The 54,002-nt window shown below is 67.0% G+C and carries 49 protein-coding genes and 5 pseudogenes (1 of these 54 running past the window's edge); 23 read left to right on the forward strand and 31 right to left on the reverse strand.

Features of this window, described 5'->3' with window-relative positions:
- The 7 genes and pseudogenes from EV648_RS40065 to EV648_RS40095 all read left to right on the forward strand — a co-directional run.
- Positions 1-713 carry the 3' portion of an NAD(P)H-binding protein gene (locus tag EV648_RS40065; RefSeq protein ID WP_132301297.1) on the forward strand. It extends 133 nt beyond the left edge of the window, so the window shows 713 of its 846 coding nt (coding positions 134-846); its start codon lies off the left edge, out of view; the stop codon is at positions 711-713.
- A gap of 112 nt (positions 714-825) precedes the next feature.
- A complete protein-coding gene (locus EV648_RS40070) occupies positions 826-1,695 on the forward strand; it encodes a haloalkane dehalogenase (protein ID WP_132301299.1) in 870 nt (289 codons plus the stop codon).
- A 526-nt stretch (positions 1,696-2,221) separates the two neighbouring features.
- Positions 2,222-2,374, forward strand: coding sequence for a hypothetical protein (locus EV648_RS40075; RefSeq protein ID WP_199235105.1), 153 nt, complete (start codon positions 2,222-2,224; stop codon positions 2,372-2,374).
- A 480-nt stretch (positions 2,375-2,854) separates the two neighbouring features.
- The gene (locus EV648_RS45480; protein WP_370452773.1) at positions 2,855-2,989 is read left to right on the forward strand and encodes a hypothetical protein; all 135 of its coding nucleotides are present in this window, start codon (positions 2,855-2,857) and stop codon (positions 2,987-2,989) included.
- Between the two features lie 85 nt (positions 2,990-3,074).
- Positions 3,075-3,635, forward strand: a complete 561-nt coding sequence (locus EV648_RS40085; protein WP_132301301.1) for a PadR family transcriptional regulator — start codon at positions 3,075-3,077, stop codon at positions 3,633-3,635.
- Entirely contained in the window at positions 3,632-4,402 is a 771-nt protein-coding gene (locus EV648_RS40090) for an SGNH/GDSL hydrolase family protein (RefSeq protein ID WP_132301303.1), read from the forward strand. Before EV648_RS40085 ends, EV648_RS40090 begins: the two co-directional genes overlap by 4 nt.
- A 157-nt stretch (positions 4,403-4,559) precedes the next feature.
- A pseudogene (locus tag EV648_RS40095) lies at positions 4,560-4,739 on the forward strand (DUF4158 domain-containing protein); the annotation flags it as partial.
- A gap of 196 nt (positions 4,740-4,935) precedes the next feature.
- On the opposite strand, the pseudogene EV648_RS44585 reads toward EV648_RS40095, so the two are convergent.
- The 7 genes and pseudogenes from EV648_RS44585 to EV648_RS40125 form a co-directional block, all read right to left on the reverse strand.
- Positions 4,936-5,322, reverse strand: a pseudogene (locus EV648_RS44585) (transposase); the annotation flags it as partial.
- Positions 5,323-5,401: 79 nt separating this feature from the next.
- A pseudogene (locus EV648_RS44590) lies at positions 5,402-5,653 on the reverse strand (hypothetical protein); the annotation flags it as partial.
- Between the two features lie 120 nt (positions 5,654-5,773).
- Positions 5,774-7,591, reverse strand: coding sequence for a phosphatase PAP2 family protein (locus tag EV648_RS40105; protein ID WP_206751964.1), 1,818 nt, complete (start codon positions 7,589-7,591; stop codon positions 5,774-5,776).
- 124 nt (positions 7,592-7,715) lie between these two features.
- On the reverse strand, positions 7,716-7,832 hold the full coding sequence (locus EV648_RS43595; RefSeq protein WP_199235106.1) for an alpha/beta fold hydrolase: 117 nt from the start codon (positions 7,830-7,832) through the stop codon (positions 7,716-7,718).
- Positions 7,833-7,846: 14 nt separating this feature from the next.
- Positions 7,847-8,542 (reverse strand): hemerythrin domain-containing protein, encoded by a 696-nt coding sequence (locus tag EV648_RS40115; protein ID WP_132301307.1) that lies wholly within the window; start codon positions 8,540-8,542, stop codon positions 7,847-7,849.
- A 54-nt stretch (positions 8,543-8,596) separates the two neighbouring features.
- A complete protein-coding gene (locus EV648_RS40120) occupies positions 8,597-10,078 on the reverse strand; it encodes an MFS transporter (RefSeq protein WP_132301309.1) in 1,482 nt (493 codons plus the stop codon).
- A 115-nt stretch (positions 10,079-10,193) separates the two neighbouring features.
- Positions 10,194-12,968: a LuxR C-terminal-related transcriptional regulator gene (locus EV648_RS40125; RefSeq protein WP_132301311.1), complete on the reverse strand. Its 2,775-nt coding sequence runs from the start codon at positions 12,966-12,968 to the stop codon at positions 10,194-10,196.
- Between the two features lie 325 nt (positions 12,969-13,293).
- On the opposite strand from EV648_RS40125, the gene EV648_RS40130 reads away from it, so the two are divergent.
- Positions 13,294-13,521 carry a hypothetical protein gene (locus EV648_RS40130; RefSeq protein ID WP_199235107.1) on the forward strand — a complete coding sequence of 76 codons (228 nt, stop codon included), beginning with the start codon at positions 13,294-13,296 and terminating at the stop codon, positions 13,519-13,521.
- A gap of 386 nt (positions 13,522-13,907) precedes the next feature.
- On the opposite strand, the gene EV648_RS40135 is transcribed toward EV648_RS40130, so the two are convergent.
- Together EV648_RS40135 and EV648_RS40140 are read right to left on the reverse strand one after the other, a co-directional pair.
- Entirely contained in the window at positions 13,908-14,957 is a 1,050-nt protein-coding gene (locus EV648_RS40135; RefSeq protein WP_132301313.1) for an IS630 family transposase, read from the reverse strand.
- A 27-nt stretch (positions 14,958-14,984) separates the two neighbouring features.
- The gene (locus tag EV648_RS40140) at positions 14,985-15,497 is read right to left on the reverse strand and encodes a PaaI family thioesterase (RefSeq protein ID WP_132301315.1); all 513 of its coding nucleotides are present in this window, start codon (positions 15,495-15,497) and stop codon (positions 14,985-14,987) included.
- Between the two features lie 66 nt (positions 15,498-15,563).
- Between EV648_RS40140 and EV648_RS40145 the strand changes: the two genes are divergently transcribed.
- From EV648_RS40145 to EV648_RS45485, 5 genes are all read left to right on the forward strand, one after another.
- Complete coding sequence (locus EV648_RS40145; RefSeq protein WP_132301317.1) at positions 15,564-16,055, forward strand: helix-turn-helix domain-containing protein; 492 nt, start codon at positions 15,564-15,566, stop codon at positions 16,053-16,055.
- Positions 16,056-16,226: 171 nt separating this feature from the next.
- Positions 16,227-16,817 (forward strand): dihydrofolate reductase family protein, encoded by a 591-nt coding sequence (locus tag EV648_RS40150; protein WP_132301319.1) that lies wholly within the window; start codon positions 16,227-16,229, stop codon positions 16,815-16,817.
- 241 nt (positions 16,818-17,058) lie between these two features.
- Positions 17,059-18,063, forward strand: coding sequence for a sigma-70 family RNA polymerase sigma factor (locus EV648_RS40155; protein ID WP_132301321.1), 1,005 nt, complete (start codon positions 17,059-17,061; stop codon positions 18,061-18,063).
- 13 nt (positions 18,064-18,076) lie between these two features.
- Positions 18,077-18,658: a maleylpyruvate isomerase family mycothiol-dependent enzyme gene (locus tag EV648_RS40160; RefSeq protein ID WP_241996088.1), complete on the forward strand. Its 582-nt coding sequence runs from the start codon at positions 18,077-18,079 to the stop codon at positions 18,656-18,658.
- A gap of 57 nt (positions 18,659-18,715) precedes the next feature.
- On the forward strand, positions 18,716-19,615 hold the full coding sequence (locus tag EV648_RS45485; RefSeq protein ID WP_370452774.1) for an MFS transporter: 900 nt from the start codon (positions 18,716-18,718) through the stop codon (positions 19,613-19,615).
- Positions 19,616-19,926: 311 nt separating this feature from the next.
- On the opposite strand, the gene EV648_RS40170 is transcribed toward EV648_RS45485, so the two are convergent.
- The 5 genes from EV648_RS40170 to EV648_RS40185 all read right to left on the reverse strand — a co-directional run bounded on the left by EV648_RS40170 (position 19,927) and on the right by EV648_RS40185 (position 24,087).
- On the reverse strand, positions 19,927-21,003 hold the full coding sequence (locus EV648_RS40170; RefSeq protein WP_132301325.1) for an alpha/beta hydrolase: 1,077 nt from the start codon (positions 21,001-21,003) through the stop codon (positions 19,927-19,929).
- 85 nt (positions 21,004-21,088) lie between these two features.
- Positions 21,089-21,259, reverse strand: a complete 171-nt coding sequence (locus tag EV648_RS42930) for a hypothetical protein (protein ID WP_158294207.1) — start codon at positions 21,257-21,259, stop codon at positions 21,089-21,091.
- Complete coding sequence (gene sigJ / locus EV648_RS40175) at positions 21,252-22,160, reverse strand: RNA polymerase sigma factor SigJ (protein ID WP_132301327.1); 909 nt, start codon at positions 22,158-22,160, stop codon at positions 21,252-21,254. The genes EV648_RS42930 and sigJ (EV648_RS40175) overlap by 8 nt, the downstream gene beginning before the upstream one ends.
- Entirely contained in the window at positions 22,157-23,326 is a 1,170-nt protein-coding gene (locus EV648_RS40180) for an NAD(P)/FAD-dependent oxidoreductase (protein ID WP_206751965.1), read from the reverse strand. Before EV648_RS40180 ends, sigJ (EV648_RS40175) begins: the two co-directional genes overlap by 4 nt.
- A 389-nt stretch (positions 23,327-23,715) precedes the next feature.
- Entirely contained in the window at positions 23,716-24,087 is a 372-nt protein-coding gene (locus EV648_RS40185; RefSeq protein ID WP_199235109.1) for a transposase family protein, read from the reverse strand.
- Between the two features lie 124 nt (positions 24,088-24,211).
- Here EV648_RS40185 and EV648_RS40190 point away from each other — a divergent pair, with 124 nt between their 5' ends.
- Positions 24,212-24,874, forward strand: a complete 663-nt coding sequence (locus tag EV648_RS40190) for a diacylglycerol kinase family protein (protein ID WP_199235110.1) — start codon at positions 24,212-24,214, stop codon at positions 24,872-24,874.
- A 91-nt stretch (positions 24,875-24,965) separates the two neighbouring features.
- On the opposite strand, the gene EV648_RS40195 is transcribed toward EV648_RS40190, so the two are convergent.
- The 12 genes and pseudogenes from EV648_RS40195 to EV648_RS40245 form a co-directional block, all read right to left on the reverse strand.
- Positions 24,966-25,640 (reverse strand): phosphatase PAP2 family protein, encoded by a 675-nt coding sequence (locus EV648_RS40195; protein ID WP_132301335.1) that lies wholly within the window; start codon positions 25,638-25,640, stop codon positions 24,966-24,968.
- 461 nt (positions 25,641-26,101) lie between these two features.
- Positions 26,102-26,791 carry an AMP-binding protein gene (locus EV648_RS40200; protein ID WP_132301337.1) on the reverse strand — a complete coding sequence of 230 codons (690 nt, stop codon included), beginning with the start codon at positions 26,789-26,791 and terminating at the stop codon, positions 26,102-26,104.
- Positions 26,792-26,804: 13 nt separating this feature from the next.
- Entirely contained in the window at positions 26,805-27,161 is a 357-nt protein-coding gene (locus EV648_RS40205) for a DoxX family protein (RefSeq protein WP_132301339.1), read from the reverse strand.
- Positions 27,158-27,361: a hypothetical protein gene (locus EV648_RS40210; protein ID WP_132301341.1), complete on the reverse strand. Its 204-nt coding sequence runs from the start codon at positions 27,359-27,361 to the stop codon at positions 27,158-27,160. The genes EV648_RS40205 and EV648_RS40210 overlap by 4 nt, the downstream gene beginning before the upstream one ends.
- 115 nt (positions 27,362-27,476) lie before the next feature.
- Entirely contained in the window at positions 27,477-27,923 is a 447-nt protein-coding gene (locus tag EV648_RS40215) for a hypothetical protein (RefSeq protein ID WP_132301343.1), read from the reverse strand.
- A 1,001-nt stretch (positions 27,924-28,924) separates the two neighbouring features.
- Positions 28,925-30,823: a beta-L-arabinofuranosidase domain-containing protein gene (locus EV648_RS40220; protein WP_132301345.1), complete on the reverse strand. Its 1,899-nt coding sequence runs from the start codon at positions 30,821-30,823 to the stop codon at positions 28,925-28,927.
- A 1-nt stretch (position 30,824) separates the two neighbouring features.
- Complete coding sequence (locus EV648_RS44880; protein WP_255512897.1) at positions 30,825-31,079, reverse strand: alpha-L-fucosidase C-terminal domain-containing protein; 255 nt, start codon at positions 31,077-31,079, stop codon at positions 30,825-30,827.
- Positions 31,080-31,172: 93 nt separating this feature from the next.
- Positions 31,173-32,264, reverse strand: a pseudogene (locus tag EV648_RS40225) (alpha-L-fucosidase); the annotation flags it as partial.
- Between the two features lie 63 nt (positions 32,265-32,327).
- Positions 32,328-33,905, reverse strand: coding sequence for an ABC transporter substrate-binding protein (locus EV648_RS40230; protein WP_241996085.1), 1,578 nt, complete (start codon positions 33,903-33,905; stop codon positions 32,328-32,330).
- 148 nt (positions 33,906-34,053) lie between these two features.
- Complete coding sequence (locus EV648_RS40235) at positions 34,054-35,004, reverse strand: carbohydrate ABC transporter permease (RefSeq protein WP_132301351.1); 951 nt, start codon at positions 35,002-35,004, stop codon at positions 34,054-34,056.
- Positions 35,001-35,990 (reverse strand): sugar ABC transporter permease, encoded by a 990-nt coding sequence (locus tag EV648_RS40240; RefSeq protein WP_132301353.1) that lies wholly within the window; start codon positions 35,988-35,990, stop codon positions 35,001-35,003. Before EV648_RS40240 ends, EV648_RS40235 begins: the two co-directional genes overlap by 4 nt.
- Positions 35,991-36,014: 24 nt before the next feature.
- Positions 36,015-38,387 (reverse strand): glycoside hydrolase N-terminal domain-containing protein, encoded by a 2,373-nt coding sequence (locus EV648_RS40245; RefSeq protein WP_132301355.1) that lies wholly within the window; start codon positions 38,385-38,387, stop codon positions 36,015-36,017.
- Between the two features lie 141 nt (positions 38,388-38,528).
- Here EV648_RS40245 and EV648_RS40250 point away from each other — a divergent pair, with 141 nt between their 5' ends.
- From EV648_RS40250 to EV648_RS40260, 3 genes are read left to right on the forward strand one after another with little or no spacing between them, the layout of a single operon-like run.
- Entirely contained in the window at positions 38,529-39,848 is a 1,320-nt protein-coding gene (locus tag EV648_RS40250; protein WP_132301357.1) for an L-fuconate dehydratase, read from the forward strand.
- A complete protein-coding gene (locus EV648_RS40255; RefSeq protein WP_132301359.1) occupies positions 39,845-40,594 on the forward strand; it encodes a FadR/GntR family transcriptional regulator in 750 nt (249 codons plus the stop codon). Before EV648_RS40250 ends, EV648_RS40255 begins: the two co-directional genes overlap by 4 nt.
- A gap of 9 nt (positions 40,595-40,603) precedes the next feature.
- On the forward strand, positions 40,604-42,643 hold the full coding sequence (locus EV648_RS40260; RefSeq protein ID WP_132301361.1) for a glycoside hydrolase family 36 protein: 2,040 nt from the start codon (positions 40,604-40,606) through the stop codon (positions 42,641-42,643).
- 452 nt (positions 42,644-43,095) lie between these two features.
- On the opposite strand, the gene EV648_RS40265 is transcribed toward EV648_RS40260, so the two are convergent.
- The 4 genes from EV648_RS40265 to sigJ (EV648_RS40280) all read right to left on the reverse strand — a co-directional run bounded on the left by EV648_RS40265 (position 43,096) and on the right by sigJ (EV648_RS40280) (position 46,808).
- A complete protein-coding gene (locus EV648_RS40265; RefSeq protein WP_370452776.1) occupies positions 43,096-43,575 on the reverse strand; it encodes an NUDIX domain-containing protein in 480 nt (159 codons plus the stop codon).
- 573 nt (positions 43,576-44,148) lie between these two features.
- Complete coding sequence (locus EV648_RS40270) at positions 44,149-44,715, reverse strand: GNAT family N-acetyltransferase (RefSeq protein WP_132301365.1); 567 nt, start codon at positions 44,713-44,715, stop codon at positions 44,149-44,151.
- Positions 44,716-44,839: 124 nt separating this feature from the next.
- The gene (locus EV648_RS40275; protein ID WP_132301367.1) at positions 44,840-45,784 is read right to left on the reverse strand and encodes an NAD(P)-dependent oxidoreductase; all 945 of its coding nucleotides are present in this window, start codon (positions 45,782-45,784) and stop codon (positions 44,840-44,842) included.
- Between the two features lie 82 nt (positions 45,785-45,866).
- Positions 45,867-46,808 carry an RNA polymerase sigma factor SigJ gene (sigJ, locus tag EV648_RS40280; protein WP_132301369.1) on the reverse strand — a complete coding sequence of 314 codons (942 nt, stop codon included), beginning with the start codon at positions 46,806-46,808 and terminating at the stop codon, positions 45,867-45,869.
- Positions 46,809-47,257: 449 nt separating this feature from the next.
- On the opposite strand from sigJ (EV648_RS40280), the gene EV648_RS40285 reads away from it, so the two are divergent.
- The 5 genes and pseudogenes from EV648_RS40285 to EV648_RS40305 form a co-directional block, all read left to right on the forward strand.
- Complete coding sequence (locus tag EV648_RS40285; protein ID WP_132301371.1) at positions 47,258-47,701, forward strand: Hsp20/alpha crystallin family protein; 444 nt, start codon at positions 47,258-47,260, stop codon at positions 47,699-47,701.
- 44 nt (positions 47,702-47,745) lie between these two features.
- Positions 47,746-48,402, forward strand: a complete 657-nt coding sequence (locus tag EV648_RS40290) for a hypothetical protein (protein WP_132301373.1) — start codon at positions 47,746-47,748, stop codon at positions 48,400-48,402.
- Entirely contained in the window at positions 48,399-48,785 is a 387-nt protein-coding gene (locus EV648_RS40295) for a hypothetical protein (protein ID WP_132301375.1), read from the forward strand. Before EV648_RS40290 ends, EV648_RS40295 begins: the two co-directional genes overlap by 4 nt.
- A 61-nt stretch (positions 48,786-48,846) precedes the next feature.
- Entirely contained in the window at positions 48,847-49,149 is a 303-nt protein-coding gene (locus tag EV648_RS40300) for a hypothetical protein (protein ID WP_132301377.1), read from the forward strand.
- A 48-nt stretch (positions 49,150-49,197) separates the two neighbouring features.
- Positions 49,198-49,440, forward strand: a pseudogene (locus EV648_RS40305) (MerR family transcriptional regulator); the annotation flags it as partial.
- 281 nt (positions 49,441-49,721) lie between these two features.
- On the opposite strand, the gene EV648_RS40310 reads toward EV648_RS40305, so the two are convergent.
- Positions 49,722-52,493: a LuxR family transcriptional regulator gene (locus EV648_RS40310; RefSeq protein WP_132301379.1), complete on the reverse strand. Its 2,772-nt coding sequence runs from the start codon at positions 52,491-52,493 to the stop codon at positions 49,722-49,724.
- A gap of 133 nt (positions 52,494-52,626) precedes the next feature.
- Between EV648_RS40310 and EV648_RS40315 the strand changes: the two genes are divergently transcribed.
- A complete protein-coding gene (locus tag EV648_RS40315; RefSeq protein ID WP_132301381.1) occupies positions 52,627-53,322 on the forward strand; it encodes an alpha/beta fold hydrolase in 696 nt (231 codons plus the stop codon).
- Positions 53,323-54,002: the final 680 nt, after the last annotated feature.

A 54,002-nucleotide genomic window follows, 5' to 3' on the forward strand; every position in this document is an offset into this window, starting at 1 on the left:
GCCAGGCAGACCTGGCCGACCCGGAGAGTCTTCGGCCGATTTTGGATGGCGCTGACGCGATGTTCCTCCACGACGGCGGTGCCAGCGCTCACCTGTTGAGCCCACGGGACATCCTCGATGTCGCGAAAGCCAGCGGAGTCGGCCGCATCGTCCTGCTGTCCTCCATCGGAGTGGTCACCCGACCCCAGTCGGCATCCCACGGAGGCATGATGCAGTCCTTCGAGGAGGCTGTCCGGCAATCAGACATGGACTGGACGATCCTGCGACCCAGCAACTTCAACTCCAACGCATATGCCTGGATCGCGACGGTCCGTGCCCAGCGGACGATCGCCGCCCCATTCGGGGACGTCGGCGTACCGGGCATCGACCCGGCAGACATTGGCGAGGTCGCTGCGGCCGCCCTGCAGGACAGCGGTCATGCTGGGCAGATCTACGAATTGACCGGGCCTGCCCTCACCACGCCGCGGCAACGAGCCGAAGCGATCAGCGAGGCTCTCGGCGAACCGATCCAGTTCATCGAACAGACACGCGACCAGGCCCGCACGCAGATGCTGCAGTTCATGCCAGAGGCCGTCATCGAGACGACCCTCGATGTCTGGGGTGCTCCCAACGCCGCCGAGCAGCGGATCAGCCCCGACGTCGAGCAGGTCCTCGGCCGCGCACCCCGCACTTTCGCTGACTGGGCGAAGCGCAACGTCGCGGCCTTCCGCTGAGCAAGCGCTGCCGGGCGTCGGCTCGGGCCGACAGATTCCTGACCGAGTGATGCCCCTCCACGGCTGATGTGTTGCGCTCGGCAGTTTCTACCTTCCATTTGAGAGGCCTGTCATGCCCACCGAACACGTTCTGGATTCGACGATCTTCTACCGAGAGGTCGGCACCGGAGTGCCGATCGTCTTCCTGCACGGCAACCCCACATCCTCCTACCTGTGGCGCAACATCATGCCGGCGGTCGGCGACCCCGGGCGGCTCCTTGCACCAGACCTGATCGGCATGGGCGACTCCGGAAAACCGGACATCGAATACACGTTCGCTGACCACGCCCGGTATCTCGACGCCTGGTTCGACGCCCTCGGCCTCGACAGCGTGGTACTGATCGGCCACGACTGGGGCGGCGCCTTGGCCTTCGACTGGGCCGCCCGCCATCCCGGACGAGTCCGAGGCGTCGCATTCACCGAGACGATCGTGAAGCCGATGACCTGGCAGGAGTTTCCCGAAGGCGGCCGCGAGCTGTTCCAAGCGCTCAAGACCGTTGGCGTCGGCGAGGCCATGATTCTTCACGACAACCTGTTCATCGAACAGGTCCTGCCCGGCAGCATCGACAGCGGCCTCAGCGAGAAAGACCTCGATGCCTACCGCAAGCCCTACCCTACTCGCGAAAGCCGTCAACCGATTCTGCAATGGGCGCGCGCGATGCCGCTGGGAGGGGAGCCAGCCGAGGTCGTTGCCCGGATCGAACGTTATGACGAGTGGCTGGCACAAAGCGCCGACGTGCCCAAGCTTCTACTCACCTTCGACCCGGGCGCGATGCTGACTCCAGAGCTGATCGACTGGTGCCTCACCAACATGGCCAATCTCGAGATCGAAAAGTGCGGAGCCGGAGGCCATCACACGCCTGAGGACCAGCCAGACGCGATCGCCGCCGCCATCTCCGCCTGGTTGGACAGGCACAACCTGCGATCAGCCGACGTAGGCTGACCTGCAATCCATAAGGGGCGTGAGCCGAACGTCTCCGTTGGCCGACGCACAGCGCAGGAGTGGTCGCAAGGATGCTGATTGCGTCAATCGCTGACGAAGTCTTCGCCGGGTGCGATGCCTGCTCGCACGCGGCGATGAGGCAGTGGCCAATCCGGCCTGGCCGTCGCCGACGATTGCCACGCCGCCACTCGTATGGCCTGTCGCGTGCAGTAGGTCCAGCCGGCCGGCTTCCATCCAGAGCCAACCGACGGGAGCTGGTCGGACCGCAGCGGACCGCTGTTCGGGGCGTGTGTATCCGGTGGTCGGCGCTGCGCGCGGAAGGGCAGCGACGGCGATTACCCGCCTCGAGATTGGGGATCGACCCGGAGGCTGGTGTCCGATTTTCAACCGACGTGGAGTTCAAGCGACTCTCCCCTGGCGGCCATCGGGCTCGCCGTCATCGGTTTGATGGCCCGAGGCGCTGGGCCAGCCGGTCCGGTTCGTCGACCAGACCCGTGAGGAGGCTCGCACGCAGATGGTGCGATTCATGCCCGAGCCGGTGGTCGACGGGACCCTGGCCATCCTCGGCGAACCTACCCCGGCAGAGCAGCGGATCAGCCCGCACACGGAGCAGATCCTGGGCCGCGCACCGCGCACCTTCGACGACTGGGCCCGGCGCCACATTCACGCGTTCCGGTAAGGACATGCTTCGCCTCGCTGGTCCGCCGGCCAGCGAGGCGAGGTAGACGCATTCGAGCGCAGCCTTGCTGCCGGCAGCTTCACCTGACACATCCACCGGTCAGCGTTACGAATCTTGCGGGCCCTCAGGTGCTTGCGATCGTGCTGGCCTCAGGCGGCGTTTCCGGGCATGTTGCGGTGGAGTAGTCAGCGGTCGGCCGCGCGGAGCAGATGGCTGGAACGAGCTCGTCCCGGACGAAGTCCTCGATCCGGCACCGCGCCGCGGTCGCGGGGTACGGCGCGGTGTCCGGCGCTCGCCCATCACTGTGGCCAATGCCCAGGTCTCGTTAAACAAGGTCGCACAGCTGCGGCCGGCGCCCAGTACCCAGTACCCGGTACCCAGTTCCTGTTCTCGTTCAGCGCCCGCCAGCTCTCAATGTCGTGGACGACGGCTGTCCGGCTCAGCGGTGTGGCATCGCCGCCCTCGGCCATCGGTTGGAGCGTGGCGACGGTGCAGCAGCCCGAGCGAGATCGCCCGCAGTTGCAGGCCACTGCGGCCACTCCGGCGGTAGTTCATCTGGTCGTCGTACCGGTCCTGAGCGGCTACGTAGTCAGCCACCTCTGCCATTTGTTGTGACAAGTAAAGAAATCGGCCCGCTTGACGGACGTCGATATCCCTAGTCATAGTCATGACTAGTCAATTTCTTGGGTAGGGAACGCTCATGGGTCTTCGGCACGCAGTGCTGGCAGCGTTGTGCGACGAGGAGTACAGCGGCTACCAGCTGGCCAAGGCCTTCGATGTCGGGGTGGCGAACTTCTGGTCCGCCTCACCACAGCAGCTGTACTCCGAGCTGACCCGGCTCGAGCAGGCCGGGTTGATCAGCGGCCGCGAGGTGGTCCAACTAGACCGGCCGAACAAGCGGGTGTTCACCGTGACGCCGGCCGGGCTCGAGGAGCTGGCGAAGTTCGCGGCGGCGGATTCCAAGCCGCTGTCGTTCCGCGACGACCTGCTGGTCAAGATCCAGGTGATCGACCAGCTCGATCCGGAACCGGTGATAGCCCAGCTCGAGGAGCGGGCCGCGGAGGCGTCAGCCAAACTCGAACTCTTCGGCCAGATCCTGCTCCGGCTGCGCGGCGACCTCGACGAGCAGACCTTTCTGCGGCGGGGTGAGCAGATCGGGCCTTACCTGACCTGCCTGGGCGGCATCCGGTTCCAGCAGGTCGTGCGCGACTGGTCGACCACGACCGCCGAAGTGCTACGCCAACGGAGGGGAACGTCATGACTTACCAGCGCTATGTTGCCTTGGGCGACAGCCAGACGGAGGGGCTCGGCGACTGGGACGGGAGCGCCGGCTATCGGGGTTGGGCCGACCGGCTGGCCGATCAGCTGGCTGAGGCGAACCCGGGCCTGCAGTACGCCAATCTCGCGATCCGTGGCCTCGGAACCGCCAAGATCCGGGCTGGGCAACTGGAGCCGGCCCTGGCCCTGGAGCCCGACATCGCAACCGTGTTGGGCGGGATGAACGACCTGATCCGGCCGGGCTTCCGCGCTGCCGAGGTCGTCGCGGACCTCGAGGAGATCTTCGCAGCTCTCACGGCCGCCGGTGCGGTGGTCGCCACGGTCACGCTGCCTGACATCGGGAAGATCGCGCCGCTCGCCAAGCGCCTGCGACCCCGCGTGATCGAGTTCAACGCCCGGATCACAGCCGCCGCGGACAGGCACGGCGTACTGGTGGCCGACACCTACCCGCACGCGTTCGCCACCGACCCGAGAATGTGGAGCACGGATCGTCTGCACGCCAGCCCACTTGGTCATGCCCGTATCGCCGCCGCGATGAGCCACCTGTTCGGTCTGCCTGGCAGCGACGACGCCTGGACCCTCCCGCTGGAACCCCAAGCCCGCCCGACACCCTGGCAAGCCACCCGCACCGAGCTCGCCTGGATAGCCTCCTTCGTCACCCCCTGGGCCTACCGTCGCCTTCGAGGTCGCTCCACCGCCGACGGCCGGACCGCCAAACGCCCGCACCTGACCCCGGTCACCCTCCCCTGACACTCACAGGCGGGAGCCTCGTCAGGTGAGGATCCGCCAGGGGGTTGGCGGTGAGTCGGCGAAGAAGCGCAGGATGCCGGGGTTGAGTGGCAGCGGTACAGCCGTTGGCGCTAATCTCCAGATTCGCTGGTCAACCGCCTGACGCTACGGTTTCGCCGTGCCGGTGGAGTTCTTGACTGATGAGCAGGCCGAGTCGTACGGGGCATTCCACCTGGAGCCGAGCCGTCCGAAGCTGGAGCGGTTCTTCTTCCTCGACGACGAGGACCGCCGGTTGATCGGCAAACGCCGTTGTGATCACTCGCGGCTGGGGTTCGCGTTGCAAGTTTGCATGGTCCGCCACAGTTGGGTAGGTAATCGGGTCGGCGGATCTTGGAGTCGACGGCGAAGTGCCGCTTGGGCTTGGCGTGCTTGTTGCGCCAGCGGACGCAGCCGGCGATCGCGTTCTCCTGAGCAGCGTGGCTGGGGTAGTCGCTGCCGTCGAGGGTAAAGGAGCGCAGCGCGGTGAATTCGCACTCGATCCAGTTCAGCCACGACGCGTTGCTCGGGGTGAACACCAGCTCTATGCCGTTGGTCCGGCACCAATTGGTGACCTCGGCCTTCTTGTGCGGCGAGTAGTTGTCGCACACGACGTACAGCTTCCCGCCCGGGAACCGGGCGCGGAGTTGTTTGAGGAACGCGAGGAACTCGGTGAAGCGTTTGCGGTCGCGGAACCGGTAGAACATCTGCCCGGTGGCCAGATCCAGCGCGGCGAACATGTGCCGCACCCCGCCGGTCCGGTTGTAGGTGGCGCGCAGCCGGGCCGGGCGTCGGGTGGGGAACCACCCCCGGCCGGGCCTGGGCTGGAGGTTCAACGGGCCGAACTCGTCGGCGCAGATCACCCGGGGCGTCGGCCGGTGGATGGTCGTAGAGATCGAGGACACGGGCCATCTTCGCCGCGAAGTCCGGGTCCCGGCTGGCCTTCCAGGTCTTGGTCGCCTGCCACCTGATGCCGGCCTTGCGCAGGATCTGACGCACCGACTCGACGCTGATGGCGATGCGCTTGTGCTCGGCCAGGTACTCGACCAGCTTCGCGAGGCTCCACGTCGTGAACGGCCGACCCAGCTTGTACGGCGGGGTCTTGGCGACCCGGCAGACCGTCTCACGAACCGGGGGGCGGGGGTCGACACGCGTCGTAGATGCAGAGAAGTGCCTAACCTGCAAGGGATTCTGGGTGTGTCTAAGACTCAGAATGGCCGAAGCGGGAAGGCGCATTGCAGGTGCAGAGTACGACGACGCGTCCGGTGGCCACGGTGACGGCCAATGGGCGGGGTGTCGCCAACTGATAGGCGCAATCGTGGCGTCGCGAGGCGCTGCCAAGTGCCGGTCGGTGGCTCAGGCAGCTGCCGCGTGTGCCGTCAGCCATGATCTGGTGGTGTCGTATGCGTCACGGATGAGTTGTCTGCTGCTGCGGAAGTCCATCGGGCTCACGCTCGCGGTCACCGGTGACGGAAGAAGGTGGACCTGGCCGCGGGCCATGGCGACATCGTCGGCAGTGATCCGGCTGAGCATCTGTCGGGTCGCCAGGAACGCGTTGTTCACCGCCCCTTGGGCGGGCCGGGTCGGGCCGGCCGACCCCATCGGCAGCACGTAGCTGGTTGTGGCGCCCGATTCTTCGGCCTGCAGGATCGGTGTGTCGGCGGCCACGCCGCCGTCGATGAGCCACCGTCCGCCGAGTTCGACCGGCGGGAAGATGCCGGGTAGCGCAGCACTGGCGAGCAGTGCGGGTAGAGCGGGACCGGTCGACAGCACGGCCGGATGGCCAGTGGCGGCGTCGGTGGTGACGACGCGGACCGGGATCACCGCGTCCTCGAGGCGGCTGATGACAATGTGCCTGGCCAGCAGGGCGCGCAGGCGATCGGGCGGGACCAGGCCGCTGCGGCGTCCGGTCAGTCCGTGGACCAGGTGGCGCGGGCTGAATGGGAAGATGTCGCTGCGCCGGATCCGCGCCCAGAGCTCCTGGAGTTCGTCGAGTCCGGCTTCGGTCGGATTCTGCGCGAAGGCCACAGCGTTGAGGGCGCCGGCGGAGGATCCGACCACCAGGTCGGGGCGGATCCCTGCCTCGAGCAGTGCATGCAGCATCCCGACCTGGCCGGCGGCCAGGCTGCCGCCCCCCTGCAGAACGAACGCCACGGTCGGGACCGGCAGCTGGCCGCCTCGGATGAGCGCAGTCTCCGCCATCAAGCTCTCGTTCATCACAGCTCCGATCTCGACGATCTCGCCGGCTGGCTCGTGGCCCAGAGGCACTGCGGTCATCTGCCCGCCGGGACCGAGCGGCCCGCCGCTCGTGTGCAGAAAGGTCGCGTCGGGTGCGCCGGTCTGCACAGATTTCATCGTCGGCGTGGTGAGACTCTCTTTCTGAAGTGGTTCGATGCCGCGCCACCGATATCTGGCGCTGGCCAGCAGCAGGCAGCAGGTGAGCAGGGTGAGTGCGACCAGGCCGTCGAGCCAGTAGTGGTTGGCGGTCAGGATGACGACGGCGAAGGTGATGACCGGGTGGGCGAGCCATAGCCAGCGCCACTTGCTGCGGGTGACCGTGATCGTCACGATCGCTATCAGCGCGGCCCAGCCGACGTGCAGGCTCGGCATCGCGGCGAACTGGTTGGCCATCCCGCTGTCGCTGTTCGGCCCGTACACCGACTGGCCGAACTTGATCCCGGTGTCGACCCAGCCCAGTTGCGGCAGCATCCGCGGCGGTGCCAGCGGGAACACTGTGTGCCCGACCAGGGCCAGCCCGGTGAGCGCCATCAGCGTCGACCTCACGCCTTTGTAGGCCGCCGGTCTCCGTATCGACAGCCAGATCAGGACTGCCGCGGTGAGCGGGAAATGCACCCAGGCGTAGAACGTGTTCGCGGCCTGCGCCGTGTGCGGGACCTGCAGGAAGGCGTGTTGCAGGTGGGCCTCGTTCGGCAGTCCCAGTGCGCGTTCCCAGCCGATCAGCCGGTGTGCGTTGTCGAGCGCCGCGGCGCTGTGGGCGGCGGCGTAGATCCGCCCGATGCTGTAGACGACGTACATCGACCCGAGCAGTAGCAGCTCACGCACCACTTGCCACACCGCGGGTGGCACCGGGCGTCGGCCACGCGCGGCCGGATTCTGCTCGGCCGCGGCTCCGAGCCCGGTGGTGCCAGGTGCGCCGGTCTGCACCGACTTCATCGTTGGCATGGAGAGACTGGCTTTCCGAGGTGGTTGTGGTCAGCGTCGGCGCGCATCGCATGTCGGCGCGCGCCGAGCGGAAGCACGGGCGCCACGCACCTGTGGTCGGCGGCGAGGTCTGCGATCACGTCGCCCACAGCGACGCGTCCATCATGAGCCCGTGCAGCAATACGACGGCGGGTCTGTGATCGCCGGTGTCCTCGTACTGGATCGTCCCGGCCGACAGTTCAAGCTCGCGCATGTTCCTCTCCATCCTCACCGGTCACCGTTCGGCAGCGATTCGGCCGAGCCGGCTGGGGTGGTGTCCCATCGCGGGGTGCGGTGGTATTTCGGCGCCCAGACAAGGTGGTAGAGGAGCCGGGCTGGTGCCGGGAGCTGTCGGAGGACTCTGGCCCGAGCGGTCGGGGGTGCGTCATCGAGCACCCACGGGAGGTACTCCGCGCCGCCACGGAGGCCACCTTGCGTCTTTCGGATGTCTTGGCCGAACTCGGCCCACCCGGCTGGACCGAGATACCTCGCGATCAACGGCAGTGCTTCGTTCTCCTCGTGCCGCATGTGGGCGGCCAGGGCCGCGGCCAGGGTGTGGATGCTGTCGGCCAGGCCGGTCTCGTCGCGGGCGGCGATCGCTGCGTCGACGCGTTCGAGCTGTGGGTCGATCTGGCCGTGCTCTGCTTCCATCGCGTTGAGGATGGCCGTTTCCGCCGGCGCGGAGACCGCCGCGCGCAGCTTCGGCCAGAGCGAGATGTCTTCGGTGGTGTGGTGGATGTGCAGTTGCTTGGTGAACATCGCCCAATCGGCCAGCGTGCCGGGGGTGAGGGCTTGGCCGCGTTCGCATGCGGATGCCATGCGCTGCAGGTCGCGCGTGAACGCGTCGTGCGCGATGTGCATCATGGTGAAGTCGACGTCGCCGCTGTGCGGGGTCCGTTGATGCCAGGCATCGACGTTGGGCATCTTGTCTCCTCTAGGTGGTCGGTGGCGGGGACGGCTGCGTGTGCAGCGGCTAGGTCAAGCGGCTTGGGCCACCGGCTCGAGCGGGGCCTCTGGCTCCGGGTTGGGTTCCTCTGTCTCGCCGCGGGTGTTGCTGGTGCGCAGTGCGATGATCGCGGCGGCGGCCACGAAGATGCTGCCGGCCAGCAGTGCGCGGTGGAAGCCCGAGGTGAGCGCGTCGGCCACCGGTGTGCGCTGGTCGAGCAGGTGGTTGGTGCGCGACGTGGCGATCGCCGAGAGGATCGCGAGCCCGAGCGCGCCGCCGACCTGCTGGGAGGCGTTGAGAAGCGCGGCGGCGAGTCCGGCCTTGTCGGCGGAGACACCGGCGTTCGCGGCCGTGGTGATGGCGACGAACACGGCACCGAGGCCGATCGACACGACCATCAGACCGGGGAGCAGGTCGGCAAGGTACGAGCCGTCGACGGGCAGGCGCGAGAGCAGGTACAGACCGCCGGCCGCGACTATCGAACCAACGAAGGCCACCGGTCGCGTGCCGATACGGGCGAGCAACTGCGAGGAGATGCCCGCCGACACGGCGACACCGGCAGTGAGCGGGAGGTAGGCGGCGCCGGTCTCGAGCGGGGAGTAGCCCAGCACGTTCTGCATGTACAGGGTGAGGAAGAAGAACATAGACAGGAATCCCGCGAGAGCGATCAACTGGGTAACGTTGGCGGCCGCGAGGCCTCGTACGCGGAAGATCGACAGCGGTACGAGCGGGTTCTTGCTGCGCTGCTCGTTGACGACGAACGCGACCAACAGCGCAAAGGCCCCGGCGAGCTCGCCGATCGTACGGCCCGAGTCCCAGCCCTGGTCGGGTGCCTTCACCAGCGCGTACACGAGGAGGAGAGTCCCGCCGGTAGCGAGGGCCGTACCGACGATGTCGAAGTTGACGAGCGGCGCACGGCGTCGTTCACCGGGGAGCAGCCAGAAGATCGCACCCAGGAGGAGCACGGCGATCGGCGGGTTGACGAACAGCACCCACCGCCAGCCGGGTCCTTCGGTCAGCACGCCACCGAGGAACACACCTACGGCCGAGGCGAGGCCGGCCACGCCACCCCACACACCGAGCGCCGTGTTGCGGTCCTTGCCCTCCTGGAACAGCGTCGTCAAGAGCGAAAGCGCGGCCGGCAGCATCATCGCGGCGCCGAGTCCCTGCGCGAGGCGGGCACCGACCAGGACCTCGGCGCTGCCGGCGAACCCGCCGACAAATGACGAGATCGCGAACAGTGTCGTACCGGCGACGAGAACGCGACGGCGGCCCAGCAGATCGGCGGCCCGCCCGCCCAGGAGCATGAAGCCGCCGTAGGTGAGCAGGTAGCCGCTGAGCACCCACTGCAGGTTCTGCACCGAGAAGTCGAGATTGTCCCTGATCTCGGGCAGCGCAACGTTGACGATCGACGCGTCGATGAAGTCGAGGAAGGCGACCGCGGCCAGCAGAGCCAGTGTGAGCTTGCCTCGGCGGGTCGCGAGAAAGGAAGGTTCAACGGTTGTTGCAGTCATGCCGAGGACGGTAGGAGCCGACTCCGGCCGCGAACGTCACCCGAAGGTGCTCGTGGGGTGGAATCTTTCGGGGCCGACGGGGCACGACGGTGCCAACCCGGCAGAGCGTACGCGCCTAGTCGATCAGCCCGAGCTGCCGTCCGCGGGTCACGGCCGCCGTACGGTTGGAGGCCCCCAGCTTGTCGAGGATGTGACTGACGTGCTTCTTCACGGTGTCCAGGGTGATAACCAGCTCGTCGGCGATGCGCCGGTTGGACCTGCCGGCGGCCATCAGGCCGAGGACCTCCACCTCGCGAGCGGTCAGCGACCCGATCAGCCCCGGGATCGCCGCGGCGGCCCGCCCGGAGGCCGGCTCGGTGTCGTTCTCGTCGAACGCACGCAACAGCCGAGCCAGGTAGTCGAGCGGGACGGCGCGGGCCACGGCGTGTTCACTCCGCTGCGCCGCGACCAGCCGGTCGAGCAAGTCCCGCATGGGCGCGCCCTCGTCGACGAAAACCCGAACGTAGCCTTCGGACCCGCCCAAGGTGAGCGCCTCGGCCAGCGCGTCCACCGCGGCGGCGTCGCCCTGAGCAGCGAAAGCCAGGGCCCGCAACGCGCGCAGCTCGATGACGCTCGCGATCCGGCGTTGAGCCTTCGCCACGGCGAGGAGCCGATCCAGTAGCGGGAGGGCCTGGTCGGCGAGGTCCTTCGCGAGCAGGACGCGCGCTAGTACGAGATGTCCGAGCTCCTTGGGGTAGTCCGGCTCGTCAACGGCGTCGAGACCGCGCTCGCGCGTCCAGCGCTCGGCCGCGGCGACGTCGCCCTGCGCCAGCAGCAGCCGCGCCCGGTGCGCCGGGACCGGGTTGAGCAGATCCGCCACCGCGGGGCCCGGTGACACCCCCTCAGCCTCGCCCATCGCCTCCAGAGCGCCGTCCGTATCGCCGTCGGCCTGTCGGATCCAGGCCAACGTCGCGAGGGCGGTCGCCAGCGGCGGTGTGTACGTGAACTGCCGGCACAGCGCGATGCCGTCGGTGATAAAGCGTCGAGCCGTATCGAGGTCGTTGCGCTGGTAAGCCACCTCGGCCAGTCCGGCGTACGCGATGCCGGCCGCGGGCAGGGTTGGCCGGCCGGTCACTTCAGTGACGGCTAACGTCTGCCGGTAGGTTTCCTGCGCGGCGTCCAGTCGACCCAGTGCCCGCTGAACCTGGGCCAGGTGGTGGCTCCCCCAGCCGACCTGGTTGCGGTGCCCGGCCGACCGCCACTGGTCGATGCTCGCCGACAGCGCGCGTTCGGCGTCCTCCAGTCGGCCTCGGAGCCAGTCGGCCGTGGCCAGATGCCCCTGGGTGATGAACCCCAGCATCGACTCGTCCCGACCGACCTCGGCCTGGGCCTGCGAGGCGTACGCGGCCGTGGCCTCGGCGTCACCGCGGAGCTCGGCGAGATAGGCACGGAAGATCGCGATGGTCGCGGGGACATTCACCAGCAGGCTCGCGGCCTTGCCCGCCGACGGCTCGTACGGCTCGTCGGCCGGACCCGCGGATGCGGCCTCCGCGGCATCCAGCAACCCGTCGACCGCCCCCACGTGGCCGCTGGCATCCGCCATCGCCGCCTGTGCCAGCAGCAGCCGGGGGCGGGACCGAATCAGCTGATCGGGGAGCGCCGCGAGCCACCGTTGCACGGTGACGCCCTCGCCCCGCAGATAGAACAGTGCGTCGAAGTGCTGCTCGATGAGCCGAGCCGCCCAGGTCATCTCCCCAGCGGCCACCGCGTGGCGTACGGCTTCGTCGGCCAGACCGTGCTGCTCATGCCAGCCAGCCGCGTTTCGATGCAGCGCCGCGACCCGCTCGGGCTGCTCCTGCCGCTGGCGGGCCCGGAGCAGGTCGGCGAACAGGTGGTGGTAGCGCCACCAGCCGCGTACCTCGTCCAGGGGTACTAAGAACAAGCCGGCGGCTTCGACCCTCTCAAGCATCGCCTGGCCATCGGTTCGGCCGGTGACCGCATCGCACAGTTCGCCGGACAGCCGCTCCAGAACCGAGGTCTCCAGCAGGAACGCTCGTACCTGTTCCGATTGGCGTTCCAGCACTTCCTCGCCCAGGTAGTCCAGCACGTAGCGGTGGCTCCCGCTGAACGTCGTGACGAAGCCGGTGACGTCGGCCTGGCCTCGAAGCGATAGGGCCGCCAGATGGAGTCCGGCCGCCCACCCCTCGGTCCGTGCCGACAGTGCCGCCACAGCGGACTCGGGCAACTCGGAACCCACCGTCTCGAGGAGCAGGGCCGCGGCCTCCTCGGCGGTGAAGTGCAGGTCGGCGACGCGCACCTCGGCGAGCTGCCCGCGGGCTCGCAGCCGCGCGAGGGCCAGCGGTGGGTCGGCCCGGCTGGCCAGCACCAGGTGAAATCCCGGAGGCAGATGCTCGAGCAGGAACATCAGTGACGCATGCACCGGCGCCGAGTCGATCAGGTGGTAGTCGTCGAGGACCAGCAGCAGCTCGTCATCGGCGGGCTGCGCGACCAGCTCGTTGATCAGCGCCGACACCAGCCCCTCGAAGGAGGTTGGGGGTGGTTCGAGGAGCGGCATGAGCCGCTCTGCGACCCCGGGACGCGCCTGGTCCAGGGCTGCGGCGGCATGGCGCCAGAATCTCGCGGGGTCGCTGTCGCCGGCGTCGAGCGACAGCCAGGCGACCGGCCGCCGATCGCGTCGGATCCAGTCCGCCAGCAGGGCCGTCTTGCCGAATCCAGCCGGAGCGCAGACCAGCACGAGGCCGCGGGTGAGGGCGTCGTCAAGGCTGGCCAGCAACCGCGGTCGCGGAACGAAGCCGGGCTGCGGGCGGGGCGGATGCAGCTTGGTGGCCAGCAGGATGTCTCGCTCGTACGCGGCGGCCTCGGACGAGTTCGCCGCGGGACGCTTCGTCATCGGTGACCTACCGCTCGCTGCACCCAGGATCCCCTATCGCCATGATCCTAACGACCGGGCCAACCGCTGGACTGAGCTGCGCCCGCTCCCATGCCAGATTCTGCCAGCTGCGGACCACGGAAGATTCCACCCCCAACGCACCTTTGGGTGATGCCTCGACCCCACGGGTCTTCGTAACGTGCCGGCTGTCGAAGACGCTCACCGACGGGGGGCCCAAATTGACAGCAGTCAGCCTCGCCCACAGTCCCGAACCATCCAACACAAAGACGCTCAACTCGCGGCGCCGATCCGTGGGCCCGGCTGTCCAGAAAGCGGGCGATCGGAAATGAGCGACGTGGAATCCCCCATCGGCTACGAGATCCGTATCGAGGGTGTCCTCGACCCGAGCTGGTTCGAGGACCTCAACGTCAGGAGCGATGACAGGCAGACAGTCATCTTGGGTAGATTCGCCGATCAGTCGGCGCTGCACGGGCTGCTGGCCAGGATCCGAGACCTGGGGGTCCGCCTGATCAGTGTGCGTCGCGTAGACCCAGAGGAAGACCGAACTCAGTAGGGAGGAACGGGCCAATGACAGAGTCTGTAGCGCGCGCCACGGTACGACGCGAACCGGGTACCCCGCATCGGCCCGATAGCCAAGATCATGACCTGTCCCTTCTCTGTGATGATGGGTCCCCGACATCCTCGTCTGAAGCTCAGATTATACGAACTTCGTAGCATCCTGATGCAACTGTGTCCCGCGTCTCACTGACCGGGGCAATGGACTCCGAGCCGCCTTCGTGAAGGGTGTTGTGGGTAGTGAGCTTCTCGATGTTGAACGCGGGCGTCGTCCGAGCGATCGCGACGCCACCACGCACGCTGCGGTGATCGCTCGAGCCGCCCCGTCCGGGCTCATGTGGCCACCCGGAGTACGCGACCGGGGAGTGCGACTCGATCACCGACCTAGTGTCGCGTAAACGATGTTCTTTGACCGGGTTTGCAGTGGTCGAGGAGGTCGTCGGCGGTTTTGGTCCAGATGAAGGGTTGGCAGCGGTCGTTCCAGCCGTCGATGAAGGCTCGGATGGCGTCGGTCAGGTCGCGGACTGAGGTGAAGGTGCCGCGCCGGATGGCCTGGCGGGTGATGATGCCGAAGAAGATCTCGACCATGTTGAGCCAGGAGCCGCTGGTCGGGGTGAAGTGCAGCTGGATCCGCGGGTTCTTCGCCAGCCACGCGCGGACCTGGGGGTGCTGGTGGCTGGCGTAGTTGTCGACCACGATGTGCAGCTTCTTGCGTGGGTAGGCCTTCGCGACCTGCTGGAGGAACCGCAGGAACTCCTGGTGGCGGTGCCTGGGCATGCACGCGTCGACGACTCTGCCGGTGGCGATCTCGAGCGCGGCGAACAGTGTGGTGGTGCCGTTGCGGCGGTAGTCGTGGCTGCGCTTCTCGGGCAGCCCGGGGCGCAGCGGCAGGATCGGCGCGGTCCGGTCCAGGGCCTGGATCTGGGATTTCTCGTCGATCGACAACACGATCGCGGTGTCGGGCGGGTTCAGGTACAGGCCGACGACATCACGGACCTTGGCCTCCAGCTCGGGGTCGGTGGAGAACTTGAACGTCTCGACCCGCCACGGCTGCAGGCCCCACCTCTTCCAGATCTTGCCGACCCACACATGCGAGATCCCGCCGAGATGGTCGGCCAGCAGCCGCGACGACCAGTGCGTCACCCCGAGGCGTTCCGGCGGCGGCTCCAACGTCGCCAGCACCACCGCCACCTCATCGACCGTGGCCGGCCGGCCCGCCTTCGGCCGGTCGTCCAGCCCACCCAGACCCTCGGCCGCGTAACGCTTCTTCCACCCGATCACCGTCGGCTTGGACACCCCGACCCGCGCCACGATGTCCTTCACCGGTACACCGTCACCGGCTAGCGACACGATCCGGGCCCGCTGCGCCAGACCCGCCCGCAACGACGGCGAACGCGTCCACGACTCCAACACCCGTACGTCACCTGCCTGGATCTGGGCGCCGCCAACGCAGTGGACAGCTCAAGGGGTGGGGATGTCGAAGATCAGGCAGGTTGACGTCGCGTGGGCAAGGAGTGTGCCACGCTCGTCCAGGAGGCGGGCTTCGGCAGCGGCGGTGCGGCGGCCCCGGGTGATGATAGCGCCTTCGCAGCGGAGAGTGCCTGAGGCAACGGTGACCGGCTTCAGGAAGCGGGTCATCAGGTCGAGTGACGTGTAGCCGACACCGGCCGGAAGCGTGGAGTGGACCGTGCACCCGGCCGCGGTGTCGAGTAGCGTCGCGATGATCCCGCCATGGACGGTTCCGAGCGGGTTGTAGTGGAACTCCGCCGCCGGCATGAAGACCGTGATGTGGCCCTCCTGGACCTCGAAGCCAGTCCCACCGACCATTTGCAGGATCGGCGGCGGCGGGATGTCGCCGTCACGCATAGCCTGCAGCATCTCGAGCCCCGAAGTGGATCCAACCCTCGCTGCCGTCAGTGTCGGATCGGCCCAGGAAAACGTACGGCTGCGGATCGGCAGCTGGGTCTCAGTCATGGACCCAGCCTCACACCACCTACCTGAGTCTGTCAATGAGACCTAGCGATCACTACAATGCCCTGCATGAGTGGTACGACGGCGACGAACAACGCCCTCGACTGGTCCGTGGACAACTGCCCGATCGGCCGGGCGATGGAGATCCTCGGTGATCGGTGGACGGTGGTGGTGCTGCGCGAGGTGTTCAACGGCATCCGTCGCTTCGACGACCTGCGGATCCGCACCGCGATCCCCCGGCAAGTCCTGTCCAACCGGTTGGCGAATCTCGTCGAACACGACATCCTCCACCGGGTCCCGTACCGCGAACCGGGCTCGCGTCAGCGCTACGAGTACCGCTTGACCGAGAAGGGTTTCGACCTCTATCCACTCCTGATCGCGATCCGCGACTGGGGTGACAAGTACCTGGTCGGCGACGGAGGCTCGCCCCTCACCATCGCCCACCGCGACTGTGACTCCGACGTCCACGCCGAGCTACGCTGCGAGTCCGGCCACAGCCTTTCATCCCCGCGCGACGCCGTACCGCGTCCCGGCCCGGCCGCACGCCGCCGTACCGGCTGAAGCGGCTAATCTGAAAATGCCCCGGTCCACGGCGACGTCGACCGCACCCACCGCTTCTTCCACGCCTGCAGTTCGCCTCCCGATCGATCATCCGACAGCCTCCGACTGAGAGCAGTTCCAGGCGGCCCGACTCGACCGATTCCTTTTTCGGCTCTGCGCGGTCTCTGTGTCATGACTGAAAACAACACCCGCCGACTGGTGCAGTCCGTTCTCGTATCGCTCAACGGAGTCATCAGTGAGCCCATGACGTGGGCCGGGCCATACTTCGGGGCGGGAAGTGCTGCACACTCGCTGGCCGCCCTCGAACGGAGTGACGCGTTCCTGATGGGTCGGCGCACGTACGAGACCTTCGCGCGGCAGTGGCCGACCGCGACAGGTCCGTACGCCGACTTCCTCAACCGGATGCCTAAGTATGTGTTCTCGTCGACCCTGGCCGAGGCGGAGTGGGATAACACCACTGTCATCGCCGGTGAGGTTGTCGAGGGGGTCCGCGCACTAAAGCAGGCCGGTGGCAACGACCTCGTGGTCTATGGCCACGGTCGCTTCGGGCAGGCACTCGTGGACGCGGGCCTCGTCGACGAGTTGACCCTCACGATCGTGCCGGTCTTCGTCTCCGGCGGCACTGCCCTCTTCCGCGACAGTGAGGAGAGTCACCGCTGGGAACTCCTGCGAGCAGGCCGAGGCCACGATCCCGGCCTGGCGAGCCTCACTTACCGGCCCGCAACCGCCAGCGGCCAGCCGGGCGATGCACCGGAGGTGTAACGCGGCATGAAGCCGATGGGGCGAGGATTCAGCCGACGTCGTCGCGGCCCGTTCGAGCCTGCGCCTCGCACTCGTGGCCAGTGTGCAGCACCTCCCGCCCGGCAGCGCGCGGGAGAGGTGGATGTGGAGCAACTTCCCGGCGCAATGACGACCTGACCGATCACTTTCGGCCGTCAGGCCGGTCTGTATTCATGGAGCGCCCCGATCGGGTTCCAGACGATGGCGAGGGAGGTCTTCGGGGGTGGATGCAGTAGAAATCGCGGTCAGATCGGATGACGAGGAGTTTGCTCGGCGCATCGATCCGTTCCGGCAGGAGCTGCTCTCCCATTGCTATCGGATGCTCGGATCGATCAACGATGCCGAGGACCTGGTCCAGGAGACCTACCTGCGCGCCTGGCGTTCGTACGGACGTTTCGAGGGACGTTCCTCGCTGCGCGTCTGGCTCTACCGGATCGCGACCAACGTGTGCCTGTCCGCCCTGGAGCACCGCAGTCGACGTCTCCTGCCGTCGGGCCTGGGTGCGCCGAGTGACGATCCCGAGCGGCCGTTGACCATCGCGCCCGTGGAGACCGCCTGGGTGCAGCCGTTGCCAGGCCCGCGGGCCGAGCCAATTACGGATCCGGCCGTGATCGTGGCGGCGCGGGACAGCGTCCGGCTTGCGCTCATCGCTGCCCTCCAGCACCTGCCGGCCAAGCAGCGTGTCGTACTGATCCTGCGCGACGTGCTGGCCTGGCGGGCAGCTGAGGTCGCCGACCTGCTGGACATCACCACCGTCGCAGTCAACAGCTTGCTGCAACGCGCACGGGCTCAGTTGCAGCGGGTCGCGCCGACCGAGGACGAGCAGACCGACCCCACCGATCCTCAGGTGCGTGCGCTGCTCGACCAGTACGTCTCGGCTTTCGAGGGTGCTGACATCACTGCCCTTATGGCCGTACTGCGGGATGACGTGGCGCTGGAGATGCCGCCGAACCTGACCTGGTTCTGCGGACGCGCCGCTGTAGCCCGCTTCCTGGAGAAGGACGTCTTCACAGTCCACGCATCGATTCGGATGATCCTCATCACCGCGAACGATCAACCCGCCGTAGCGACCTACTGGCGTCACGACGACGGTCTCTACCGACCCCACGCGGTTCAGGTGCTCACAATCACCTCCACTGGCATCTCGCGCATCGTGTCCTTCAACGACCCCGAACTGTTCCCCACCTTCGGCCTGCCTATCACCTTGGCGCCGGAGGTACACAGGTGATTCTGTGGAGGGCATGAGTGGTCCGCTTCGCCTGTTGGAGCGGGCGATCTGCTACACGCAGGAGAGCATGGACGCTGTCGTGGCCGGCTTCGGTCCCCTGCCGACACCCTGCAGCGACTGGGATCTCCACGAGCTTCTCGCGCATGTCAACGGCTCTCTCACGGACCTCCAGCAGGGGGTCGAACTGGGATTCATCGACCACTGCCCGCAGCAGGACGGACTGGATGAATGTCGTGATCCGACGAGCGTGCTGGTGACGACTTTCCGGGCGCGGTCCCGCCAGTTGCTCGACACGTGCGCTGGCGCCCCGCAATCCGATGGTCGGATTGCCGTTGGCGGCTCGCTGATTGCGCGCGACGTGGTGATGGTTTCCGGCGCCGTCGAGATCGCAGTACACGGGTGGGACATTTCTGTTGCCTGCGGCCACCACCACCCGATTCCGGCGAGGCTCGCCCTCGGCTTGCTGACCCTGTCGCAGCTGGTCGTCGACAACTGGATGCGCGAGTCGCTGTTCGGCGCGCCGGTCCCCGTGTCACCTCTGGCCAGCCCGAGTGACCAGCTCATCGCATTTCTCGGGCGCCGCCCGGTCGCCTAGCCGGTCCTCTGTACGCCCTGGGGGCGCGGGCGCCGTCGTGCGATGCGATGCGATGCGATGCGATGCGTTTGCACTCGCTGCTGGGTCTCTACCAGGGTGACCACTACACCGATTGATGAAGATCACCCAATACCAAGCAGGCCGGTAGCCGGTACCGCTCCACCCGCACGGAAGGGCTGGACGCTGGCGCTAGCCGCACTCGGCGCTTTCCTCACTTCGCTCGACGTCGTCGTGGTGGCTACTGCGCTTCCCACCTTGCGGTCGGACCTGCACGCGAGCCTGTCCGATCTGGAATGGACGATCAACGCCTACAACCTGGTTTTCGCCTGCCTGATGCTTACCGGGGCATCGCTGGGTGATCGTTTCGGGCGTCGCCGGCTCTATGTTCTTGGCCTTCTCGTGTTCACAGCCGGGTCCGCGGCGGCGGCATTGTCGTCGACAGCAGGCGAGCTGATCGCCTCGCGGGTCCTGCAGGGTGTCGGTGCCGCAGTCCTCATGCCGCTCACCTTGACACTGATCAGTAACGCCTTCCCGGTCGAGAAGCGAGGCGCCGCAATCGGCATCTGGGGCGGCGTCTCCGGTCTCGGTGTCGCGGCTGGTCCGGTGCTGGGCGGAGCGATCGTGGAAGGGATCTCCTGGCAATGGATCTTCTGGATCAACGTCCCAGTAGGGCTTGTTGTCGCCGCGCTGTCCACACGGTTACTGAAGGAGAGCCGTGGTCCGCGACAGCAGCTGGATCTCCCCGGCCTCGTGATGGTTGGCGCAGCGCTGTTCGGACTGACCTGGGCGCCTGTCGGGCGCCGATCGCCGGCTGGGGCAGCCCCGAGGTCATCGGCGCACTCGCCACCGGTGTGGTCCTGCTGGCCGCATTCCTGGCCTGGGAATCGCGCACCCGTACGCCGATGCTGCCGCTCGAGTACTTCAAGCGTCGCGCCTTCACGGCCGCGAACGGGGTGACGTTCTTCCAGTTCATCTCACTGCTCGGGTCACTGTTCATGATCACCCAGCTGTTCCAGATCGGGCTGGGCTACTCGCCGCTGGAGGCCGGCCTGCGGATCCTGGTCTGGATGGCGATGCCGACCGCAGCGGCTCGCCAGACGGCCCGTTTGCGTGGACGACCAGCGGCTCACGGTGGAGGCGCAGCCGCTGCTTCGTCTGTTGCGCATGGATGGCGAGACGAGCCCGTTGGCCCGGGTCGGTCGCCCGCCTCACGAGCCGCACTGGAGAACGCGCAGATGACCGACGGCAAGCGGGTACTGGTTGAACGCTTAGAGACCAGCGCCAGGCCGAAGGAATCCGTCCCGGCGCTCTGGCCGCCGGGCCAACCCCGTGCGCAGCGCATCGGCCGCCTCCGCGGTGGCCTGCAGGAACCGGCCGCCGAGTGGGAAGAGGCTGGCGTAGCCGTGGATCAGGTCCGGATGCCGGCTCAGCTCGACTGACACGCCGGCATCGGCCAGCCGGGCTGCGAACGCTTCGCCCTCGTCGCGAAGCGGATCGAAACCGGCCGTGCTCAGGTAGGTCGCGGGGAACCCGGCAAGATCTTCGGTGAGCAGGACCGACGCGCGCGGATCCGCCTCGTGCTCGGAATCGATGTAGAGGCTCTCGAAGTTCTCGATGCTGCGCGCGGTGAGGAAATAGCCGCTGCGGAACAGCTCGTGCGAACGACGTCGCGCGCTGAAGTCGACGCGCGGATAGAGCAGCAGTGCGAATGCCGGCTGCCTGCCCGGTGAGGCGGATACCACCGCCGCCAGGTTGGCTCCTGCGCTGTCGCCGCCGACGGCCACTGCGTTCGGGTCGGCGCCGAGGCTCTCGGCGATGCGGACAGCATGGTCGTAGGCGGCGTAGGCGTCATGTACCGCAGCCGGGAACGGATGCTCCGGAGCCAGCCGGCAATCCACCGACAGCACCCGCACCTGAGCGTTATGTGCAAGGTAGGCGCAGAGTGCGTCGTGAGTGCGCAGACTGCCGATCACCCAGCCGCCACCGTGGAAGAACACCAGCAGACCCGAGCCGGGCGCGAGCGAGGCAGGGGTGTAAAGCCGTGCCGCCAGCTCGCCTCCTGGCCCGGGCACGCTGGTCTCCAGGCGCTCGACCGGCACCCGCTTGCCGCCGACCATCTGCGCGCTCTCCTCAATCGCGGCTCGTGAGTCGGCGACCGACCCGGCCCACAGCTCGTCTCTGCCATCCAAGCGCAATAGCCGAAGCAGCAGCTGCGCCTCCACAGCGAGCTGCTGGCCGTCCAGGACGACGGCGCGCCCAGCGAGCATTCGTCGCACCGGGCTGGGCAGCGCGAACGCTCCGCGTAGAGCTGCGCTTTTGAGGCGGGGCGACATCGGGGCTGACATGGAGTCTCCTAGCTAAAAGTCAGTTGGTGGTGTCGATGAGACGGTCGGGGGTGCCGCATCGCGCCGCGGCCTTGGAATGCAGGTCCTAACGGGTTTTGAACGGCTGCGGGAACGCCGCGGGGATGCGGATCCCGGGTGGGCCGACTAGCAGAAACACCGAGACCTCGGGGTCCTCAGTCAACCGCCGCGCGGTCAGAGCAGCGCTGGCGTTGCCTTCTCCGACAACGACGTACTCGAACCGTTCGCGTTCAGTCATCGCCGTGCGCGTCCAGCTTCTCCGGGTTGACCTGGATGGCTATCCGGGCAACCCGCCGACCGACGATCGCGAGGTCGACTGTGCCGACAAGTGCCACGCCGTCGCGGATCACAATTCCGACGCGGCCGTTGATCTGCTCCAGCGACATCGTCGTGTGGCCGCCCTGTGTAGCGAGGACGCCCAGCAGATACGTGGCCACCGCCTCCGCGCCAACGATCGGCCGGCGGGCGACCCGGATCTGCTCGCCGCCGTCGGCAACCGACACCACGTCCGGATCGAGCACCGCCACCAAGCTGCGCAGGTCACCACCGCGGCAGGCATCGAGGAACACGGCCACTACCCGGTCACGCTCGGCGCCGGCAACGTCGAAGCGCGGCTCGGCGGCCAGATGTGCCCGCGCCGTCACCACCAGCTGACGGCAAGCGGCCGCGCTGCGCCCGACTGTTGCGGCGATCTCCGCGAACGGTACGCCGAACACGTCATGGAGGATGAAGCTGACCCGCTCTGGTGGGGTCAACTTCTCCAGCGCAACCAGGAACGCATAGGAGACCGAATCGTCCAGCGTGACGCGGTCGGCCGGGTCGGTGGGCCCGAACCCGGAGTCACCCAGCTGCGGTTCTGGCAGCCAGATCCCCCGGTACTGCTCCCGCTGTGCCCGGGCCGACCGCAGCTGGTCCAGGCACAGCCGGCTGACTACCCGAGTCAGCCACGCCAGCGGTTCCCGCACCAATGTCCGCTGGTCGTCGGTGAGCTGGTGCCAGCGCGCCAGGCCTTCTTGTACCACGTCCTCGGCGTCGTGACGTGACCCGGTCATCCTGTAGGCGATGGCGAGCAGCCGCCGCCGAACTGCGGCATCCCCTGTCGCATCAGGGCTGTCATCGGGTTCTGGGATGCGGGTCATGCGGCGACTCGCGGTCCCTTGGGGCTGGTGTACGAGCCGGGCTTCGTTCGCTCGTTGCGGGGCGCGTCCAAGACCATTGCGCAGATAGTCTCCTTGACCATCGCGGCCGGACGCCCACCGAGATGAAACGGCCGGGGCGAGTCGTCAGCCCGCACTGCCTGGATATAGCCGCGCCGTCTGCCCAGGCTGATGCATTGCACCACATAGCCCACCGACACCCGGGTGGGTTCCTGACCGCGAATTGCCGCCAACACAGTGCCAGCCGCATGCGCACCTAGCGGGAGTGCTGAGGCGCAGCCCATCCGCAGGTGCCTGCCAACCACGTCCGGCGCGGCCATCGCGTCGCCCGCAGCGACAACCCTCGGTGCGTCAAGCGCACGCAGGTACTCATCGACGCGCAGCCGCCCGGCATCGTCGACGGCCAATCCGCTGACCTTTGCCAGGTCGGGCACCGCGAACGATGCCGCCATCAGGCACACGTCGAAGTCGATCTCGCGGCCGTCGGCCAATTTGATCTGGCCGCCCTCGATCGCGCTGACGGCGACGCCCGCTTCGACGCGCACTCCGAGGCGGCAGAGACTGCGCAGGATCGATCGTCGAGCGGCGGGCCGCATGAACCCCAGCACCGGACCAGCCGACACCAACATGACATTCACATCGCTGTGCCGTTCGGCGATCTCGCTCGCCGCCTCCACCCCGGTCAAGCCACCGCCGACGACGACCACCTGCTGTCCCCTGTCGCAGCCGTTGATGGCCGCGGCTGCGCGCTCGGCGTCGTCAACGTCAGCGAGCAGGAACGCATTCTCGCGAGCGCCCGGGACCGGAGCAGCGGCTACGCTTCCGAGGGCGTAGATCATATGGTCATAGTGCAGCATCATCTCTCCGTCGGCCGTCGCGACGGTCACCTCGCGGTCGTCGGGATTGATCATCTTGGCGCTGCCGACGATCAGCTCGGCGGCCTCGTGCAGCACGTCAGCGAGCGGCAGCGTGACGCTCTCGCGTGAGCCGGCGGCCAACTGGTGCAACCGGATACGCTCCACGAAGTCCGCGCGCGGGTTGATTACCCTCACCCGCAGGTGACGGCGCTCGGCCTCGGTCAGCGAGGCGAGCAGGCGGTTGGTGGCGATCGCGCCGGCGTAGCCGGCACCGATCACCACCACCTCCACGGGACTCGAGCCACTCATGATCGTCCTACTTACTTTCATCGAATAGGGTCGCCAGGATGACGAAATACGCCGCGCGGTTGTGAGGAGATCCACGCCACAGCAGTTGCGAGGGCATGGCCGGCGTGCTCTCGCCCTCCGGATACTCCCGTGTGGGAGCACTCTGCGACCGTCCAAACTGGCTCCCCGCTGATCAGCCGTGCTCGGAGGCGTTGCCGACGAGCTCGCCCCGCTGCGCGTCACCGGACCGCCCACCACGCGGCGCTCTCGCAAGCCCGGGCTAGCAGTCGCGACGGCGACGCCGGAACCCAACCGACACGCGCCGTCTGTCGGCGACCTCAACGAACGCGGCATGCGCTGTCGGCCACGACACCCCGAACGCACCGGCCACCTCACTGACCGCCCGGTTCGCGTCCCCCGACCGCGACCGCGATCGCCTGCCGCAGCCGCCGGGTGGTCCGCGCACCCGACGGCAGCTCACCGGTCGTCTCGGTGAAGCTCTGCCGCTCGCACAACACCTCCCGGCAGCGCCACCGGCGCTTGTGCCACACCACCTCGATAGGCCCAGTCCCGTAAGGGATGTCGCGCGGCGCCGTCGCCACCTTGCCCTTCATCGACGACGACAACACACCACACGACGGGCAGCCCGAGGCGCCCTCGTCAGCGGTCTGGACATGCACTTCCCGGATGCCGCCGGGCAGCAGCACGACACGCTCTACGCGCACGCCTGCCAACCCGAACAGCAACGTCGTATCGTTGCTCAAGCTCGTGGCCTCGTCTACTGAACTGTCTCGACAACAGCCAGTGTTCAGAGGCCACGGGCCCCTACCCCGCAGGCGGAGACCGCGTGTCGTGCCCGGTCAAGATCGAAGAGCACGCTTACCGTCGTTGCGCGAGAATGTTGTGGATGGTGTCGGAGTTGCCGCGTCATGGCTGGCGGTCCTCGGATCCCCCGCAACGGCCGGTGTTGTTTATCACCCGAGATCTGGCGGAGGCACTGCCGCACGCGCTGCGGTTGCCGAGCGGGCACGCGACCGAGGGATTGAGACCGTCATCTTTGCGCCGGGCCAGGGCCTGGAAGCGCTGGCCCGGGAAGCTGTGGCCGATGGTGCGGACGCGCTGTGGGTTGCCGGTGGCGACGGGTCGCTGGCGGTCGTGGCCGCGGCGGCGGCGGCCACGCATGGGCTTCCGTTCGTGTGCGTGCCGGCCGGGACGCGCAACCACTTCGCTCTCGATCTCGGGGTGGATCCGCACGATGTGCTCGGCGCTCTCGAGGCGTTCACAGGCGGGATCGAGCGCCTGATCGACGTAGCGGACGTGAATGGCCGCCTGTTTCTCAACAACGTCTCGCTCGGTATCTACGGCGAAGCCGTCCGCAGTCCCGGCTACCGCGATGCCAAGATGCGGACGCTCCTGGAGACCGCCGAGAAGGTGCTCGCCCAAGCGCACAGGTGCCGGCGCTGCGACTGGTTGACGATATGGGGCGCGAGCACCAGCATCTCGCGGTTGTGCTCGTGTCGAACAACCCCTACACGCTCGATCGCCCGCTGACCCCCGGCGCCCGTCCGGCCCTCGACAGCGGCCGACTCGGGAAACGCGTCCGCTGCCAGAGGGCTGATACGCCGAGGAGGTGCAGGCCCCGTCAGGGCTGCCGGTTACAGACGTTCGCAGTTCGGTCCTGCAGTCGGTAGATGTGGTCGCACCCTGCAGCGACTGTCGCTGCGGTTCCGGCCCCCACGATGGAACCGATGATCACGTCACCCGGATAGTGCACGCCGGTGTGGACTCGCGAGTAGGCGACGCCGCCGGCCAGCAACCGGATCGGCACGGCCAGCCCCGGCAGGTGCCGGCCGACCGCGTAGGCGAACGCGAACGCCGACGCGGCGTGGCCGGACGGGAAAGAGTCGGATTGCGGCATCGGTACACGGCGAGCCGCAAACATGGCGTGGCCGGCGCGATCCGGGCGCCGCCGCTGGGCAAGCGGCTTGATGCCGAGATTGACGGTCGCCGAGGTAACTCCGATCGCCAGCACGCCCTCCAGCGCCGCGCGGCGTCCACGCCTGCCACCGAGCCCGGCGATCACGGCGGCGATACCAAGCCATAGCCGCGAGTAGTTCGCCGCGTTCGAGAGCCGGCGAACGGGGCCGTCCAGCTCCGGGGTGGGGGTATCCGCCACAGCCTCATACACGGCCCGGTCCACGGCCGCCAGTTCACCCAACGCCGCGACCCACACGGATTCGGCGCCCCGCCGGGCCTCAACCCGCCGCGCCAGCGCGTCCGCGACGCTCTGTTGCTGTGTGTCAGCATGGGAGGACATGGGGAGGATCCTTCGATTCACTGGTGGCCGGACATGAGGTGCAGCCCCGCACCCAGGCTAGACCAAGGCCAGACCGGACCTGACGGTCAGCGCGTACGGCCACCCCGGCCGAGGCGGCGCCGCCGAGCGCACGCCCCGTCGCGGCACCCCGCCGCTCAGGTCGGCGACAGGCGCCGATCAGCTCGAGCCCGAGCCTCTCGACTAGGCCGAGGGACCCCGTGCAGTGCAGCCTGGTCGAGGAGATCGCCTCGCAGCGGTGTGTAAGACCAACCCATCGTCCGATCGCGTTGGGCAGCCGGCCGGCTGGGGTGGCACGGTCGGCGATGCACTGCCACCGCGAATTTGCCCAAATGAGCCGGGGACCTTTGCCGTACTCGCTAGCCAGTGGCTGGGCGCGACCGTTCCGCACCGGGTAGAAGAGCACCGGCGATGACGGAGACAGGATGCCGCCGAACAGGTCGCTATGGCCGCCTCAGCTTCACCGGGGCTGGCCTGCGAGCCGTCGGTGTCGGCAAGGACGGCAGCAGCGCGGGTGGCGTGGATCGTGTCCCTATCCGCTCGCCGCTGAGGACCCTGGCGGCGTTGATCAGGGCCCGTGCGGTCACCGCCTGGCTGCGGTTCAGGCCGCCGTGCGTGAGTTCTGCGCCCTTCGGCTTGCCGGTGGCGCCGGAGGTGTAGAGGATCACCGCGATGTCGTCGTCGGACCGGCTGACCGGGTCGGTGGCGGGCGGCGTCGCCGCCAGCGCGGCTTGGAAGTCCCAGTCCCCGGCCGCGACCGCCATGCAGTCGGGGCCCGCGGCCTTCGCACCTGCCTCCGCCTCGGCGGCACAGTTATGCCAGGCAAGCAGCAGTTTGGCGCCGGAGTCGCGGAGGTAGTACTCCACCTCACGCTTCTTAAGCAGCGGGTTCATCGGCACGACGACCCCGCCGGCCCGGAGGATGCCGTAGTACGAGATCGCGAACTGCACGTTCGGAAGCATCAGCCCGACACGGTCGCCAGGCTCCAGACCGCTGCCGCGCAGCAGCGTGACCATCCGGGACGCGGCGTCGTCCAGGGCCGCGAATGTCAGCACGTGGTCATCCATCCGGACGGCCGGGTGATCCGGGTACATCGAGGCGGACTCGGTGAGGTTCTGGCTGAGGTTGGTCATGTCGGCCCCTTCGTCAGATCTTGCCGAAGGCGAGCCACAGATAGGCCACGAGCAGCACGGTGACGACGAGCGCTGGTGCCATCTCGGCTACGCCGTCGTGCAGGCGCAGGTGCGCGCCGAGGGCTCCAACCATGAGAAGCAGCAAACCCGCCGCGGCGAGCACACCGAGCGGGGGTATCGCGAGGCCGAGCAGGACTCCTGCGGCACCCGCGACCTCCAGGACCCCGATGCGCTGGTAGGCACCGACACTGAAACCGACATGCGCGGCCCGGGCCTGCATCGACGGTACGGCTCGGATCTTGCTTGCGCCCAGCACCGCAAAGGCGACAGCGATGAGCGCGGCCAAGGAAACAAGGAGCGGGGTAGTCATGGCCGCACCTCCGACTTCCAGGGAACGGTGAATGCGTCGACAACAGCGTTGCCAGCTGCTTGTTCGACCTCGTCCCGGTCCAGATCCGGCTTCTCGAACTCCAGCCAGGCGAAGTCGTGCACCTTGACCGCCGACGCGTCCTGGGCGCCGTCCCGGATTGTGCCGCGCAGCAGGTCCGGGGTCTTCACATCACTAGTCATTGCAAACCTCCTTTGGGTGATGCCGCGCGGGCAAGACGTCAACCATTCCTGGCCGCCGCGGCACGAGTGCTGTCAGGAGAACTGGGACCTGGTGGCCACCAGTTCGATTGAGGGACTACGAGTTGTCTGCGGCCTTGGCGAGCTTGTCGGCGTAGGCGCGGGCGTCGATGGCACCAAGCATCGCCAGCTGCGCGTTCTCGACCGCCCAGTCGGCGAAGTCGAGGGCTTCGGCCGCGTCAGCTTCTGCCCAGTCCGCGTCGTCGGCGGCGACCTTGGCGTCCCCCTGGCGGGTCCGCTTGTCGATGTTCGCCTTGACGTCGCTCATCTTGGCCGCGGCGTCAGCCTTCAACTGCGCCCACTTCGCCCGAGCGCTGTCGGCGGCCTGCGAGGCCTCCTGCCGTGCGTTCTCGCCTGACTGGTCAAGGTTGGCTTGAGCTCGATCGATCCGCTGCTTGAGCTGTGCATCGGACTCGGCCGCGGCAGCCTGTACCGCTGACCTGGCCGTCGCGACGCGCTGCTGCAAATCATCCAGCCGCGTGGAGAAGTCCGTGTGCTGCGTCATGAGTTACCACCTTCGTAAGGTTCTGGGCCCAATGAGAGTCTCTTGTAATGTTCCTGCAGTACTGACGATATCGTCACTTATGACTGTTCGCTAGTGGCGATGGCGAAGATGTGACGAAATCGTCAAACCGTGCGGGCTGGCGCCTGCCGTGCGCCAGTCCTCGCTTCCATCGGGGCGGTGCGGACGGCGACCTGCGGTGCCCTGGCGTTGCGCCGGCGACCAGGCGATCAGGCAAGCGAGATGACTCGCGATCGCGGAAATGAGCTCATCGCCGAGCAGGACTGTGGCGCTGCATAGGCTGCACGTGATGAGCCGTGCGCGCGGTGAAGCTGGCAGTTCTCGCAGTACCAGCGCATCGACCACGGCGCTGGGCAGATCCGGGTGCGACTTGCGGCGTGGCAGCGTCGAAGGTCACCGGTGTCGCGTGATCGGCGTCATGTGCCGCTGATCCGTCGAGCGGTCAGCACCGTGAGGCCGACGAGGGCAAGCGGCGCGACGATGCCGAGGACCGCGAAGGCCGCCGCAGATCCGATGTGGTCGGTCATCCAGCCGAGCCTCCACGAAACCCGGGGCGATTCACCTCATCGTCGTTCGCATTCGATGCCTGAGTCCGGGCACCAGAGGGCTGCAAGGCCAAGGCAACGCATGCTGCCGGGCGATGTGGCGCTGCGGTACCCGGTCGTTCCGCCAGCAAACGGCCCATCGGCCATGGCTCGGCGACTGCATAAGATCGATACCCCTAGGGCTGAGGGCCCGAGCAGCTGCGAGCTGTCGGCTACCGCTGATGCCCTGCTACATGGCGAAAGCCGACGGCTGTCGTGTTCGGCATTCTGCAACTCCCATCACGCAGGAGGCCGCCCCTCGCCGACCATCTCGACCACGCAAGACCCCCGACCTGCCCTGAGGTCGGCATCCTCGTCGCTGGCAGCCCCAAAGGTCCTGGACGAATTCACGGCCCTGACAGCAAGCCTCCGCGCAGGGCTGCCAACTTTCGGTGGATGTCATTGGACTGTGTCATCCTTCTGGGTCGTTTGCGACTGCCGCACTGGGAAGTACACGGTGTACGGCTCGTCGCGAATCTCGGCCAGTGGCATGAAGCGCAGGCCGCCGCTTCGGCCGTAGGTCCGGTATGTCCCGGTCCGCCACCAACTGTGGTGTCGCTCGCCGTCGGGGGTCAGGAACGAGGTCGGTTCTGCGGGATCGCCGTACAGCACGCTCTCCTGCTCGGTCAGGCCGGCCAGGACGACCGGACCGTCGAGCACAGCAACCATGTCCGGCCGGTCGGGCAACGGCACCGTACTCAAGCCCGACGGCACCGTCAGCCGGATGCGTTGTCCGCTCCATACTTCGGACAACACAATCCAGCCTTCCTGGACATCGGCCGGAGATGACTTCCCGTCGATCTCGACAGTCGGCGAGGCGGCAGCCCAGAGCGGAATCCGAAGCCGGACCTCGAACGCCGACGGTTGCTCGCACCGTACGTCGACGACGTAGACGCGTCCGTTCGGTCGTCGGCCAGGCAACTGCCGCGACACGAGCTCCTGGATTCCGGCGGCAGCGTGGGAGGTCTGTCGTTGTCCGAGAGCGACGCCCTGCTCGGTGTCCGCCGTGATCGCGAGCTCGACGCGGCCACCGAACAGGTCAGTCCAGGACGTGACCGACTCCAAGTACTGGCAGACCGTGATCCCCCGGTCGTCGACATACATCGCCGCCTCGTCGACCGAGCTCTGTGCCTGCAGCAGGGTGCCGTGACAGCACCAGAAGTCCTCAGTTGGCCGCCCCCACTGCTTGTGGCTTCCGGTTGCCAAAGGCAAGAAGTACGCGGGCATGCCGGTGTCCGGATGTTGCTGCGCCCAGATCCCATTGGCCAGATTGCGTTCCCAATAGTCGCCGTACTGGTGATCCCCTGTCCACCGGAACAGAACGGCGGCCAGGCGCATCAGGTTGTACACGAGGCAATGCTCCTGAACCGCGTGCAAACGTGCCGACTGTTCCCCGGCTGGCTGCCACACCTCACCGCAGCTACTACCACCGGTGCAGTACGTTCCGCGTGCGTCCACAGCAGAGTCCCAGAAGGCTTCGACGATGTCGCGCCAGCGCTGTTCTCCCGTGACCTCCCACGCCCTGGCGGCGCCAAGAATCTCCGCGATCTGTGTGTTGGCGTGCTTGTTGGTCAGCACATCGGCACCGGCGAGTAGAGGCTCGAAGAACCGGGGCCGGTCGTACCGTTCGATCAGATCCGCGGCGATGTGATCACCAGTGAACGCGAAGAGATCCGCCCAGACCTCGAGCATGCCACCCGTCTCGCGATCGAGGATGTCGTCGAACTGCTGCCGGGACAGTCCGCTGGTCCAGGTGTGGAACCACCCCGCGAAGGCCGAGGCGACCTCGAGCGCCTGTTCATTGCCGGCGATCCGAAACTGGTCGAGCAACCCCATCAAGGTCTTGTGTACGACGTACTGCGGAGCCCACACCTCACGACCTGCCGCCAAGCGTTCGAAGTACGCCGGTGGAATCGAACTTGCCCATTGCCCGCCGTTGGCCCGCTGACAGGTCGCGAGCTCACCGACGATGGTGGCGGCTCGCGCTGCCACCTCGCGGTCATATTCACCGACCCGCGCCGCCGCCGAGAGCCAGTGCCCGAGGATGTGGCCCCGCAGATCGCAGGTCGGCGACTCCCAGCCCCAGTGCCAGGTCTCCGGGCCATCGGGCGAGACGCCGCCCACTGTCGTGCCCCACGAGCCGGAGTAGCTCCACAGGCCGGCCTCGGCCCGGTAGGGCCGCAGCATGTTGTCTGCGCTGAGACTGCGAAGGTAGCTAGCGTTCAGCAACCATCGATGCCTGGCCGGCCCCTCCGACAGCGTCGTTCTACCGCCCGAGGCACGGACCGTGCGCAGCATGTCAGCCGGCTCGGACGTCGAGTGCCAGGCAGTTCGCGACGTTAACCGGAGGTGCTTCGGGCAGCCTGGCCACCAGAATTCCGTCCACCTGCTCGAAAGGAACCGGGCCGTGGCCGAGCAGCCGTACGCTCGTCACCGCCTCATGGTCTGCGAGGCTGCGAATCACCGCGCGCCCGTCGTCAGGCCAGGCCAGCTGGAATGCGTAGACGGTATTGGCCCGGCGGGTGAAGCGGAAGTCAGAACTCGTCCAGCTCACCCGGTCTTCCGTGAAGCCCTTGATGACGACAGTCGAAGGTCCCTCGCCGAATACCCGGAAGGGTCTGGTGCCGTAGATGCCTTCGCCGCAGACCCGCGTCCAGCCGCCGAGGTCGTCGAGGAGTTGCGAGCACTCGAGATCGATGGTGCCGTCCGGCAGTTGCGGCACGTTGAGAAGGAGGTTCCCGTTCTTCGACACGATGTCGACGAGCATCTCGATCACGTGGCCGGCGGTCTTGTAGACGTCGCGGACGTTGTAGAACCAGTCGCCGACCGAGGTGTCGGTCTGCCAGGTCGCGGGGTGGATACCGGGAGTCTGGCTCCGTTCGATGTCCATCACACCGACCGCGCTCACGTCGGGCCGGCGATCCTTCTGCTGGTAGACGGCACGGTTCGTCCCGTGGATCCCCGCGCTGGTGTTGTAGAGATGTGCGACCGCGCGAAGCCCCGGCTCGTAGCCGACCTCGCCGAACGGCAACGGGCCGTCGGTGTACAGCAGATCGGGCTGATATCGGTCGATCATCTCGGTCACCACCTCGAGCCAGTGCCGGTGCCACTCGGATTCGTTGCAGTACCACGGGTCCGGAACGTCGACGTCAGCCGCGGGAAGGTACCGGCTGTTGTCGAGGTACAAGTCCCGGTAGGCCTGATCGGTTCCGTCGTACGGCACGCCGGCGAACGGCCCGTGCTTGTCGCTGCCCTTGTTGACCGCCGTCCACCCGAGCGTGGCACCCAGGTGTTCGGTGATGCCGAAGGGCAGCCCCCGCTCGTCTGCGGCAGCCTTCCAGAGCGCAAGAATGTCCTTACCCGGACCCACCTTCACCGAGTTCCAGCGGTGGATGGCCGACTCGTAGTTGAAGAAGTTGTCGTGGTGCACGGCCTGCGCCACGAAGTATCGAGCACCGGCCGTCACGAAACGATCCATCAGCTCGTGTGGGTCGAACCTTTCGGCCTTCCACAGCTGCACGACGTCCTTGTAGCCGAATTCCGACGGGTGCCCGTACGTCCGGACGTGGTAGCGGTACTGATCGCTGCTCTCCCGATACATGTTACGTGCGTACCAGTCGCCGTACCGTGGCACTGACTGCGGTCCCCAGTGCGACCAGATACCGAGCTTCGCGTCCCGGAACCAGTCAGGACACTCGAACGTGGCCAGAGATTCAAAGGTTGCATCGAACGGCACTGATTGCTCCTCGTCAGTGGTGGGAGTGTGGACCGGCCGGGGTCCTCCGGCCGGTCCAGAGTCGACCTACTTGTTGGGCATCTTGTCGTAGGCGGTCTGCTGGATCTCCAGGTAGCGCTTGAGACCGAGGCCGTCGAGGCCCTTGACGTAGCTGTCCCAGTCCGAGTCGAGGTTCTTGGATCCGGTGATGAACTGCAGCGCGTTCTGCTGCATGTAGTTCTCGATGTTGGTCTGCAGCGTCGCGACCTCGTTGCCGAGGGTCGGGTCGATCCACACCTTCCAGAACGGGTAGATCTGGGCCTTGTCTTCGTGGCCGGCGTACAGCTTGGTGGCCTCGAACAGCTTGCGTTCGTACCCCGCCTGCGAGTGGATGTCGGTGTCGATGACCTCGGAGTTGCGGTACTTCGCGGTGTTGTTGTACTGCGCCAGCGGACCCCAGCCGCTGTTCCGCGGTTTCGACCCGGGCTTCAGGGGAATCTGCTTGAAGCTCGGCTTCAGCGACTTGTCGAGCGCCACATCGCCGGGACCGGGCTTGGTCCAGGCCTTGCCCTCCGTGCCGAACTGTCCATTGTTCTGTCCCTCATCGGTGAAGATGTAGTCGAGCATCTTGATCGCCTGGATCTGCTTCTCCGGTGTGGCCTTCGACGTCAGTACGAACGTTGCGCCGGGCACGCTCGGGAAGACGTAGCCGGCGTAGTTCGCGCCACTCGGACCGGTCAGCGGCGGTACCGCGTCGTACTGCTTGTCCCGCCCGTCCGCCGAACCGATGGTGACGAAGATGCCCGAGTGCATGACGGTGCCCGCGCCGAGGATGACCGAGCCGCCGTGGTTGCCCTGCTGCTGCATCGCGTCCGGGTTCTGCGTGAAGGCGCCTTTGTCGATCAGGCCTTCTTTGTAGAGCGAGTTGATGTACCGCAGGCCTTCGCGCCAGCCGTCCTTGTTCGCCTGGACGTCGACCTTGCCGTTGTTGAGAACCAGTGTGGCGTTGTTGCCGCCGCTGTTGTTTTGCCCTTGCGGGTCGTAGATGAAGGCGTTCATGAAGTACGGGATGAGGCTGTCGCGGACGTTCGCGCTGAGCGCGATCTCGTCGGCCTTGCCGTTGCCGTTCGGGTCCTGGGTCTTGAACGCCTGGAGCACCTTCCGCATGTCCTCGGTGGTCTTCGGCTGCTCGAGGCCCAGCTTCTTCAGCCACGCCGAGTTCATCCACAGCTTGTCCGGGTACGAACAGTGGAAGCAGTCGACCCACTGCGGCATCCCGTAGATCTTGCCGTCCGGCGCGGTCGCCATCGCCTTCCACTCGGGCGTGGAGTCCAGCGCCTTCTTGATGTTCGGCGCGTACTGGTCGATCAGCTGGTTCAGCGGTACGACGACACCCTGATTGGACAGCTTCAGCAGGTCCGCCGGGGTGAACTGGTCGACCCACGGGATCAGCAGGTACAGATCGGGGTAGTCGCCGCTGGCCAGCGAGATCTGCCGCTTCTCCTTCGACGGACCGCCGTCGAACGTCGTGGTCTGCCACTTGATGGTGATGTTGAACTTCTGCTTCATCAGCTTGGTGAAGTCGTTCGTGGCAAGGTTGGTGTCCGCGTTTTGTGGTGCGAAGACGTTCAGCGTGACGTCGGGATTCCCGGTGATCGTTGGCAACGGCTTACCCTGCTCGTCGTTCGAGCCGCCACCGGAACAGGCCGCAAGCGCGAATGCCAGGAGACTGATGCCGGCGATCGCGGCACGCCTCCTCTTTCTGAACTGTACAGACATTAGGTCCCTCACAGGGTCGAGGTGATGCGGAAGATCAGCCCTTCACGGCGCCGATCAGGATTCCCTTGGTGAAGTAGCGGGCGACGAACGGATAGATCAGCAGCACCGGCACGCTCGCCACCACGATCAGCGAGTACTTGAGCAGATCGGCCAATTGCTGGCGCTGGATGACCACGGAGGCATCGACCGCCCCACCGCCGGTCGTGTTCAGGATCAAGATGTTGCGCAGCACCAGCTGCAGCGGGAACAGATCCGGGTTCTTGAGGTAGATCAGCGCGTCGAAGTACGAGTTCCACTGCATGATCGCGTACATCAGCGCGACCACCGCGATCATCGGTTTGGCCAGCGGTATGACCACCGACCACAGGAACCGCAGGTCACCGCAGCCGTCGAGTTCGGCCGCCTCGACCAATTCGTCGGGAATCGCGGTCCGGAAGTAGGTGCGGGCGATGATGACCTGCCAGACTCCGATCGCCTGCGGGATGATCAGCGCCCACCGGGTGTCCAGCAGCCCGACGGACTGGACCACCAGGTACGTCGGGATCAGCCCGCCGGTGAACAGCATCGTGAACAGGATCAGCGTCATCACCACGTTCCGGCCGACCAGCGTCCGCCGGGACATCGGATAGGCGATCGCAATCGTCATCGTGACGCTGACGACCGTGCCGACCACCGTGTAGAACAACGAGTTCAGATACCCCTGGACGATCTGCGGGTTGGCGAGGACCGCGTGGTACCCGCGCAGCGAGAAGTCCACCGGCCAGAGAAGCACCCTTCCGGACGACACAGCTTCGGGACTGCTGAACGAGCTCGCCACGATGTAGAGCAGCGGCAGCAGCACGATCGCGAGTAAGACCGCCAGCAGCAGGTACACGCAGAACATGAAGATGCGGTCCGTGCGCGGCTCACGGATCCGGCGCGCACGCGCCGCACGGCGCTCGATTCTCTTGCTCGGCACCGTTTTCGCTTCACTCTGAGCGCTCATGACCACAGTCCGTTCCCGGTGATCCGCTTGGCGATCGTGTTGACCATCAGCAGCAGCACCAGATTGATCACCGAGTTGAACAGCCCGACCGCGGTCGCGCCGCTGAAGTCCGCATTCAGCAGACCCGTCTTGTACACGTACGTCGCGATGATCTCGGACTGGCTCAGGTTGAGCGGGTTCTGGAAGAGGAACGCCTTCTCGAAGCCGATCGCCATGATGTTGCCGACCGCAAGCACCAGGATGATCACGGCCGTCGGCATGATGCCCGGCAGGTCCACGTGCCGAATCCGTTGCAGCCGGCTGGCACCGTCGATCTTGGCCGACTCGTGTAGCGCCGGATCGATGCCGGACAACGCGGCCAGGTAGATCACAGCTGAGTACCCGGTCGTCTGCCAGACGTCGGACCAGACGTAGATGTGCCGGAAGTAGTCGGGATTCCCGAGGAAGTCGACTGCGGGAACACCGAAGAATCCCAGCCCCTCGTTGACGATGCCGAGCCGCGGTGACAGCACCAGGATCGTCATCGACACGACCACCACGGTGGAGATGAAGTACGGCGCGTACGTCACCAGCTGCACGCTCCGTTTGAACAGACCGTTGCGCACCTCGTTCAGCGCCAACGCGAGGATGATCGCGATCGGGAAGCTGGCCGCCACGGTGTAGACCGACAGCACGAAGGTGTTCTTCACCAGGGTCCAGAACACCGGGTTGTGGAAGAACAACTCGAAGTTCTGCCAGCCCACCCACGGACTTCCCCAGATGCCTTTGATCACGTTGAAGTTCTTGAACGCCAGCACCGCGTTCGACATCGGGATGTACTTGAACACCGCGAACCAGATCAGCGGCACGACCATCAGCAGGTACAGGGTCCAGTGCCGTTGAAGGCTGCGGCGCAGACCGGTGATGGTCGTGCGTTCACGCCGACGTCGGCGCTGCCGGTCGGGCGCTTGGCCGACGGGTGGCGGGATGCTTGTCAGGACTGCCATCAGGGTCTCCTCCTCCCTAGTCGGTCAGCTCAAGCTGAGACGGTGGGCTGTGCCGGCAGTGAGCCGGACTGTGATCCGTTCGTCGCCGTAGCGGACGACGCGCTCCTGGTTCCGATCCGCGGTGAGCGCCACGTCGATGCCATCGGTGCTCCAGGCGATGTCGACTGTGACGCCGCCCCGGGCGCGGAGTCCCGTCACCCGGCCGGTCGGCCAGCTGTCCGGCAGCGCCGGCAACACCTCGATCTCGCCGGTGTGGCTGTGCAGCAGCATCTCCGCGATCCCCGCGGTCGCGCCGAAGTTGCCGTCGATCTGGAACGGAGGATGCGCGCAGAACAGGTTCGGGTACAGGCCGGCGCCGCTGCCCACGTAGTCCGTCGACGTGTCGTCGGCCGGGCTCAGAAAGGCCAGCACCAGCCGATGCGCCGCGGCCGCGTCCCGCAGCCGGGCCCGCAGGTTGATCTTCCACGCGAGCGACCACCCGGTGGCGCGGTCGCCGCGCAGGTCGAGCGTGCGTGCCGCGGCTGCCGCGAGGGCCGGCGTACCGTCCGGGGTGATCGCGTCACCGGGGTGGAGGCCGACCAGGTGGGACATGTGCCGGTGGTGCGGGTCCTGCTCCGGCAGGTCGGCTGCCCATTCTTGCAGTTGCCCACGACTACCGATCGATGGTTCCGGGATCCGCTTGCGGGCGAGCACCAGGCGGTCCACCAGTGGATCGATCAACCCGAGTAGTCCGGCGGTCTGCACAGCCCGGTCGAACAGGTCCGCGATCAGCGCGAGGTCCATCGTCGACGAGACCGTGACGGACGCGGGCTCGCCGTCCTCGGCCAGGTAGTCGTTCTCCGGTGACGTGGAGGGCGACGTACCGAGACTCCCGTCCGGCAGCTCCACCAACCAGTCCAGGCAGAACTCCGCCGCACCCCGCAGGATCGGCCACGCGCGGCCCAGGAACTCCACGTCACCGGTGAACGCGTAGTGATCCCACAGATGGCGGACCAGCCAGGCTCCCGCCATCGGCCAGTTGGACCACCGCGGATCGCCCTCGACCGGGAGGGTCCAGCACCAGGCGTCCGCGTTGTGGTGTGCAGTCCAGCCACCGCAGCCGTACCGCTCCTGCGCCGTACGACGGCCTGCCGCGGCGAGGTGCTCGAGGTAGTCGAGCAGTGGTTCGTGGCACTCGGGCAGGCCGGTGGTCTCGGCCGGCCAGTAGTTCATCTCGGTGTTGATGTTGACCGTGTAGTTGCTACTCCACGGCGGCCGGAGGATGTCGTTCCAGATCCCCTGCAGATTCGTCGGCAGCCCGCCGGGACGCGAGCTCGCGATCATCAGGTAGCGGCCGTAGTTGAACACCAGCGCAGCCAACGCGGGGTCGTCACCATGCTGTGTCAACCGCACATCGGTCGGCAGGTCCGCGACGTCCGGAGGACCGGCCAGCTCGAGCGACGCGCGACGGAACAATTCCTGGTGGTCCTCGGTGTGCTCTGCCGCGAGGTCGCCGTACTCACGACCCAGCGCGGTCAGCACGCTCTCGTCAGCGGTGGCCCAGCATTCCTCCGCCGTCCGCGTCGGCACGGTCGACGGGCCGTCGTACCCGGTCGCAGTGGACAGGACCAGAGTCAACTCTGTCGCGCCGACGACTGTGAGGCCTTTCTCGTCGGCGCGCACCTCGCCGTCGGTTTGCGCCCGCAACGCAATGGCCGCCGCCATCCCGCGATCCGGGCCGTCGGAGTACCTGATCGGCTCCGGCACATCGCGATGCGGTGGCGCGACATCCGCTGGCGCCTGCAACAGCAATCCAACACCGTCACCGGCCACGTGCTGTCGCGAACGCAGCTGTGCCGTGAGCCGCGAGGTGACGCCGAGTGCACCCGGCTTCGACACCGTCACGCGGACGACGAGCACCCCGGCCGGCGCACTCACGAACGCTTCCTGCCGAACAGTCACTCCCCCGCTCTCGTACTCCGCCAACACCATTGCAGAGTTCAGGTCCAGCTGCCTGCGGTACGGCGTACCGTCCGCCACCGTCGGCGTAGAGCCGTCGACCACGAGGTCGAGCAGCAGATCACCGAGCGGCAGATACGCCTGCGAGTAGCCGGAATGGAAGCCACGGGCCAATTCGTGAGCGCGTCGGATGTCGCCGCCGGCCAGCGCCGCACGCACCTCCTGCACTGCCTCGGCACCGGTCGCACCGAGCGGCTCCGACAGCAGGCGCGCAGTCTCCGGACCGCCCGACCAGCACGTCTCGTCGTTCAGGCCGATCCGGTCCCTGCCGATACCACCGAAGCACATCGCCCCGATGCGGCCGTTGCCGACCGGCAACGCCTCCAGCCACGTTTCGGCCGGTCGGTTGTAGAACAGCCGCTGCATGCTTGAGCGGTCCGAGCTCACCAGGTTGCCCATACCACGGTCCTCCGTCGAGATGACGAGGTATTAGTCCTATGAATTGCCGGGATCGTAGCGCTCGCACGGAGCTTGGTCCATACTGAACGGGCATCAAAGTGGAGAAAGATCCCATCTATCACTGATCGTGAAGGGCCCGCCATGCCACGCATCACCTCGGTGGAGGTCGTCGACGTCCGCTTCCCGACATCGCTGACCAGCGACGGATCCGACGCGATGAACAAGGACGGCGACTACTCCGCGGCGTACGTCGTCCTGCATACGGACGACCCGGAGCTGGCCGGGCACGGCTTCACCTTCACCATCGGGCGCGGCAACGACCTCTGCGTCGCCGCCGCCGCTCAGCGCGCTGAGCCACTGGTCGGCCGTGACGTCGGCGACCTGTGCAATCAGCCTGGTGAGATCTACCGGGAACTGCAGTCGGACAGCCAGTTGCGCTGGCTCGGGCCGGACAAGGGCATCATCCATCTGGCCCTGGCCGCGGTCATGAACGCGGTCTGGGACCTGGCTGCCCGACGGGCCGGCGTACCACTCTGGCGGCTCCTGTCCGACATGACCCCCGAACAACTCGTCGAGGCCGCCGACCTGCGGTATCTCACCGACGTACTGACGCCGGAACAAGCCGTCACCCTACTCGAACAGCAAGAATCGGGCCGCAAGCAACGAATCGAGGAACTCGAGGCATCCGGCTACCCGTGCTACACCACCTCCGCCGGATGGCTCGGATACTCCGACGCCAAGCTTCGCAGGCTCTGCGAGGAAGCCGTTGCCGCAGGCTATAAACATGTCAAGCTCAAGGTCGGCGCCGATCTGGCTGACGACATCCGGCGATGTGGAATCGCCCGCGAGGTCCTCGGGCCGGAAGGTCATCTGATGATCGACGCGAACCAGGTGTGGGACGTGCCGCAGGCCATCGAATGGGTCAAGGCGCTGGCCGAGTTCGACCCGTTGTGGATCGAGGAACCGACCAGTCCCGACGACATCCTGGGTCATGCCGCGATCCGCAAAGCCGTGGCTCCCATCGGCGTCGCCTCCGGCGAGCACGGGATGAACCGGGTGCTGTTCAAGCAGATGTTCCAGGCCGGCGCCATCGACTACTGCCAGCTCGACGCCGCCCGCCTCGGCAGCGTCAACGAAGTACTCTCGGTCTACCTCCTCGCTGCCTGGTTCGACGTGCCGGTCTGCCCGCATGCGGGTGGCGTCGGTCTGTGCGAACTCGTTCAGCACCTCGGGATCTTCGACTACGCAGCCGTATCGGGCAGCCTCGACCGCCGCGTCACCGAGTACGTCGACCACCTGCACGAACACTTCGTCGACCCCTGCGTGGTCCGCAACGGTGCGTACGTGCTTCCGACCGCGCCCGGCTACAGTGCCGAGATGCACAGGGCGTCGTTGCAGACCTACCAATTCCCGAACGGTACCTACTGGGCATCACGCGCGGAAGGAGACCCGCTTTCATGACTCCCGGCAAGCTAGCCGAGCCGTCTCGCACCCCCGGCGTTTCACAGACCGATGTCGTAGTCGAGGGCATCCGGCAGATGCTCATCGACGGCCAGCTCCGGCCGGGCGACCGGCTTCCCGTCGAGAAGGACCTCGCCGCGGCATTCGGCGTGTCGAGGAATCCCCTGCGCGAGGGGGTCCGCGCGCTGTCGATGATGGGAGTTCTCGAGACGCGGCAAGGTGACGGCACCTATGTCACCAAGCTGGATCCCTCAATGCTGCTGGCTCCGCTCGGCTTCGTTGTCGACCTGCAGGACGGCAGTGGAACGCATCACCTGCACGCGGTTCGCCGGATCTTCGAGACGGAGGCCGCCGCCTCGGCAGCGCTGCGGATCGGCTCTGCAGAACTCGCCGCCGCCGCCGAACTGTTACGCCACAACGAAGTCGAGTTGGCGCTCGAGGAACCCAACCACGAGACGGTGATCGAGAACGATATCGCCTTCCATCGCATCATCGCGGAGGCTGCCGGCAACCCTGTGATGGCCGCGCTGATCGACGCGCTGGGTGGACGAACGATGCGCGACCGGCTGCGCCGATCCATCTCCCAGCCCGGCGCCGACGAGACCTCCCACCGCGAGCACCTCTCGATCCTCGCCGCACTCACCGCCCAAGACCCCGACCGGGCACGCACCCGCATGGCCGCCCACCTGTTCACCGTCGAGGACTACCTCCTCGAACAAAGCATCGTGAGCCCGACCACGAAATGAGACCTGTGGATGAACCTGCTGCGCTGGGGTACGCCTGACCTGACGCTCACCTTCGCTCTTGACGACGGCCCGGTGCGGCTGATCGCCGTACGCGAAACCTCACAGCCAGACGACAATGAGGCGGATCCCAGCCAGCCGCTCGTCGAGGTCTCCGCTATCGGGCACGGACTTTCGCCGAGCACCAACCGACACGTCGACACCAGTCTCGGTCAGCAATTGCGCTACGTCCGGCATGAGGAAACAAAGACGACGTTGCGCATCACCCAGGAGGAATCCAGCACCGGTCTGCGCGTCACCAGTGTGTTCGAAGCGCGCGCCGGCGTACGCGCCTGGTCCGAAGCCTCGATGACAGGCCCGGGGGCGCTCGAGCTCACCTTCCTGTCGTCCCTGGTCGTCGGCCTCGCGTCGGTCGATGCAGAGCTGCACTCCGCCGCCAACAGCTGGATGGCGGAGAACCGATGGTCAGCCCAACCGCTGCGCGCGGAGACGCTGGCGGACATCGTCCGCGATCCGCATCATCACGTCGCCCGAAGCCGCCATGCCGTGACCAACACCGGCTCGTGGTCCAGCGGAGAGCGGCTGCCTGTCGGGGTTCTCGTCGAGCGGAGTACGCCGTACGCCCTCGGCTGGCAGATCGAGCACAACGGACCCTGGCACTACGAGCTCGGCGAAACCCGGCGCGGCGGCTACCTGCTGCTCAGCGGGCCCACCGACCAGGAACATCAATGGAGCGTCGAGCTCACAGCGGACAAGCCGTTCACGACGGTGCCCGTGTCACTCGTCGCTGGAACCGACCGCGACAGCGTGTTCGCCGCACTCACCCGCCAACGCCGCGCCGTGCGGAACCGGCGTCCGATCGACGACCGGATGCCAGTGATCTTCAACGACTACATGAACACCCTCATGGGCGATCCGACCACGGAGAAGCTCCTGCCACTCATCGACGCGGTCGCGGACGTCGGCGCGGACTACTTCTGCATCGACGCCGGCTGGTACGCCGAAGGCGACTGGTGGAACACCGTCGGAGCATGGCAGCCGTCGACGACCCGCTTCCCGAAGGGGCTTGCCGAGGTGATCGACCGGATCCACTCACGCGGCATGGTGCCCGGCCTGTGGCTCGAACCCGAAGTGATCGGCGTCCGCTCACCCATCGCCCACGAACTACCCGACGACGCCTTCCTGACCCGCCGCGGCCTACGGGTCGCCGAGTCCGGCCGGTACCTGCTCGACCTCCGCAGCGCGGCCGCCCGCAAGCATCTCGACGACACCGTCGACCGGCTGATCCGCGAGTTCGGTCTGGGCTTCTTCAAGTTCGACAACAACACGATGACCGGGCCTGGCACCGACAAGGGCGGCACGTCGCTCGGCCACGGGCTGCTGGAGCACAACCGGGCGTTGCTCGAATGGCTCGACGGCCTCCAGACACGCCACCCGGACCTGCTGATCGAGAACTGCGCCTCAGGTGCGATGCGGATGGACTACGCCATGCTGTCCCGTCTCCATCTGCAGTCGACCTCGGACCAGGAACATCCGTTGCTCTACGCACCGATCACCGCGGCCGCCCCAGCCGCCATACTCCCCGAACAGGCCGGCCACTGGGCCTACCCGATCAGCGGAACCACCCGCGAGGAGTTCACCTTCGCCCTCGTCAACGGCATCCCCGGCCGCCTCTACCTCTCGGGTCACCTCAACCGGATGACGCCGGCTGAGCTCGACCTCACCCGTTCAGCGCTGTCCGCCCACCGGGCGATCCTCGACGACCTCGATTCGCTCGTCCCCGCCTGGCCCATCGGCCTACCGGCATGGACCGATGAATGGATCGCCCTCTGCCTGAACGGTCCCGGCATGTCTTACCTGGCCCTCTGGCACCGCGCTCCCGGCCCGTCCACCATCACTCTCCCCATCCGCCGAGCAAGGATCGATCCCCACTTCCCCACTCACCTCACCGACTGGACCTACACCTGGACCGACGACGCACTCACCATCACCACTAGCACTCCCGAACCCTCAGCACGCGTCCTGCGCCTAACGCCCACCACTGCCGACTGACACCGCCTCATCAGCCACCAGGGAAGGAACGTGACCGACTCTTCGCAGAGCAAACTCGATGAGCTCGTCCCACCCACATTGGCGGACAGAATCCGCAGCTACCACTCCGCAGGCCCCGCGTGGCTGCGCGACCTGCCGGAACTGACCGCCAGCGGTGTCGACAGATGGGATCTCACATTGTTTCCTGCCTTCGACCCCGGTGGCGACTCAAGCTGGACCGCGCCGGTACGGCGACGTACCGGTGACCTGGCAGTGCTCCAGCTCAGTGTGCCGACACAAGTCCGTCGCGGCGTGGTCGGCAGCAGGCGTGACCTGCGGGCCTGCCCGGTGGCTTCAGGGTCGGCGACCTGAGTCTCGGGCATGGGGGCAGCGTAGGCGCCATGACTGTCGGGTGCTGACGATCCGAGCCGACTGCCGTCGATGAATCAACCACCGGGGTCTGCGCGATCCCCTCACTCATGCCGATGGCAGCGCGTTGAAGTTCGGCCGCGGTGGCTCCGAATCGCATTCACCAGAATCGTGCGCACGACTACGTGGGCGAGAGGAGGCAACTCCTCAAGGCCGAACCAACCGATGTCGTCGTGTTCCTCGGGAGCGACGTTCGCTGGCGTTCCCTGCCAGTCACGCACAAGCCAAGCGCTCAGGAGTGCCGGCTCTTCTGCAGGTCCTGCGGTCAGCCGGCACAGATGAGACGCCGAGCCCGTCGCTATCTGCACGCCCAGTTCCTCTTGCAGTTCCCGCGTGAGCGCGCCTAGTTCTGACTCCCCAGCCTCCATGTGTCCACCGGGCAAATCCCAGATATTCGGGTACGCACGCTTGTTCGGACTCCGGTGCACGAGTAGAACTCGACCTTCACGAACCAGCGCGCCGACAACGACCTCATGCATTCGTGGATTAGAGCATGGACATCCGACAAGCGAACGTACGCTCATGCCGCATTCCGCGCGGTTCGCGAGGGCGGGTGGTCAAGCTGCGAACGCGACAGGGCGCCGGCGGGCTTGTTCTCGTAACAGGTGCCGCAGGGTCGTGGCGATGCAGGCAAACCTGGAGCCAGCCGGTCGCCGAGATGGTCGTGTTCTCGAACGACTTGGCCAGGCGACAGGACCGTCCCAGGCGGCTGTGGGCGACCTCAACGCGCCAGGCGTGCCGGATGGGCCGGAAGACCGGCTGCCTGTCGTCCCACCCCACTCTGTGGACCTCGAGGTCGTGGGCTGGGCCGAGGGTACGAGCCGCGGCCGTATGGGCCGCCTCGGCCGTGGAAGGCGAATCCGCTGGTCGAGGCGCCGGACGCCAGGTGGGGTGTCGATGACGATCATCGAGGGCGTCTCCTCGGTCCACGTCGTCGACACGATGCAGAACGAGACGGCGTGTGCGCCTGCTTGTTCCCGACCTGTTGTCCTGTTGCCACCCCGGTTAGGGCTGCGCGATGGGCTTGCGGTTGGGCCATTACCTGCGGCCGTCGCGGGCGATGCCGCCGGAGGGTCGGACCCGCCGTTGAGAGAGTGTCAGCCGGTGCCAGTCGTTTCCGACGACCAGTCGCTGCGGATCAGCCCGTAGACCCAGGAATCCGAGACATCACCGTTGACGACGCAGTCCTGGCGCAGCGTTCCCTCGTGCACAAATCCGACCTTTTCCAGAACCCGGGCCGATCCCACATTGCGCGTGTCGGTCTCGGCCTGGACCCGATTCAGGTCGAGCGTCTCGTATGCCCATTGCAGGACAGCGTGCGCAGCCTCGGTTGCGTAACCGTGGCCCCATGCGTCCTCGATGAAGCAGTAGCCCAACGCGGCGCTTCGGTAGTCCGGGTTCCATCGGGTCAGGCTGATCCATCCGATGAAGGCCCCGCCCTCGACACGGTCCACGGCCAACCGTGCCCCGGTGCCGTCCTCGGCCATCTGCTGACACTTCGCGATGAACTTCGCGGCACGGTCGCGTTCAGTCCAGGGTGGCGCGTCCCAGTAGCGCAGCACGTGGGCGCTGCTCTGCATGGCGTACAGAGCGTCTGCGTCTGCGTCGTCGAAAGGACGCAGGCGCAGGCGATCGGTGTGGAGTGTGGGTGTGTGCAGGTCCATGCGCGTCATAATGCCTCGTCATGTCGAGCGGATATCGAGCCGGCCACCTTCGACGGGCTAGGGGCTTCCTGCACGGCGTCCCCGTCCGTCGCGAAGTCGGCTTCGCGACGGACGAGGACACCGATCACCGCACGGCTCGCTTACCCGAAAGGCCTTGTCGCCAACTGGGATGTGCGGGGTGCCACCCCAGTTCGCGCTTCGCTTTGGCGTTGGATGCGCCGCGCAGTTCTGTCATGAGCACGACGCCGGCTGGTCCAGCGGCCAGCCGTCCGATGAACCGCGGTACGCGCATCGGCTTCTTGGCGCCCAGCATCTCCGCTAGCTCCGGCAACCATTCGGCGACCGGGGCGGGCTCGTCATCGACGATGTTGTAGACACCGCGGCCACCGTTCTCCACGGCTGCGACCGTGGCCTCGGCGGCGTCGGCGATGTGGACGAACGACCACACCCCGCCGCCGTCGCCGACGACCGGGAACTTGCGCTTGCGGATCAGCTCGAACTGCTCGGACCCTGGCGCCATGGAGGTGCCGGGTCCGTAGAAGGCGCCGTAGCGCAGCACGACCCCTTCGGTCCAGTCGGCGTCCAGCACGGCCCCCTCCAAGTGCTTGACCGCGGAGATCATCGAGGCCATCGGGCGGATGGGCGCGGGATCGAGGGGGTCCTGTTCGGTCTTGACCGGCCCGCCCGTCCGGGCATAGGTGAACCCGCCGTTGCTCTGGGCGATGAACCGTCGAACCCCTACAGCGCGTGCGGCCGCGAGCAGGTTGTCGGTCCCCTCGATCCGCAACCGGTCGGTGGCGGCGAAGCTGCGTTCCATGTGGCGGGGGTCAACATGCCCGATGGCGGTCAGCTGGTGGACGACCACCTCCGGCGCCGACTGGCGCACGGCGGCATCGACCGCCGCGCGGTCGAGCGCATCGGCGATGACCGACACCGCGCCCAGCTTCGAGACCTTGGCCTTGTCCGACTCCTTGCGGATCATGGCGAACACCTCGTGTCCCGCATCGACCAGACGTGGCACAAGCTGCCTACCCATCGCTCCAGTCGCTCCTGCAACCAGCACTCTCATCGTTAGCTCCTGTTCGGTTCCGGATGTGTCACCTGAACCGGACAGCCCGCCGTTTCCTGACAGGAGCCATATGTAATACACGTCACATCACGAGAAGGGGTTCCCCGTGGTCGGCCGCCGCCCATTGTTCGGTCGCGCGTTCGAGCTTGTCGGGGTTTGCCTGCGTACGGCAGGCAGCGATGCCCTCGGCGGTGACCTCCAGGCACATGATGGCGACGACCCGGCCCTCCACGACGGCGACCACGGCGGGCTCGCCATTGGCGGTCCAGGAAAATATCTCGGGCGACCCACCGACGACGGCGCGCTTGGCCCCGTCCGGCCTGAACATGCCCCGAAGGAACCTCGCGACCGCGACGGCTCCCTCGAACGCCTTGGTGCGTGCCGGAACCTCCCCTCCGCCGTCGCCTATGGAAATGGCGTCCTTGGTGAGCAGGCGTACGAGCTCATCGGTCTGGCCGCTTGCGGCGGCCGCGAGGAACTCCTCGACGATTCGCCGGGCGCCCGCCCTGTCGACATCGCGGCGGGCTTTGCCGTATGCGACATGCTTCTTGGCGCGGTGAAGGATCTGCTGGCTGGCGGCCTCGGTGATGTCCAGGATCTCGGCGATTTCCCGGTGCGGATAGTCGAAGGCCTCCCGCAGCACGTACACGGCCCGCTCGTTGGGGGACAGGCGTTCCAGGAGGGTGAGGACCGCGTACGAGACCGCTTCGCGCTGCTCAGCGGTTTCGGCCGGGCCGAGCATCGGGTCCCCGGCTAGCAGCGGCTCGGGGAGCCATCGGCCTACGTAGGTCTCGCGTCGTGCCCGCGCGGACGTGAGCCGGTTGAGGCACAGGTTGGTGAGCACCTTCGTCAGCCACGCCTCCGGGACCTCGACGCGGTCGACGTCGGCGGCGTGCCAGCGCAGAAACGTCTCCTGCACGACGTCCTGTGCCTCGTTCGCGGAGCCGAGGAGATGGTAGGCGATGGCCTCCAGACGTGGCCTCGACAACTCGAACCGGTCGACGTCGTCCCCCGTCAAAGGCACGACCTGATCGTACCTGATCCGCTACCAGGAGCACCCGCGCTTGGGTGCGTTGGAACTCGACGACATGCGGTGACGAACCATGCACTCTCGTGGTTCAGCGGATCCGAGAACGACCCCCCACACCCACGAGTGCGGTGAGTCTCGTGGCGGCGGCCTGATATCGCTAAACGCCTCAGCTCGAACGAGGGGTCTCTCGAACGATGCGTGTCCCAAACGACAGCACCGTCTTCCGTCGTGTATTGACCCAAGAACCCGCGAGATGCAGCCGCACGTGTCTAAGCCTCGATCCACCGATGAATTCTCGCCGGTTCTCCGACGCTGGCTGGTCCATAGCCCGTTCAAACGTCATCGGATGGATGACGAGGTGGGCTTGTCATCCATTCGATGACGTGTTAGAACGGTCGTGCGTGTTGACAGCGATCAACAGTCAAATGTCAGGAGGTGGAACGATGTTGATGCGCACTGACCCGTTCCGTGAGTTGGAGCGACTGACCCAGCAGCTCACCGGTGGATCGACGCCAGGGACGTGGTCCCGACCGAACCCGATGCCGATGGATGCCTACCGGTCCGGCGACGAGTACGTGGTGGTCTTCGATCTACCGGGGGTGGCGCCCGAGGCCATCGACCTCGATGTCGAGCGGAACGTGCTGACGGTGAAGGCCGAGCGCCGGCCCGCCCCGCTGTCCGACGAGGTGGAGATGCAGGTGGCGGAGCGCCCGCTCGGGGTGTTCTCCCGGCAGTTGTTCCTGGGCGACACCCTCGACACCGAACGGATCGAAGCGGCGTACGGCAACGGCGTACTGACCCTGCGGATCCCAATGGCGGCGCAGGCCAAGCCGCGCAAGATCTCCATCAGCGGGTCGGGCTCGGAACCGCAGCAGATCGACGCCTGACCAGGCCGCACCGCCTGCGGCCACTTCGACGCAGGAGCATCCCGATGAAACCAGCCACGACGTTCGACAACGCGGCCGACGAGGTGACCTTCGTCAGCGGTGTGGTCGACCAGCTCGATGCCGGCAGCAACGATCCGGCCAAGCTGCTCGAGGCGCTGACCCACATCCGGATGCTCCGGGAGCAGCTGACCGAGTGGGAGCCCCGGTTGATCGACGCGGCCCGTACCGCCGGGGTCAGCTGGGCGCAGCTCGCCCCGGCGCTCGGAGTGGCCAGCAGGCAAGCGGCCGAGCGCAGATATCTGCGCCTCAACCCTAATGCGGTCGACCCCGCGATGACCGGAGAGCAGCGCGTCCAGGCCGCGCGCGACCACCGAGCGAGCGAACGCGCAGTGTCCGCCTGGGCGAGGGACAACGCCGCCGATCTCCGCCGGCTCGCGGGGCAGGTCACTGCGCTGGACGGGCTCGACCGCCCGACCCAGGCCAGCGTGGACCGGCTCCACCATGCCTTGGGGGACAGCGATTCCGCGGCGCTGCTCGCGCCGCTCGCGGAGACCGGAACGAGACTCAGCCGGAAGCACCCGCACCTCGCGGACCAGATCTCCGCGATCGAGAACCGTACGAACCAGGTCCGCGAGGCGAGCAAGCAGCGTCCCGGCGGCCGGCAGTCCACAGATCAGACCAAGCAGAGGGGAAAGCGATGAAGCTGCTGTTCGAACTCCGTCCCGTCGAACACCTGGAAGCCAGCGTGGACTACTACCGCGGCATCGGCCTCGATGCCCTCGGCTGGCCCGACGACGAGACCGCCCTGCTGGGACCGCGGGACGGATCCCCGACGATCGTGCTGGTGCGCGATCCCGCCGAAGGCGCGCTCGGCTCCGGCGGCGTGTACGACGTCGGCGACGTTGACGCCTTCGTCGAGGCCCACGACGACCTGGACTGGCTGATCGCCCCGATCACCACCTCACTCGGCCGCTACGCGGTCTTCGCCGACCGCACCGGCGCCTGCATCCGCCTCCTGGACCCCGCCCCCCACCTGGGCACAGCCACCTCCTACTTTTCACCCCTGTACGCCGTCGCCGGCTGAGCCGCCCCACCGCGATCGCGGCCGGGCGAGAAATGAGCCGGGCAATGACTGTGGTCCAGAGATGTGCCACGCCGTGCTGGTTCAACGTCTTGTCGCTGGACCGACCGATAACGGCGCGGACCTGTCCCTGGCGGATCTCGTCGCCGATCAGGACGGCGGATACGACGATCGGCTCGAAGTGGTCGACATGCTGGACCTGGTCATCGGTGAGCTGGATCCGCGCGACCGCCGGATCCTAAGCTGCCGCGCCGAGCCGGTGGCGTGTACTTCGCGCCCAGCTCCAACCCAAGGGGCGCCAAATCAGGTCAGGCAACACCTCGGCCGATCCTTCATCGTTGCCCGAGGCAAAGGCATGATCCGCTGATCCAATGGCTCTTGACTCTGTAGTTGGGTCCAGGGTTGACGATGGGGCATGCGAACCAGCGAGGTGGCCGACAGGGCCGGGGTGAGTACAGAGACGCTGCGCTACTACGAACGCCGCGGACTCCTGACCGCACCGCCGAGGACCACCGGCGGTTTCCGCGACTACCCAGCCGCGGCGGTCGAGCTGCTGCGATTCATCAAACGTGCTCAAGAGCTCGGCTTCACCCTGGACGAGGTCGAGGAACTGCTGCACCTGGACACCGGCGGCCCGGACAGCTGTGACGCGGCTCGCTGGGATTGTCCGACGACGAGGCGGATGGCGGCCAACGGAATGCGGCGGTCGTGCAGATCGTGCGAGTGTCGGACCGTGTCCTCGCCTGTATGGTCGACGAGATTCGTCTGGTGGCGCGGACCTCAGCATCCGCACACTGCTCCGACGAGCCGGGACTCCATGGATGAGGCGGAGGGTCGCCGCTCGACGGGTCTACGACTGGGCTGCCATTAGCGCGATCGCGCAACCGACCAAGGACGACGGCACCATTGTCCCGACACGTCGCCGAATGCTAGCCGCGGCTATTGGTCGGGTTTGTTCAGGTGGTTTGCGAGCTCTGTCCTCGAGCGGACCGAGAGTTTGCGGTAGATGCGGGTCAGGTTGGCTTCGACGGTCTTAACGGACATGAAGAGTTCGGCGGCGGCCTCTTGATTCGAGCGGCCCGAGCCGACGAGCTCGGCCACCCGGCGTTCCGTTGCCGTAAGCAAGGCGGTGGTGGGATGCAGGCCGACCCGGTCGGCTTCGTCTCGAGCTCGCTCCGCCCAGCGCGGTATGCCCAACTCGTCAAAGGCTTCGGCGGCCGCAATGAGGGTTTCGTTGGCCAAGGCCTTTTGGCCGGCGCGGCGATAGACCTGTCCTAGGGCCAGACGGGTCCGGGCCGCCTCGAACGGACACTCAGCTCCCGTTCGATCCACCAGTTGGCGAAGTACGGGCAAGGCGTTGTCCACGTCCCCGCGCGCCGCTGTGAGCAGCGCTCGGCAGCGGTCCGCGGCGGCGGTTGCCTCGGGCCTGCCGGCAGCCCCTTGGCGTCGTAGCAGGGAGATGGCCGTCTCCACGTCTCGCAACGCACCGACCTGGAGGGCGGCGTCCGCGAGGTCGACGGGCCACAACAGTTGCTCCAGGTCCACCATCTTGGTGCTTGTGAAGATCTCCGCCATTTCGCGCAGTGGTTCGAGTGCTGCGTGCCAGTTGCGGGCTGAGGTCTCTATGAAGCCAAGCTGTGCCAGGAAGCCGCCCAGCCAGTACCTCAACCCACTGGATCTCGACCGCGCCGCCGCTCGCTCGGCCAGCTCGCGAGCCGCGTCCAGGTCGCCTGAGTACTCCTTGATCAGGATGCGGGCCATGTCTTCTTGGAGGCCGAAGGCACTCACCCACCCACCAGAACGGTCCGCGTCGTCGAGCGCAGCCTGGGCTTCCCGCACCCTCGAGGCGCGGATGAGGGCGAGGATCAGCCAGATGTAGAGGCTCGACAGATCGCCGTAGCGACCGGCGTCGATGGCCCGTGAGATGGCCTCGCGGACGATCGATTCGGCCGTGTCGTCGTTCCAGGCCGCGTAGAAGGCGCGAGCACCGGCCCATTCCGCGGGGGTCAGCTCTAGTGACGAACTCTCAACCAACCGCTCCATGTCATGAAGGGTCTGCTTGGGATCGCCCAGGCCCCAGATCCACTCGATGGACTGACGCTGGTAGAGCGCTACGAGCTGGATGTCCTCGCGCCCGGCCGCACCCGCCTCGGTGATCGCCATCCGGGTCAGCCGCAGCGCGAGCCTGCCGTTTCCCTGCATTCGATGCTGCTCGCTGAGCGTTTGCAGGATCTCCGCCCGGACCGCGCCGGGAGGCGCGATCCGGAATGCCTGCTCGGCGAGGGTCCGGGACCCTCGGAGGTCGTCGGCCAGCTTCGCCCGCCGAGCAAGTCCCCGGGCGCGCTGCTCGGGGGTCCCAGCCAGCGTCGACCCTTTGTCCAGGGCTGCCCCGGCCGACAGGGTGTCCCCGGCGTCGATGTATGTGTCCACGGCGCGGAGCCAGCGACGGAAGCCGTCGGACGTGTCGAGGTCGGACGGCGTGGCCAGTGCGGCTCCTTCCAGCAGCTCGCCGGCTAGTTGCTGGGCGCCACGGCTCCGGGAGATGTCGGCAGCGCGTTCTAGTTCCTCGGCGACCATTTCGTCGGGGGTGGTGATCGACCTCGACCGGTGGCGAGCGCGCTCGACCGCGTCTTCGAGTTTGTCGGCGAGAACACGGTGGGCACGACGACGTTCTCCGGGAGCGGCGGCGTCGTACAGGGCCGAGGCCAGCAGCGGGTGGGTGAAGGTGACCACCGACCCTGCCCCGACCCTCGCGATGTCAGCGTCGTCGGCGGCTTCGAGTGCTGATCGAAGCCGAGCCTCCTCGACCATCCTCTGCAACTGCGTCACGGTGAGCCGCCCCGCTGCGGAGACCAGCAACAGGACATCGCGAGAGGTCTGTGACAGCAGCAGCGCGACCTTCTCGCCGAGAAGTCCGGTCAGGCTCGGCGGGACGGGGAAGATGGGATCGTGGCCCTGCTGGGCGCTCCAGCGCCACTTCGAGACGTCGGACTGCATCGCCTGCGCGATCATCAGCGCCAGGAAGGGGTTCCCGCTGCTAGCCCGGGCCACTCCGGCAGCCACCGGTGGGGTCCATCGCTGCCCGAGACGCTTGCGCAGCAGTTGACCGATCGCCCAATCCTCCAAGGGTCGAAGCACCAGCTCTTGCCGCGGCTCGGCCAAGGACCGGAGCAAGTCGGCCCCCGCGTCCGGGTCGGGTCTCGACGCGATCAGGACGCTCAATCGACGAGAGTCGATCGCGCGCAGCGCGAAGCCGAGGCTGCCGACGCTTGCCTGATCCAGCCACTGCAAGTCGTCGATGAACAGCGTGACCGGCTCGACCTCGCAGAGCTGCGTCAGCAGGCTCCGGACTGCCAGCGGCACGGCCAAGGCATCGATTTCGCCATCGGGTTCGGCACGCTGCAGAGCGACCGCCAGTGCGCGCCGCTGCGGCCCCGGCAGGCGATCGGCCGCTCCCTCTGGACACTGGTTCACCAACTCGGCCAGTCCTGCGAAGGGCAGTCCTCGGTCGAACTGGGTCGGAGTCACGGACAACACCCTCCGCCCGCGGCGCTGCGCCAACTGATCCGCGACCTTCAGCAGACTGCTCTTGCCAACGCCGGGCTCGCCGATGGCGACCGCGCTACCGCCGTGATCCAGGACGTCGCTCACCAACCGCACCGCGTCTTCCCGGCCGAACAACCCGTAGGCGGCCGCCGATACCTCGTCCATCAGGTCATCATCCTGCACCGCGCACGTCCGATCGAGGGTCGGCTCGCCCCTCGATCGAGGGTTTTCCCTGCTGCCGTGAGCGCGCTCCCCTCCCTAACGTCGCCGCCATATCCCCCAACCCAAGGAGGCAGCGATGAACGCAACCACACGACCGGCCGTTCTACTCATCCACGGCGGATTCGTCGACGGGTCCGGCTGGCGAGGCGTGTACGACCGGCTGCGCGCGCAGGGTCACCGAGTCGCCGTCGTACAGAACCCGACCGTGTCCCTCGAGGGCGACGTGGCAGCGACCAAGCAGGTCCTCGACCAGCTCGACGGCCCAGCGGTCCTCGTCGGTCACTCGTACGGCGGCGTCGTGGTCACCGAGACCGGCAGCGACCCGCGCGTCGCCGGGCTCGTCTACATCGCGGCCTTCGCCCCCGACAAGGGCGAGTCCGTGAACACTCTGATCGCCGACCCGCCGCCCGGAGCGCCCGTACCGCCGATCCTGCCGCCCCAGGACGGTTATCTGTTCCTCGAGCGCGAGAAGTTCCACGACTCGTTCGCCGGGGACCTGCCGTCCGACGAGGCGGCGTTCATGGCCGACTCGCAGGTCCCGTGGGGCGTCGGCGCGCTCGGCGGCACGATCACCGAACCCAGCTGGCGGACCAAGCCGAACTGGTACCTGGTCGCCGCCGACGACCGTATGATCCCGCCGCCGGCCCAGCGCGAGATGGCCCAGCGCGCCGGAGCATCGGTCCGTGAAGTCCCCGGCAGCCACTCGGTCTACGTGTCCCAGCCCCAGGCCGTCGCCGACCTGATCCACACCGCCGTCGAGTCCCTCAGCTGACCCGAGGCCCCACCTCGAAGCCGACCGTAGTTTTCGCCCACTGGCCACGATCATCAATGCGAACCCACGCACTCCGTTGATCGCTAGAACGGCCACGGCCGGTAGGCCCGTCGGCGAACCCGCCGGGCCGACCGGCTAGTCAGTGTCGAGCGAATCGCCCAAGGCGTCGCGGAGGGCCGCGCGGGAGGTGATCCCGAGTTGGGCGAACAACTGATACAGGTTGGGCTGCTAATCAGCGGGTTCGGGGTTCGAGTCCCTGGCGGCGCACCAGCACCAAGGCCCAGGCAGACATCGCAATCTGCTCCTGGGCCTTTGTGCTTCCCACGCACCCCTTTGCCGGATGTCGCTCCTCGCCGAGTCGCCAGCGACCGAACCCGCATCCGTCACCAACCTGGCCCGGGAACGATCGGGCGCCTTCTCCAGCCTTGATCTGCTCGTGACTGTGCGTCACCTCACATCGTTTGGCCTTGCGCTCGTGGCCTCTGAGTCCTTGCCGGGCCAGCCGATGACCAACCAACCATCGATCTGGTTGGAGGCTTGAGATGGCGAGACCGCGCGGGGCCGACCGCTGCCGTCAGCTGCTCACAGACCTCGGACGCGCATCACGACGCCGGCGTGGTCGGACGGCCACAGCCCGGTCGTCGGGTCGCGCGGGTCGCCGTCACGGCCGGTCACCTGGC

The organism is Kribbella sp. VKM Ac-2568 (genome assembly GCF_004345365.1).
GTDB lineage: Bacteria > Actinomycetota > Actinomycetes > Propionibacteriales > Kribbellaceae > Kribbella > Kribbella orskensis.

Excerpts from the sequence above, each read along its gene's own strand:
- EV648_RS40070 (WP_132301299.1), top strand. The coding sequence starts at position 826 with ATGCCCACCGAACACGTTCTGGATTCGACGATCTTCTACCGAGAGGTC.
- EV648_RS40075 (WP_199235105.1), top strand. The coding sequence starts at position 2,222 with ATGCCCGAGCCGGTGGTCGACGGGACCCTGGCCATCCTCGGCGAACCT.
- EV648_RS40085 (WP_132301301.1), top strand. The coding sequence starts at position 3,075 with ATGGGTCTTCGGCACGCAGTGCTGGCAGCGTTGTGCGACGAGGAGTAC.
- EV648_RS40090 (WP_132301303.1), top strand. The coding sequence starts at position 3,632 with ATGACTTACCAGCGCTATGTTGCCTTGGGCGACAGCCAGACGGAGGGG.
- EV648_RS40105 (WP_206751964.1), bottom strand. The coding sequence starts at position 7,591 with ATGAAGTCGGTGCAGACCGGCGCACCTGGCACCACCGGGCTCGGAGCC.
- EV648_RS43595 (WP_199235106.1), bottom strand. The coding sequence starts at position 7,832 with ATGCGCGAGCTTGAACTGTCGGCCGGGACGATCCAGTACGAGGACACC.
- EV648_RS40115 (WP_132301307.1), bottom strand. The coding sequence starts at position 8,542 with ATGCCCAACGTCGATGCCTGGCATCAACGGACCCCGCACAGCGGCGAC.
- EV648_RS40120 (WP_132301309.1), bottom strand. The coding sequence starts at position 10,078 with ATGACTGCAACAACCGTTGAACCTTCCTTTCTCGCGACCCGCCGAGGC.
- EV648_RS40125 (WP_132301311.1), bottom strand. The coding sequence starts at position 12,968 with ATGACGAAGCGTCCCGCGGCGAACTCGTCCGAGGCCGCCGCGTACGAG.
- EV648_RS40130 (WP_199235107.1), top strand. The coding sequence starts at position 13,294 with ATGAGCGACGTGGAATCCCCCATCGGCTACGAGATCCGTATCGAGGGT.
- EV648_RS40140 (WP_132301315.1), bottom strand. The coding sequence starts at position 15,497 with ATGACTGAGACCCAGCTGCCGATCCGCAGCCGTACGTTTTCCTGGGCC.
- EV648_RS40145 (WP_132301317.1), top strand. The coding sequence starts at position 15,564 with ATGAGTGGTACGACGGCGACGAACAACGCCCTCGACTGGTCCGTGGAC.
- EV648_RS40150 (WP_132301319.1), top strand. The coding sequence starts at position 16,227 with ATGACTGAAAACAACACCCGCCGACTGGTGCAGTCCGTTCTCGTATCG.
- EV648_RS40160 (WP_241996088.1), top strand. The coding sequence starts at position 18,077 with ATGAGTGGTCCGCTTCGCCTGTTGGAGCGGGCGATCTGCTACACGCAG.
- EV648_RS45485 (WP_370452774.1), top strand. The coding sequence starts at position 18,716 with ATGCGATGCGTTTGCACTCGCTGCTGGGTCTCTACCAGGGTGACCACT.
- EV648_RS40170 (WP_132301325.1), bottom strand. The coding sequence starts at position 21,003 with ATGTCAGCCCCGATGTCGCCCCGCCTCAAAAGCGCAGCTCTACGCGGA.
- EV648_RS42930 (WP_158294207.1), bottom strand. The coding sequence starts at position 21,259 with ATGACTGAACGCGAACGGTTCGAGTACGTCGTTGTCGGAGAAGGCAAC.
- sigJ (WP_132301327.1), bottom strand. The coding sequence starts at position 22,160 with ATGACCCGCATCCCAGAACCCGATGACAGCCCTGATGCGACAGGGGAT.
- EV648_RS40195 (WP_132301335.1), bottom strand. The coding sequence starts at position 25,640 with ATGTCCTCCCATGCTGACACACAGCAACAGAGCGTCGCGGACGCGCTG.
- EV648_RS40200 (WP_132301337.1), bottom strand. The coding sequence starts at position 26,791 with ATGACCAACCTCAGCCAGAACCTCACCGAGTCCGCCTCGATGTACCCG.
- EV648_RS40205 (WP_132301339.1), bottom strand. The coding sequence starts at position 27,161 with ATGACTACCCCGCTCCTTGTTTCCTTGGCCGCGCTCATCGCTGTCGCC.
- EV648_RS40210 (WP_132301341.1), bottom strand. The coding sequence starts at position 27,361 with ATGACTAGTGATGTGAAGACCCCGGACCTGCTGCGCGGCACAATCCGG.
- EV648_RS40215 (WP_132301343.1), bottom strand. The coding sequence starts at position 27,923 with ATGACGCAGCACACGGACTTCTCCACGCGGCTGGATGATTTGCAGCAG.
- EV648_RS40220 (WP_132301345.1), bottom strand. The coding sequence starts at position 30,823 with ATGCTGCGCACGGTCCGTGCCTCGGGCGGTAGAACGACGCTGTCGGAG.
- EV648_RS40235 (WP_132301351.1), bottom strand. The coding sequence starts at position 35,004 with ATGAGCGCTCAGAGTGAAGCGAAAACGGTGCCGAGCAAGAGAATCGAG.
- EV648_RS40240 (WP_132301353.1), bottom strand. The coding sequence starts at position 35,990 with ATGGCAGTCCTGACAAGCATCCCGCCACCCGTCGGCCAAGCGCCCGAC.
- EV648_RS40245 (WP_132301355.1), bottom strand. The coding sequence starts at position 38,387 with ATGGGCAACCTGGTGAGCTCGGACCGCTCAAGCATGCAGCGGCTGTTC.
- EV648_RS40250 (WP_132301357.1), top strand. The coding sequence starts at position 38,529 with ATGCCACGCATCACCTCGGTGGAGGTCGTCGACGTCCGCTTCCCGACA.
- EV648_RS40255 (WP_132301359.1), top strand. The coding sequence starts at position 39,845 with ATGACTCCCGGCAAGCTAGCCGAGCCGTCTCGCACCCCCGGCGTTTCA.
- EV648_RS40260 (WP_132301361.1), top strand. The coding sequence starts at position 40,604 with ATGAACCTGCTGCGCTGGGGTACGCCTGACCTGACGCTCACCTTCGCT.
- EV648_RS40265 (WP_370452776.1), bottom strand. The coding sequence starts at position 43,575 with ATGAGCGTACGTTCGCTTGTCGGATGTCCATGCTCTAATCCACGAATG.
- EV648_RS40270 (WP_132301365.1), bottom strand. The coding sequence starts at position 44,715 with ATGGACCTGCACACACCCACACTCCACACCGATCGCCTGCGCCTGCGT.
- EV648_RS40275 (WP_132301367.1), bottom strand. The coding sequence starts at position 45,784 with ATGAGAGTGCTGGTTGCAGGAGCGACTGGAGCGATGGGTAGGCAGCTT.
- EV648_RS40285 (WP_132301371.1), top strand. The coding sequence starts at position 47,258 with ATGTTGATGCGCACTGACCCGTTCCGTGAGTTGGAGCGACTGACCCAG.
- EV648_RS40290 (WP_132301373.1), top strand. The coding sequence starts at position 47,746 with ATGAAACCAGCCACGACGTTCGACAACGCGGCCGACGAGGTGACCTTC.
- EV648_RS40295 (WP_132301375.1), top strand. The coding sequence starts at position 48,399 with ATGAAGCTGCTGTTCGAACTCCGTCCCGTCGAACACCTGGAAGCCAGC.
- EV648_RS40300 (WP_132301377.1), top strand. The coding sequence starts at position 48,847 with ATGTGCCACGCCGTGCTGGTTCAACGTCTTGTCGCTGGACCGACCGAT.
- EV648_RS40310 (WP_132301379.1), bottom strand. The coding sequence starts at position 52,493 with ATGGACGAGGTATCGGCGGCCGCCTACGGGTTGTTCGGCCGGGAAGAC.
- EV648_RS40315 (WP_132301381.1), top strand. The coding sequence starts at position 52,627 with ATGAACGCAACCACACGACCGGCCGTTCTACTCATCCACGGCGGATTC.